44 protein-coding genes, 2 pseudogenes and 1 other annotated feature (1 of these 47 cut by a window edge) are annotated in these 48,505 nt (G+C 56.2%); of the genes and pseudogenes, 35 read left to right on the top strand and 11 right to left on the bottom strand.

The features are described from left to right. A pseudogene (locus tag ACMWL8_RS10670) lies at positions 1-130 on the bottom strand (IS481 family transposase); the annotation flags it as partial. Positions 131-226: 96 nt separating this feature from the next. Continuing rightward, a complete protein-coding gene (locus tag ACMWL8_RS10665; RefSeq protein ID WP_045259418.1) occupies positions 227-1,228 on the bottom strand; it encodes a zinc-binding alcohol dehydrogenase family protein in 1,002 nt (333 codons plus the stop codon). Positions 1,229-1,336: 108 nt separating this feature from the next. Here ACMWL8_RS10665 and ACMWL8_RS10660 point away from each other — a divergent pair, with 108 nt between their 5' ends. Continuing rightward, entirely contained in the window at positions 1,337-2,236 is a 900-nt protein-coding gene (locus tag ACMWL8_RS10660) for a LysR family transcriptional regulator (RefSeq protein ID WP_028015447.1), read from the top strand. 63 nt (positions 2,237-2,299) lie between these two features. Here ACMWL8_RS10660 and ettA read toward each other — a convergent pair whose 3' ends face one another. Next, positions 2,300-3,967, bottom strand: a complete 1,668-nt coding sequence (ettA, locus tag ACMWL8_RS10655; RefSeq protein WP_003856515.1) for an energy-dependent translational throttle protein EttA — start codon at positions 3,965-3,967, stop codon at positions 2,300-2,302. A 227-nt stretch (positions 3,968-4,194) separates the two neighbouring features. On the opposite strand from ettA, the gene sltY reads away from it, so the two are divergent. After that, the gene (gene sltY / locus ACMWL8_RS10650) at positions 4,195-6,132 is read left to right on the top strand and encodes a murein transglycosylase (RefSeq protein ID WP_028015448.1); all 1,938 of its coding nucleotides are present in this window, start codon (positions 4,195-4,197) and stop codon (positions 6,130-6,132) included. Between the two features lie 55 nt (positions 6,133-6,187). After that, positions 6,188-6,517, top strand: coding sequence for a trp operon repressor (gene trpR, locus ACMWL8_RS10645; protein ID WP_024907404.1), 330 nt, complete (start codon positions 6,188-6,190; stop codon positions 6,515-6,517). On the opposite strand, the gene yjjX is transcribed toward trpR, so the two are convergent. Beyond that, positions 6,508-7,023 carry an inosine/xanthosine triphosphatase gene (yjjX, locus tag ACMWL8_RS10640; protein ID WP_045259419.1) on the bottom strand — a complete coding sequence of 172 codons (516 nt, stop codon included), beginning with the start codon at positions 7,021-7,023 and terminating at the stop codon, positions 6,508-6,510. The genes trpR and yjjX overlap by 10 nt on opposite strands. 50 nt (positions 7,024-7,073) lie before the next feature. Here yjjX and gpmB point away from each other — a divergent pair, with 50 nt between their 5' ends. Beyond that, positions 7,074-7,721 (top strand): 2,3-diphosphoglycerate-dependent phosphoglycerate mutase GpmB, encoded by a 648-nt coding sequence (gpmB, locus tag ACMWL8_RS10635; protein WP_008502057.1) that lies wholly within the window; start codon positions 7,074-7,076, stop codon positions 7,719-7,721. On the opposite strand, the gene robA is transcribed toward gpmB, so the two are convergent. Beyond that, positions 7,718-8,587 carry an MDR efflux pump AcrAB transcriptional activator RobA gene (gene robA / locus ACMWL8_RS10630; RefSeq protein WP_028015450.1) on the bottom strand — a complete coding sequence of 290 codons (870 nt, stop codon included), beginning with the start codon at positions 8,585-8,587 and terminating at the stop codon, positions 7,718-7,720. The genes gpmB and robA overlap by 4 nt on opposite strands. Positions 8,588-8,798: 211 nt before the next feature. On the opposite strand from robA, the gene creA reads away from it, so the two are divergent. From creA to creD, 4 genes are read left to right on the top strand one after another with little or no spacing between them, the layout of a single operon-like run. Continuing rightward, a complete protein-coding gene (creA, locus tag ACMWL8_RS10625) occupies positions 8,799-9,269 on the top strand; it encodes a protein CreA (RefSeq protein ID WP_014882476.1) in 471 nt (156 codons plus the stop codon). A gap of 14 nt (positions 9,270-9,283) precedes the next feature. Beyond that, on the top strand, positions 9,284-9,973 hold the full coding sequence (gene creB, locus ACMWL8_RS10620) for a two-component system response regulator CreB (protein ID WP_045259420.1): 690 nt from the start codon (positions 9,284-9,286) through the stop codon (positions 9,971-9,973). After that, entirely contained in the window at positions 9,973-11,397 is a 1,425-nt protein-coding gene (gene creC, locus ACMWL8_RS10615; protein ID WP_028015452.1) for a two-component system sensor histidine kinase CreC, read from the top strand. The genes creB and creC overlap by 1 nt, the downstream gene beginning before the upstream one ends. A gap of 56 nt (positions 11,398-11,453) precedes the next feature. Further along, the gene (gene creD, locus ACMWL8_RS10610) at positions 11,454-12,806 is read left to right on the top strand and encodes a cell envelope integrity protein CreD (protein WP_041911278.1); all 1,353 of its coding nucleotides are present in this window, start codon (positions 11,454-11,456) and stop codon (positions 12,804-12,806) included. 46 nt (positions 12,807-12,852) lie between these two features. Here creD and arcA read toward each other — a convergent pair whose 3' ends face one another. Beyond that, on the bottom strand, positions 12,853-13,569 hold the full coding sequence (gene arcA, locus ACMWL8_RS10605) for a two-component system response regulator ArcA (RefSeq protein ID WP_003856501.1): 717 nt from the start codon (positions 13,567-13,569) through the stop codon (positions 12,853-12,855). A gap of 95 nt (positions 13,570-13,664) precedes the next feature. On the opposite strand from arcA, the gene yjjY reads away from it, so the two are divergent. The 7 genes from yjjY to ACMWL8_RS10570 all read left to right on the top strand — a co-directional run bounded on the left by yjjY (position 13,665) and on the right by ACMWL8_RS10570 (position 20,476). Continuing rightward, positions 13,665-13,805, top strand: coding sequence for a protein YjjY (gene yjjY, locus ACMWL8_RS10600; RefSeq protein WP_085928893.1), 141 nt, complete (start codon positions 13,665-13,667; stop codon positions 13,803-13,805). Between the two features lie 399 nt (positions 13,806-14,204). Continuing rightward, positions 14,205-14,891, top strand: coding sequence for a tRNA/rRNA methyltransferase (locus tag ACMWL8_RS10595; RefSeq protein ID WP_045259421.1), 687 nt, complete (start codon positions 14,205-14,207; stop codon positions 14,889-14,891). Between the two features lie 211 nt (positions 14,892-15,102). Then, on the top strand, positions 15,103-15,171 hold the full coding sequence (gene thrL, locus ACMWL8_RS10590; RefSeq protein WP_015572623.1) for a thr operon leader peptide: 69 nt from the start codon (positions 15,103-15,105) through the stop codon (positions 15,169-15,171). Further along, positions 15,110-15,227: a sequence feature (Thr leader region), on the top strand. It overlaps the preceding gene by 62 nt. A gap of 24 nt (positions 15,228-15,251) precedes the next feature. Next, complete coding sequence (thrA, locus tag ACMWL8_RS10585) at positions 15,252-17,714, top strand: bifunctional aspartate kinase/homoserine dehydrogenase I (RefSeq protein WP_045259422.1); 2,463 nt, start codon at positions 15,252-15,254, stop codon at positions 17,712-17,714. A 1-nt stretch (position 17,715) separates the two neighbouring features. Beyond that, positions 17,716-18,645: a homoserine kinase gene (gene thrB / locus ACMWL8_RS10580; RefSeq protein ID WP_045259423.1), complete on the top strand. Its 930-nt coding sequence runs from the start codon at positions 17,716-17,718 to the stop codon at positions 18,643-18,645. A 3-nt stretch (positions 18,646-18,648) separates the two neighbouring features. Beyond that, positions 18,649-19,935 (top strand): threonine synthase, encoded by a 1,287-nt coding sequence (gene thrC, locus ACMWL8_RS10575; RefSeq protein WP_045259424.1) that lies wholly within the window; start codon positions 18,649-18,651, stop codon positions 19,933-19,935. Positions 19,936-20,182: 247 nt separating this feature from the next. Next, positions 20,183-20,476 carry a DUF2502 domain-containing protein gene (locus ACMWL8_RS10570; RefSeq protein ID WP_045259425.1) on the top strand — a complete coding sequence of 98 codons (294 nt, stop codon included), beginning with the start codon at positions 20,183-20,185 and terminating at the stop codon, positions 20,474-20,476. 32 nt (positions 20,477-20,508) lie between these two features. Here ACMWL8_RS10570 and yaaA read toward each other — a convergent pair whose 3' ends face one another. Further along, positions 20,509-21,282: a peroxide stress protein YaaA gene (yaaA, locus tag ACMWL8_RS10565; RefSeq protein ID WP_045259426.1), complete on the bottom strand. Its 774-nt coding sequence runs from the start codon at positions 21,280-21,282 to the stop codon at positions 20,509-20,511. Positions 21,283-21,348: 66 nt separating this feature from the next. After that, a complete protein-coding gene (locus ACMWL8_RS10560) occupies positions 21,349-22,779 on the bottom strand; it encodes an alanine/glycine:cation symporter family protein (protein WP_045259427.1) in 1,431 nt (476 codons plus the stop codon). Positions 22,780-23,041: 262 nt separating this feature from the next. Between ACMWL8_RS10560 and tal the strand changes: the two genes are divergently transcribed. The 3 genes from tal (at position 23,042) to ACMWL8_RS10545 (ending at position 26,138) form a co-directional block, all read left to right on the top strand. After that, positions 23,042-23,995: a transaldolase gene (gene tal, locus ACMWL8_RS10555; RefSeq protein WP_003856481.1), complete on the top strand. Its 954-nt coding sequence runs from the start codon at positions 23,042-23,044 to the stop codon at positions 23,993-23,995. A gap of 110 nt (positions 23,996-24,105) precedes the next feature. Further along, the gene (gene mog / locus ACMWL8_RS10550) at positions 24,106-24,693 is read left to right on the top strand and encodes a molybdopterin adenylyltransferase (protein ID WP_045259428.1); all 588 of its coding nucleotides are present in this window, start codon (positions 24,106-24,108) and stop codon (positions 24,691-24,693) included. 122 nt (positions 24,694-24,815) lie between these two features. Next, positions 24,816-26,138, top strand: coding sequence for an MFS transporter (locus ACMWL8_RS10545; RefSeq protein ID WP_414751583.1), 1,323 nt, complete (start codon positions 24,816-24,818; stop codon positions 26,136-26,138). On the opposite strand, the gene satP is transcribed toward ACMWL8_RS10545, so the two are convergent. Beyond that, complete coding sequence (satP, locus tag ACMWL8_RS10540; RefSeq protein WP_041911269.1) at positions 26,115-26,681, bottom strand: acetate uptake transporter; 567 nt, start codon at positions 26,679-26,681, stop codon at positions 26,115-26,117. The two genes, ACMWL8_RS10545 and satP, sit on opposite strands and share 24 nt — an antisense overlap. A gap of 296 nt (positions 26,682-26,977) precedes the next feature. Between satP and dnaK the strand changes: the two genes are divergently transcribed. From dnaK to nhaR, 4 genes are all read left to right on the top strand, one after another. Further along, positions 26,978-28,891 (top strand): molecular chaperone DnaK, encoded by a 1,914-nt coding sequence (gene dnaK / locus ACMWL8_RS10535; RefSeq protein WP_028015465.1) that lies wholly within the window; start codon positions 26,978-26,980, stop codon positions 28,889-28,891. 87 nt (positions 28,892-28,978) lie between these two features. Then, positions 28,979-30,124, top strand: coding sequence for a molecular chaperone DnaJ (gene dnaJ, locus ACMWL8_RS10530; RefSeq protein ID WP_008502040.1), 1,146 nt, complete (start codon positions 28,979-28,981; stop codon positions 30,122-30,124). Positions 30,125-30,293: 169 nt separating this feature from the next. Continuing rightward, positions 30,294-31,469 carry a Na+/H+ antiporter NhaA gene (gene nhaA / locus ACMWL8_RS10525; protein ID WP_045259430.1) on the top strand — a complete coding sequence of 392 codons (1,176 nt, stop codon included), beginning with the start codon at positions 30,294-30,296 and terminating at the stop codon, positions 31,467-31,469. Between the two features lie 58 nt (positions 31,470-31,527). Next, the gene (gene nhaR, locus ACMWL8_RS10520; protein ID WP_028015467.1) at positions 31,528-32,427 is read left to right on the top strand and encodes a transcriptional activator NhaR; all 900 of its coding nucleotides are present in this window, start codon (positions 31,528-31,530) and stop codon (positions 32,425-32,427) included. Positions 32,428-32,484: 57 nt separating this feature from the next. On the opposite strand, the gene rpsT is transcribed toward nhaR, so the two are convergent. Further along, positions 32,485-32,748 carry a 30S ribosomal protein S20 gene (gene rpsT, locus ACMWL8_RS10515; RefSeq protein WP_003856458.1) on the bottom strand — a complete coding sequence of 88 codons (264 nt, stop codon included), beginning with the start codon at positions 32,746-32,748 and terminating at the stop codon, positions 32,485-32,487. A gap of 101 nt (positions 32,749-32,849) precedes the next feature. Here rpsT and ACMWL8_RS10510 point away from each other — a divergent pair. The 13 genes and pseudogenes from ACMWL8_RS10510 (at position 32,850) to folA (ending at position 48,157) form a co-directional block, all read left to right on the top strand. Then, positions 32,850-33,068 (top strand): annotated as a pseudogene (locus ACMWL8_RS10510) (DUF2575 domain-containing protein). 7 nt (positions 33,069-33,075) lie between these two features. After that, on the top strand, positions 33,076-34,002 hold the full coding sequence (gene ribF, locus ACMWL8_RS10505; RefSeq protein ID WP_045259431.1) for a bifunctional riboflavin kinase/FAD synthetase: 927 nt from the start codon (positions 33,076-33,078) through the stop codon (positions 34,000-34,002). Positions 34,003-34,047: 45 nt separating this feature from the next. Continuing rightward, entirely contained in the window at positions 34,048-36,864 is a 2,817-nt protein-coding gene (ileS, locus tag ACMWL8_RS10500) for an isoleucine--tRNA ligase (RefSeq protein WP_045259432.1), read from the top strand. Beyond that, the gene (gene lspA, locus ACMWL8_RS10495) at positions 36,864-37,364 is read left to right on the top strand and encodes a signal peptidase II (RefSeq protein WP_028015470.1); all 501 of its coding nucleotides are present in this window, start codon (positions 36,864-36,866) and stop codon (positions 37,362-37,364) included. Before ileS ends, lspA begins: the two co-directional genes overlap by 1 nt. Before the next feature lie 57 nt (positions 37,365-37,421). Next, positions 37,422-37,871, top strand: coding sequence for an FKBP-type peptidyl-prolyl cis-trans isomerase (gene fkpB, locus ACMWL8_RS10490; protein ID WP_003856450.1), 450 nt, complete (start codon positions 37,422-37,424; stop codon positions 37,869-37,871). A 1-nt stretch (position 37,872) separates the two neighbouring features. Further along, the gene (gene ispH, locus ACMWL8_RS10485) at positions 37,873-38,823 is read left to right on the top strand and encodes a 4-hydroxy-3-methylbut-2-enyl diphosphate reductase (protein WP_028015471.1); all 951 of its coding nucleotides are present in this window, start codon (positions 37,873-37,875) and stop codon (positions 38,821-38,823) included. Positions 38,824-39,028: 205 nt separating this feature from the next. Then, positions 39,029-39,850, top strand: a complete 822-nt coding sequence (gene dapB, locus ACMWL8_RS10480) for a 4-hydroxy-tetrahydrodipicolinate reductase (protein ID WP_045259433.1) — start codon at positions 39,029-39,031, stop codon at positions 39,848-39,850. Between the two features lie 454 nt (positions 39,851-40,304). Beyond that, positions 40,305-41,453 carry a glutamine-hydrolyzing carbamoyl-phosphate synthase small subunit gene (gene carA, locus ACMWL8_RS10475; protein WP_041911264.1) on the top strand — a complete coding sequence of 383 codons (1,149 nt, stop codon included), beginning with the start codon at positions 40,305-40,307 and terminating at the stop codon, positions 41,451-41,453. 18 nt (positions 41,454-41,471) lie between these two features. Next, entirely contained in the window at positions 41,472-44,696 is a 3,225-nt protein-coding gene (gene carB, locus ACMWL8_RS10470; protein WP_008502028.1) for a carbamoyl-phosphate synthase large subunit, read from the top strand. Between the two features lie 140 nt (positions 44,697-44,836). Continuing rightward, the gene (locus ACMWL8_RS10465) at positions 44,837-45,070 is read left to right on the top strand and encodes a YgdI/YgdR family lipoprotein (RefSeq protein ID WP_003856439.1); all 234 of its coding nucleotides are present in this window, start codon (positions 44,837-44,839) and stop codon (positions 45,068-45,070) included. A gap of 104 nt (positions 45,071-45,174) precedes the next feature. Continuing rightward, positions 45,175-45,705 (top strand): glutathione-regulated potassium-efflux system oxidoreductase KefF, encoded by a 531-nt coding sequence (gene kefF / locus ACMWL8_RS10460; protein WP_045259434.1) that lies wholly within the window; start codon positions 45,175-45,177, stop codon positions 45,703-45,705. Beyond that, positions 45,698-47,563: a glutathione-regulated potassium-efflux system protein KefC gene (gene kefC, locus ACMWL8_RS10455; protein WP_045259435.1), complete on the top strand. Its 1,866-nt coding sequence runs from the start codon at positions 45,698-45,700 to the stop codon at positions 47,561-47,563. The genes kefF and kefC overlap by 8 nt, the downstream gene beginning before the upstream one ends. 114 nt (positions 47,564-47,677) lie before the next feature. After that, positions 47,678-48,157 carry a type 3 dihydrofolate reductase gene (gene folA, locus ACMWL8_RS10450; protein WP_006173915.1) on the top strand — a complete coding sequence of 160 codons (480 nt, stop codon included), beginning with the start codon at positions 47,678-47,680 and terminating at the stop codon, positions 48,155-48,157. A 35-nt stretch (positions 48,158-48,192) separates the two neighbouring features. On the opposite strand, the gene apaH is transcribed toward folA, so the two are convergent. Next, positions 48,193-48,505, bottom strand: partial view of a bis(5'-nucleosyl)-tetraphosphatase (symmetrical) ApaH gene (apaH, locus tag ACMWL8_RS10445; RefSeq protein WP_028015478.1) — the 3' portion only. 536 nt of this gene lie beyond the right edge of the window; 313 of the gene's 849 nt are visible here — the last part of the coding sequence; the start codon falls outside the window, past its right edge; its stop codon occupies positions 48,193-48,195.

Below are 48,505 nucleotides of genomic sequence, written 5' to 3'. Positions count from 1 at the left end.
CGGTGGCAGGAGAAATGCCGAACTGACGGCAGAGGAAACGGATGTTCGCCCCGTCCTGCGAGGCGAACAGCACAAACTCGGTACGTAATGACATGGTATCTCTCGCATCCCAGGGCATAAGCGACTCCATAAACGGGTTCTTATGCCTCAGTTGTAAGTGTCTACCATGTCCCCGAACAAGTGTTCACTATGTCTCCGGACCGTACAGGGGTGAGGGGGGAATACCTCAGAACTCAACCACCACCTTCCCGCGCATATGCCCCTCCAGCACCTTACGGTGCGCTTCGGTAATGCTTTCCACGCTCAGCCCGTGCAGCGTTTCGCTGAGCGAGCTTTCCACCACGCCGTTATCCACCAGCTTCGCCACCTCATTTAAGATCTCACCCTGACGCGCCATATCAGCGGTCTGGTACATGCTGCGGGTGTACATAAACTCCCAGTGCAGGGCGGCGGATTTGGACTTCAGCTTGTCCTGGTTCAGCGGATGTTCATTCTCAACGATGGAACAAATATGCCCCTGCGGCGCAATCAGTTCACTGACCGCATCCCAATGCCCGTCGGTGTCGTTGAGGATGAAAATATAATCCACGAAGGTAAGTCCCTGCTTCGCCAGCTCGCCTTTTAGATCGCGGTAGTTGACCACTACGTCAGCACCGCGATCGCGGCACCACCGGGCGGAATCTTCTCGTGAAGCGGTTGCGATAATCTTCACCTTGCTGTTGTGCTTCGCAAACGGGATCGCCAGCGATCCCACGCCGCCCGCGCCGCCGATGATCAGCAGGGTTTTGTCCGCTTCGGCGTCCTGAATATTCAGCCGTTCAAACAGACCTTCCCACGCTGTGAGCGCAGTTAAGGGTAGCGCAGCGGCTGCCGCCCAGCCGAGGCTGGCAGGCTTGTGGCCGACAATGCGCGCATCTATCAGCTGATGAGTGGTATTGCTGCCCGGTCGGGTGATGTCGCCCGCGTACCACACCTCATCACCTGGTTTGAAGTCGGTGACGCCAGCTCCAGCGGCTTTGACGACCCCGCTGGCATCCCACCCCAGAATTCGCGGCTCGTTCAGCCCATTTTTGGCGATGCCTGCATGCACTTTGGTATCAACCGGGTTAATAGATACGGCTTTCACCTCTACCAGCAGATCGTGTTCGCCAGGCGTCGGCATTGGCGGGGTGATTTCAATGAAGGTGGACGGATTTTCTGGGTTAACGGCAATGGCTTTCACTGACATGGTGTGCTCCTCAATGGAATGCGTTTTGTTGAGGCTAGTCTATTAAGTGGCCAGCCGCATGATAAGATGGACAATCATGAACTCAGCGTTCGTACAGGGTGAACAATCATGTTTAAACAGCTGCAGGATATGGCGCTGTTTGCGCTGGTGGCGGAGATGGGCAGTTTCACCGCGGCGGCGCTGAAAGCCGAACTGCCGAAATCCAGCGTCAGCCAGCGCATCAGCCAGCTTGAACAGCAGGTGGGGATCCGTCTGCTGAATCGCACCACGCGCAGGATCAGCCTGACGTTCGCGGGCGAGCACTATCTGGTGCACTGTCGCGAGATGCTGGCGGCCAGCGAGCGGGCGGAGTACGCCATTCAGCGCCTGCGTGAAAACCCCAGCGGCAGGCTGCGTATTACCTGCCCGGCGGGGATTGGCGCGACCCTGCTGGCGCATATGAATGCCGAGTTTCAGCTTCGCTATCCTGACGTGTCGCTCGATGTATCGATCTCTGACGACGTGGTGGACCTGGTCGAGTCCGGTTTTGACGTGGCGCTGCGCACCGGCAAGCCGCAGGACTCCTCTCTGATAGGCAGAATGATCGGGCACTGCCCGCGCTACATGCTGGCCTCGCCGGACTACCTGGCACGCCGGGAGCCGTTAATCCATCCCCGACAGCTGGTGGAGCACCGCTGTATTACGCACCGGGCGTGGTCGGAGTGGCTGCTGCGAAGCGAGGGTGAGGATTACCGCTACCTGCCGGACAACGGCCACATGACCGATAATCTGGTGTACGCCCGCGAATGCGCGATTGCCGGGGCGGGGATCACGCTGTTGCCCGCATTTCTGCTGGAAGATAAGATCGAAAAGGGGGCGTTGGTTCAGGTGCTGCCGGAATGGCGCGTTGAAGGTAACGATCTCTGGCTGGCCTATCCGAGCCGGAAGCTGAATTCGCCCGCGCTGATGAGCTATATCGAGTTTGCGATGCAGTTTGATGAGGTGAAGCGGTATTACGTGGGTGGGTGATGTTGTGCGGCCTGATGCCCTCACCCTGAATAAAAAACGGCAACCGAGGTTGCCGTTTTGCTTTTATTTCGCAATACGCTTGTACTTAATACGCTTCGGCTCCAGCGCGTCTGCGCCCAGCGTGCGTTTTTTGTACTCTTCGTATTCGGTGAAGTTACCTTCGAAGAACTCCACTTTACCTTCGTCCTGGTAGTCCAGGATGTGGGTCGCGATACGGTCCAGGAACCAGCGGTCGTGCGAGATAACCATGGCGCAGCCCGGGAATTCCAGCAGGGCGTTTTCCAGTGCGCGCAGGGTTTCGATATCCAGGTCGTTGGTCGGTTCATCGAGCAACAGAACGTTACCGCCCACCTGCAGCAGCTTCGCCAGGTGCAGACGACCACGCTCGCCGCCGGACAGCTCGCCCACGCGTTTGCCCTGGTCGGTGCCCTTGAAGTTAAAGCGGCCAACGTAGGCGCGGCTTGGCATCTCGGTGTTGCCGATACGCATGATATCCAGACCGCCGGAGACTTCCTCCCACACGGTTTTGCTGTTATCCATCGCGTCACGGAACTGGTCTACGGAGGCCAGCTTCACGGTTTCACCCAGGGTGATTGAGCCGCTGTCTGGCTGTTCCTGACCGGACATCATGCGGAACAGGGTCGATTTACCCGCGCCGTTCGGACCGATGATGCCAACGATAGCGCCTTTCGGTACGGAGAAGGTCAGATCGTCGATCAGCACGCGGTCACCGTAGGACTTACGCAGGTTGGTCACTTCAACCACTTTATCCCCCAGACGTGCTCCAGGTGGAATAAACAGTTCGTTGGTTTCGTTACGTTTCTGGTATTCGGTGTTGTTCAGCTCTTCAAAGCGTGCCAGACGGGCTTTGCCCTTAGACTGACGGCCTTTCGCGCCCTGACGCACCCACTCCAGCTCTTTCTCGATAGACTTGCGACGGGCCGCTTCCTGAGACGCTTCCTGCGCCAGACGCTGATCTTTCTGCTCCAGCCAGGAAGAGTAGTTGCCTTCCCACGGAATACCTTCACCGCGGTCCAGCTCCAGGATCCAGCCGGCGACGTTGTCGAGGAAGTAACGGTCGTGGGTAATTGCTACAACGGTGCCTTCGAAGTCGTGCAGGAAGCGCTCCAGCCACGCCACGGATTCCGCATCCAGGTGGTTAGTTGGTTCGTCGAGCAGCAGCATGTCTGGTTTTTCCAGCAGCAGGCGGCACAGCGCCACGCGGCGGCGTTCACCACCGGAGAGATTCGCGATTTTCGCATCCCAGTCCGGCAGACGCAGGGCATCGGCCGCGCGCTCCAGCTGCACGTTCAGGTTGTGACCGTCGTGCGCCTGGATGATCTCTTCATATTTGCCCTGCTGAGCGGCCAGTTTGTCGAAGTCCGCATCCGGCTCGGCGTATTTGGCATACACTTCATCCAGACCTTTCAGCGCGTTAACCACTTCGGATACCGCTTCTTCAACGGATTCACGTACGGTGTGTTCCGGGTTCAGCTGAGGTTCCTGCGGCAGGTAGCCGATCTTGATGCCTGGCTGCGGACGGGCTTCACCTTCGATGTCTGTATCGATGCCGGCCATGATGCGCAGCAGGGTGGACTTACCGGCACCGTTGAGACCCAGCACACCAATTTTTGCGCCCGGGAAGAAGCTCAGCGAGATATTTTTAAGAATATGACGTTTCGGCGGGACAACTTTGCCGACACGATGCATGGTATAAACGAATTGAGCCACGTGGACTTCGCCTCTTTTATCGTAAATGAGAAGGAATTTCAGCCTCGAAGTGTAGCCTTTTTCACGCCCTAATCCCAGCCAGGAACGTCGGGAGTGTTAAAACGCGCAAGAAAGGTAAAAAAGTGTCCATGACGTGGCGCGTTGCTGGATGCCTGGTTAGCATAAGTTGTTGTGACTTTGACGTGGCAAGACGCTGCAATTGACGAAAAAACAATGAGGAAGAGCTTGTGGAAAAAGCCAAACGGGTGGTCTGGCGTCTGCTGGCTGCCAGCGTATGCGTAATGGCGGTAAGCCAGGCGGTGCATGCCGATTCACTGGATGAACAACGTAACCGCTACGCCCAGATTAAACAGGCGTGGGACAACAAGCAGATGGATACCGTGCAGGCGCTGATGCCGACGCTGAAGGATTATCCGCTGTATCCGTACCTTGAGTATCGCCAGATCACGGACGATCTCATGAATCAACCGACCGTCACCGTGAATAATTTCATTCAGGCGAACCCGACCCTGCCGCCTGCCCGAAATCTTCAGTCTCGTTTTGTGAATGAGCTGGCGCGGCGTGAAGACTGGCGCGGCCTGCTGGCGTTTAGCCCTGACAAGCCGAATACCACCGAAGCGCAGTGTAATTACTACTATGCGAAATGGGCGACCGGGCAGCAGGAAGAGGCCTGGGCCGGGGCGAAAGATCTGTGGCTGACCGGCAAAAGCCAGCCGAACGCCTGTGATTCCCTGTTCGGCGCATGGCGCGCTTCCGGCAAGCAGGATCCGCTGGCCTACCTTGAGCGCATCCGCCTGGCGATGAAAGCCGGCAACACGCGTCTGGTAACCGCGCTGGCAGGGCAGATGCCGTCCGATTACCAGACGATCTCCTCGGCGGTTATCGCGCTGGCAAACGATCCGAACAGCGTCCTGACCTTTGCCCGCAGCACGGGCTCGACCGATTTTACCCGCCAGATGGCGGCGGTAGCTTTTGCCAGCGTGGCGCGTGACGATGTCGAAAACGCGCGGCTGATGATCCCGCAGCTGGTGCAGGCGCAGCAGCTGAATGAAGATCAAACCCAGGAGCTGCGCGACATCGTGGCCTGGCGACTGATGGGCACGGACGTGACCGACGAACAGGCGCGCTGGCGTGACGATGCGATCATGCGCTCAAACTCGACCTCGCTTGTCGAGCGCCGCGTGCGCATGGCGCTGGGCACCGGCGACCGCCGTGGCCTCAACACCTGGCTCGCGCGTTTGCCGATGGAAGCCAAAGAGAAGGACGAATGGCGCTACTGGCAGGCCGATCTGCTGCTGGAGCGTGGCCGTGAAGACGAAGCCAAAGAGATTCTTCACTCGCTGATGCAGCAGCGCGGGTTCTACCCGATGGCGGCGGCGCAACGGCTGGGCGAGGAGTACACGCTTAAGATCGACAAAGCGCCCGCTAACGCGAACCCCGCTCTGACGCAGGGGCCAGAGATGGCGCGCGTGCGCGAGCTGATGTACTGGAACATGGATAACACCGCGCGCAGCGAGTGGGCCAACCTGGTGACCAGCCGCACCACGGATGAAAAAGCGCAGCTTGCCCGCTATGCGTTTGATAATCGCTGGTGGGATCTGAGCGTGCAGGCGACGATTTCAGGCAAGCTGTGGGACCATCTCGAAGAGCGTTTCCCGCTGGCGTATAAGGATCTGTTTGACCGCTACACCAGCGGCAAAGATATCCCGCAAAGCTACGCCATGGCGATTGCCCGTCAGGAGAGCGCATGGAACCCGAAAGTTCGTTCACCGGTGGGTGCCAGCGGGCTGATGCAAATTATGCCGGGGACGGCGACGCATACGGTGAAGATGTTCAACATTCCAGGTTACAGCAGCCCGTCACAGCTTCTTGATCCGGATACCAACATCAACATCGGCACCAGCTATTTGCAGTATGTCTATCAGCAGTTTGGCAATAACCGCATCTTCGCGTCGGCGGCGTATAACGCCGGTCCGGGCCGCGTGCGCACCTGGCTTGGCAACAGTGCAGGACGCATTGACGCAGTGGCGTTCGTGGAGAGCATTCCGTTCTCGGAAACGCGCGGCTACGTGAAGAACGTGCTGGCCTATGACGCCTACTATCGCTACTTCATGGGGCAGAAAGATACCCTGATGAGCGATGCCGAGTGGCAGAGACGTTACTGATCGGCATGGGTTGTGTTATGCTGTACTCGCTAAAGAGTACAAGAGGCAGCATAACATGACCCAGCATTCCCCGTATTCCTCGGCAATGGCCGAACAGCGTCACCAGGAGTGGCTTCGTTTTGTGGAGCTGCTTCGCCAGTCTTACGAGCAGGATTTGCACCTACCCCTCATGCAGCTGATGCTTACGCCGGACGAGCGTGAGGCGCTGGGCACGCGCGTGCGGATTATTGAAGAGCTATTGCGCGGTGAGATGAGCCAGCGCGAGCTGAAAAACGAGCTGGGCGCGGGCATCGCGACGATCACCCGTGGATCGAACAGCCTGAAGTCCGCGCCGGTTGAGCTGCGCCAGTGGCTCGAGTCGGTCTTATTGAGCGATCAACGATAAATGGCGTTATGAAACGGGCTCAGCGCCAGGATCACCGCCTGATGGTAAACCCCTGAACGCGTGAGCTTACCCGCCGTAAAGACGCCAATCGCCCCTTCTTTACGCCCAATCTCATCAATGCCGGTGTACTGTGACATCACCGGCCCGAGCGCTTCACCTGCACGCACTTTTTCCAGAATGATCTCCGGCAGCGGCAGGGTGGCTGAGCGCGCTTCGCCGCGCTGCTCACGGCTTTCAATCACCACCCAGCTAAAGGTTGCGCCCTCGTCGATGCCTGCTTCAATGGCGACCCAGTAGTCAGCCTTCGGGGCCGCGGCTTTTGCATTTGCCACGCGATTTCGTGCGCCAGCGCGCGTTTCCTCGCTGCCAAACGGCTGTTCAGGTACGCCACTCTCGACGCCGATGGCCTCAATATGGCAGGATCCTTCGCCGAAAATCTCTTCAAAAGCCTTTAGAATTGCCTGAATTTTGGCAGGATTGGTGGTAGCAGAGACAACATGGTGCATAATTAAGCTCGATTCAAAAAAAACTCATCGCAGTATAACGGAAAAAAAGCATGTTACAGGTATACCTTGTTCGCCACGGTGAAACGCAGTGGAACGCCGAGCGACGTATTCAAGGCCAGTCAGACAGTCCTCTCACCGAGAAGGGTGTGCAGCAAGCGTGGCAGGTGGCGGAACGCGCCAGAACGCTGGGCATTACCCACGTTATTACCAGCGATTTAGGTCGCACACAGCAGACGGCGCGCATCATTGCCGACGCCTGCGGCTGCGATGTGATGCTTGAGCCGCGCCTGCGCGAGCTGGATATGGGCGTGCTTGAAAAGCGCCATATTGATACGCTGACGGAAACGGAGGAAGGCTGGCGCCGCACGCTGGTGAACGGTACCGAAGATGGTCGTATTCCTGAAGGGGAATCCATGCAGGAGCTGAGCGTGCGTATGCATGCCGCGCTGGCGGAATGCCTCAAGCTTCCGGCAGGCAGCCGTCCGCTGCTGGTGAGTCACGGTATCGCGCTCGGCTGCCTGGTGAGCACCATTCTGGGGTTACCGGCTTACGCTGAGCGTCGGTTACGCCTGCGTAACTGCTCCATTTCCCGGATTGATTATCAGGAAAGCGCGTGGCTGGCGTCGGGCTGGGTCGTGGAGATGGCAGGGGACATTTCGCATCTCGATGCCCCTGCGCTTGATGAACTGCAGCGTTAACGACGGACAGGAATCAAGAATTCCATACGCAGATTGATTGGGCCTTCTTCCGGTTTGGCATCCTGCGCCGGGTAGTAGCGCTCGATATCCTGACCTTTACGGCGATTCAGATTCAGCATTGGCATGCAGGTCCCGTAAACGGTCAGGATAAACTCCTGGACGCCCGTACCCAGTCCTTCATACGAGAACATCACGTACTCGCCGCCTTCCAGCACGACCGGCTTCGAACCCTGAATGTAGCCATTCGCCAGCTCCGGCGTCAGCGCGGTGGTGTAAAACACCTCCTGCTCGTCGTCTTTTTCCTGGCTTGGGTGCGTTTCGTTGAGGCCATACAGGATCGGCGGAATGGCCGGCGCATGGCTCAGGAAATCGCGCCAGAACTGGACGCGCATCTGATGGCGGAACTCAGAAATCTGCTCCAGAGAGCACGAGTAGCTCTGGGTTGTACCGATCAGATGGGTTTCCGGCAGAGTGACCATTTCGTATTTCGGCATCGCGAACTCGCCCAGACGCAGCGGCGGACGCATGCCAAACGAGCTCCAGTCAGGCGAGCGGCGATAGAGCGCTGGCGTCAACGAGAACTGTTTTTTAAAGGCACGGGTGAAGGTCTGCTGCGAATCAAAACGGTACTGCAGGGCAATATCCAGAATTGGCCGCGCGGTCAGGCGCAAAGCCACCGCAGATTTCGATAAACGACGTGCGCGAATATAGGCACCGATAGCATGACCGGTGACATCCTTGAACATCCTTTGCAGATGCCACTTGGAATAGCCCGCTTTAGCCGCCACATTATCCAGTGACAAAGGCTGGTCGAGATGACCTTCCAGCCAGGTGAGCAGGTCGCGAATAATTCCAGCCTGATCCATATACTATCCTCATCCTTAAAACAGCAGGTGCCTGATAACAGGTTAGCGGATAATAGCATTTTTTGATGTTTTAGCATTCAGTGTTTTTTTTGCGCATTAATGCCTTTTCTCTCTCATTTTGGGTGAATATATTCTAATCCTGTGATCTTGCTACATTTTTGACTAACGTGTTGAATAATCGCTCAATGCAATTTTAAAGAATGGTAACAATATGAAATACAAGACTTTGCTTCTTACTGCCCTGTTGCTGGTAGCGGGCCGTGCGGCGCAGGCGGAACAGATTGGTTCTGTCGATACCGTGTTCAAAATGTTCGGTCCGGACCACAAAATTGTGGTGGAGGCGTTTGACGATCCGGACGTGAAAAACGTCACCTGCTACGTCAGCCGCGCGAAGACGGGCGGTATTAAAGGCGGCCTGGGGCTGGCGGAAGACACTTCCGATGCGGCGATCTCCTGTCAGCAGGTGGGACCGGTTGAGCTGAGTGATAAAATCAAAAACGGCAAAGCGCAGGGCGATGTGGTGTTCCAGAAACGGACCTCGCTGGTGTTTAAAAAGCTGCAGGTGGTGCGTTTCTATGATGCAAAACGCAATACCCTGGCCTACCTGGCGTATTCCGATAAAGTGGTGGAAGGGTCCCCGAAAAACGCCATTAGTGCGGTGCCGATTATGCCGTGGCATTAATTCAGGGATGAACCATGCAACAACCTGTAGTCTGGCTGGTTGAAGACGAAACCAGTATCGCCGATACGCTTATCTACATGCTTCAGCAGGAAGGATTTGCAGTAAAAGCGTTTGAGCGCGGTTTACCGGTGCTGGAGGCGGCGCGTCAGCAGGCTCCGGCGCTCGCCATTCTTGACGTCGGGCTGCCGGACATCAGCGGCTTTGAGCTCTGCCGCCAGCTTCTGGCGCAGCATCCGTCACTGCCCGTGCTGTTTCTGACGGCACGCAGTGACGAAGTGGATAAACTCCTCGGCCTGGAAATGGGCGCAGACGACTACGTCGCCAAGCCTTTCTCCCCGCGTGAGGTGTGCGCCCGGGTAAGGACCATTTTACGGCGGATGCAAAAATGCGTCGCGCCAGCGGAGACGGTGCGTATCGGACAGTTTGAGCTGAACGAAGCTGCCGCCCGAATTAGCTGGTGCGGTGAAGCATTACCGCTCACGCGCTATGAGTTTTTGCTGCTTAAAACGTTACTACAGGCTCCGGGACGGGTTTTCTCTCGGCAACAGTTAATGGACAAGGTGTGGGGTGAAGACGGCGACAGTTACGATCGTACCGTGGACACTCACATCAAGACCCTGCGCGCCAAGCTGCGGGCAGTGAATGAGGAACTGTCACCCATCAGCACCCATCGCGGTATGGGCTATAGCCTGGGGCTTTATTAATGCGCATCGGAATGCGTTTGCTGCTGGGGTACTTCCTGATCGTCGCCATCGCCGCATGGTTTGTGCTGTCGATCTTTGTTCAGGAAGTGAAGCCCGGCGTGCGCAGGGCAACCGAGGGCACGTTGATCGATACCGCGACCTTGCTCGCCGAAGTTGGGCGTGAGGATCTTCTTTCGGGCAATGCGCAGCAGGGCAGACTGGCGCAGGCCTTTTTACAGCTCCATCAGCGGCCTTTCCGCGCCAATATCGGCGGCATTCATAAGGTGCGCAACGAGTATCACGTCTACATGACCGATGCGCAGGGCCGCGTCGTGTTTGATTCTGCCGGCCTGGCCGTGGGGCAAGATTACTCTCGCTGGAACGATGTCTGGCTGACGCTTCGCGGCCAATACGGCGCGCGCAGTACCCAGAGCCATCCCGACGATCCGGAGAGCACGGTGATGTATGTTGCCGCACCGGTTGTGGAGCAGGGCAAGATAATCGGCGTGCTGTCGGTGGGGAAACCGAACAGCGCGATGGCACCGGTGATTCACCGCAGCGAGCGACGGATATTGTGGGCTGGCGGGGCACTGCTTGGCATTGCTTTACTGATCGGTTTTCTCGTCGCCTGGTGGATCAATCGTTCCATCAGTACGTTATCGCGCTATGCCGACTCGGTGACCACTGATACGCCTCTCCCGCTGCCTAATCCAGGCAGTAGCGAACTGCACAAGCTGGCTCAGGCGCTGGAAAATATGCGTATTCGCCTTGAGGGGAAAAACTACATTGAACATTATGTCCATGCGCTGACCCACGAGCTGAAAAGCCCAATAGCCGCCATACGCGGCGCGGCAGAAATTCTCACCGAGCAGCCGCCGCCGCAGGTGGCCGCGCGGTTTATCGATAATATTCTGGTGCAAAACGCGCGTATGCAGTCGCTGGTTGAAAAACTGCTGACTCAGGCGCGGCTTGAAAATCGGGTCGAGATTACGCCCCAGGCCGTCCGCGTCGACCTGCTGTTTACACGGCTTGCCGACGCGCGTTCGGCGCTATTGGCGGCAAAAAAGATTGCGCTGACCCTCCAGCCCGCTTCGCTTCTTGTTGAAGGCGATCCCGACCTGCTCGAACAGGCGCTCGGTAATTTACTGGATAATGCTATCGATTTTACCCCACAGGGCGGTGCCATTGAACTGGCGGCCCAGGAAGAGCAGGGGCAGATACGGCTGATCGTCACCGACAGCGGAAGCGGGATCCCGGATTATGCGCTGGAGCGTATTTTTGAGCGCTTTTATTCCCTGCCGCGCGAGAACGGGTTGAAAAGTAGCGGACTCGGGCTGGCGTTTGTTCAGGAGGTGGCGCGTCTGCACCACGGAGAGATTACATTGCGTAATCGTGATGAAGGTGGCGTGATAGCCACGCTGACACTTCACCGTCCCTTCACATAACTTCAAACTGGCCCCACACAGCCTGGTTACGCTCTCCACATCACAAAGGAGACGTAATGATGAAATCCCCCCTGTTCTGGAAAGTAAGCACCCTGCTGGGGTGCATCCTGCTGTTGTTAGTCCCACTGTTTATGGTGAGTAACCTCATTTCAGAGCGTGAAAGCTACCGCAACGATGTCGAAAATACGCTTCGCCAGAGCACCAGCGGGCCGCAAAAATTGGTCGGCCCGCTGATTGCGATCCCGGTAACCGAGGTTTTTTACAAGTTAGAGGATGAGAAAAAAGTCGAGTACAAGAAAAGCTATATGCATTTTATCCTGCCGGAGTCTCTGCGCGTTGAGGGTAACCAGCGCGTTGAGTCGCGAAATATCGGCATCTATGACGGACAGATCTGGAATACCGACCTCAACATAAAAGCCCGATTCAACACGGAAAAAATGACGCAGCTGAAAGGGGAGTCGATGACCCTGGGGCAGCCGTTTATCGTTGTTGGCGTGGGCGATGCTCGAGGCATTGGCACGGTGAAAGTCTCCAGTATCAACGGCGAGACGCTAAGTGTGGAGCCGGGTACAGGCGTGTATGGCGCGCTTTCCGGTATCCATATCCCGCTGACTGACAAAGCGCTGGAATTAAAAACGTTTGCTATGGATATTTCGCTGAATCTGACGGGGACAGGAAGTTTTGCCGTGGTACCTGTAGGACGTAGCAGTGAAATGGCGCTGAACAGCAACTGGCCGCATCCTGGCTTTATGGGTAATTATCTGCCGGTGAAGCATAAAATTGGTGACGCCGGTTTTCAGGCGAACTGGCAGAGCAGCTGGTTTGCGAACAATCTTGAGAGCTGGTTCAACGGAAGCGAGTCGCCGTCATGGGAGTCGATCCCCGCCTTCAGCGTTACGGTAGCCACGCCCGCCGATCAGTATCAGCTGACTGACCGGGCGATCAAGTACGCCATTTTGCTGATTGCGCTGACGTTTATGGCCTTCTTTGTTTTCGAGACCTTAACCGGGCTGCGCCTGCACCCGATGCAATATCTGTTGGTGGGGCTGTCGCTGGTGCTGTTCTATCTGGTGCTGTTGGCGCTATCAGAACATGTCGGGTTTACGCCAGCCTGGGTAGTTGCAAGTTTGGTTGGTGCGGCGATGAACGGAATGTACCTGCAGGCCGTGCTGAAAAGCTGGAAGCGCAGCGGGTTGTTTGTGCTGGCTTTGCTGGGGCTGGACGTGGTGATGTGGTTCCTGCTGCGCTCGGAGGATAGCGCACTGCTGTTGGGGTCTGCGGTTCTCGCGCTGGCGTTGTTCGCCGTCATGTACCTGACTCGTCATTTCGACTGGTATTCGCTTTCACAGCCGAAGCGACCTGCGCCGCCCGCAGAACCTGATAACGACACAATGCGGATCTGGAAATAAAAAAAACGGCGCAAATGCGCCGTTTTTTCATGCGTTAACTGCGGGATTACTCCTGCAGATCACCGCAGAAACGGTACCCTTCGCCGTGGATGGTGGCGATGATTTCCGGCGTATCAGGCGTCGATTCGAAATGCTTACGAATACGACGGATGGTCACGTCTACGGTACGGTCATGAGGCTTCAGCTCACGACCGGTCATTTTCTTCAGCAGTTCTGCACGGGACTGAATTTTTCCCGGATTTTCGCAGAAGTGCAGCATCGCGCGGAATTCGCTGCGCGGCAGCTTATACTGCTCACCGTTCGGGCTAATCAGTGAACGGCTATTGATATCAAGTTCCCAGCCGTTGAATTTGTAGCTGTCGACGCTACGACGCTCTTCGCTGACCGTGCCCAGATTCATGGTGCGGGACAGCAGGTTGCGTGCACGAATGGTTAACTCGCGAGGGTTGAACGGTTTGGTGATGTAGTCATCCGCACCGATCTCCAGGCCAAGAATTTTATCAACTTCGTTATCACGGCCCGTCAGGAACATTAACGCGACGTTCGCCTGTTCACGCAGTTCGCGCGCCAGCAGAAGACCGTTTTTGCCCGGCAGGTTGATATCCATGATCACCAGGTTGATATCATTTTCAGAAAGGATCTGATGCATCTCTGCGCCATCGGTCGCTTCAAAGACATCGTAGCCTTCTGCTTCGAAAATGCTCTTTAACGTGTTGCGTGTTACCAACTCGTCTTCAACGATAAGAATGTGCGGGGTCTGCATGTTTGCTACCTAAATTGCCAACTAAATCGAAACAGGAAGTACAAAAGTCCCTGACCTGCCTGATACATGTCGCAAATTAACATGATCGGCTTAACGTGACTAAAGTACGTAATTGCGTTCTTGATGCACTTTCCATCAACGTCAACAACATCATTAGCTTGGTCTTGGGTACTTTCCCTTTGGACCCGACAGTGTCAAAAACGGCTGTCATCCTAACCATTTTAACAGCAACATAACAGGCTAAGTGACACCAGACACCCAATAAAACTACGCTTCGTTGACATATATCAAGTTCAATTGTAGCACGTTAACAGTTTGATGAAATCATCGTAGCCGAATGCTAGCCTTTGTCACAATTTTTCAATAAACCAACTAGTTGCGGAGATTGATTTATAAACAAAGCGAATCCAATCAGAACAGGGTATTCACGTTGCCATTATCATTATAAAACATAGGGATAATAGGCTTCTGTTAACATTCTAACTGATTGTTCAGACACAAAATAGTTTAGCGTCTTTAATTTGTTATGAAACGCTATTTCGGTGATTTGTGTTGCAAATTTGTAAATTCGTGCTGCGTAATATGTTGAAGTGCATCACACTTTTCTCCGCTAACTGATTAAAAAGAGAGCATAAATGCATCTGTCGATTGTACTGGTCGCTCCAGCCAGAGCCGAAAATATAGGCGCTGCGGCGCGTGCCATGAAGACCATGGGTTTTACCGATTTACGTATTGTGGACAGCACTGCGCACCTGGAGCCTGCCGCCCGCTGGGTGGCGCACGGTTCGGGGGATATTCTCGATAATATAACGACTTACGCTACGCTTGCCGACGCGCTGCATGACATTTCATTTACCGTTGCCACCACAGCACGCAGCCGGGCGAAGTTCCACTACTACGCCACGCCTGCTGAACTGGTGCCCATGCTGGAAGAGAAAAGCCAGTGGCTTGAGAAAGCCGCGCTGGTATTTGGTCGTGAAGATTCCGGGCTCACCAACGAAGAGCTTGAGCTGGCGGACGTTCTCACCGGTGCGCCGATGGTAGCCGATTATCCTTCCCTGAATTTAGGCCAGGCGGTAATGGTCTATTGCTATCAATTAGCTTCCCTAATGCAAATCCCTCAACCCCAGACAGAAGCCGCCAATGAAAATCAGCTGGCCGCGCTTCGTGCTCGCGTAGAGCGTCTTTTATCGAGCCTTGGCGTTGCGGACGATCAAAAAATGGCCGACTGGCTACAGCAGCGCCTTGGACGTCTTGAGCAGCGGGACACCGCCATGTTGCACCGTTTGCTGCACGATATTGAAAAAAAATTGGCCGAGTAAAATGCTGTCATAAGTTTTTACTATGGCGAAATGGTCTGTCGTGGAGGGTTGCGGCTGGGGGATTCGGATGAAAATAAAACGTCACGCAGCGTGACGTGAACGTCCGCGGAATTGTGATCAAATTAAAAATTCATTGACTTAAGGTGCCCGATCCTTTAACCCTAAAAGAATACAGCACAGACAGATAATAATGACAGAGTACACAACATCCATGAAACGCATCAGCATCACCACCATTACCACAACCATCATCATTACCACAGGTAACGATGCGGGCTGACGCGTACAGGAAAAACAGAAAAAAGCCCGCACCTGAACAGTGCGGGCTTTTTTTTCGGCTAAAGGAAACGAGGTAGAACCATGCGAGTGTTGAAGTTCGGCGGTACATCAGTGGCAAATGCAGAACGTTTTCTGCGTGTTGCCGATATCCTGGAGAGCAACGCCAGGCAGGGGCAGGTTGCGACCGTGCTCTCTGCCCCGGCAAAAATCACAAACCATCTGGTGGCGATGATTGAAAAGACCATCGGTGGCCAGGATGCACTCCCGAACATCAGCGATGCCGAGCGTATCTTCGCCGAGCTGTTGCAGGGGCTGGCAGAGGCGCAGCCTGGTTTCCCGCTCGCGCAGCTGAAGTCTTTCGTTGAGCAGGAGTTTGCTCAGATCAAGCATGTGCTGCACGGCATCAGCCTGCTGGGCCAGTGCCCGGACAGCGTCAACGCGGCGCTGATCTGCCGGGGCGAAAAACTCTCCATCGCCATCATGGCGGGCGTGCTGGAAGCGCGCGGCCACAACGTTACCGTGATCAATCCGGTTGAGAAATTGCTGGCAGCGGGCCACTACCTCGAATCTACCGTTGATATTGCCGAATCAACCCGCCGTATTGCCGCGAGCAAAATCCCCTCTGACCACATGATCCTGATGGCGGGCTTTACCGCCGGGAACGAGAAGGGCGAGCTGGTAGTGCTGGGCCGTAACGGCTCCGACTACTCTGCCGCCGTGCTGGCCGCCTGTTTACGCGTAGACTGCTGTGAGATCTGGACTGACGTCGACGGCGTCTATACCTGCGATCCGCGCCAGGTGCCGGACGCCAGGCTGCTGAAGTCGATGTCGTACCAGGAAGCGATGGAGCTTTCCTACTTCGGCGCCAAAGTGCTTCACCCGCGTACCATCTCCCCCATTGCCCAGTTCCAGATCCCATGCCTGATTAAAAACACCGGTAACCCGCAGGCGCCAGGCACGTTGATTGGTGCCAGCAGCGATGAAGATGGTCTGCCGGTGAAAGGCATTTCCAACCTGAATAATATGGCAATGTTCAGCGTCTCCGGTCCGGGGATGAAGGGGATGGTCGGCATGGCGGCGCGCGTTTTTGCGGCCATGTCACGCAACGGTATCTCGGTGGTGCTGATCACCCAGTCCTCTTCCGAATACAGCATCAGCTTCTGCGTGCCTCAGGTCGACTGTCTGCGCGCCCGCCGCGCGCTGGAAGAAGAGTTCTATCTGGAGTTGAAAGAGGAACTGCTGGAGCCGCTCTCCATTCAGGAACGCCTGGCGGTGATTTCCGTGGTTGGCGACGGTATGCGCACGCTGCGCGGTATCTCCGCCAAATTCTTTGCCGCGCTGGCGCGGGCCAATATCAACATCGTGGCGATTGCCCAGGGCTCGTCCGAGCGTTCAATCTCCGTGGTGGTGGATAACGATGACGCCACCACCGGCGTGCGCGTGGTTCACCAGATGCTGTTCAACACCGATCAGGTCATTGAGCTATTCCTGATTGGCGTGGGCGGCGTCGGCGGTGCGCTGCTGGAGCAGGTGAAGCGCCAGCAGGAGTGGCTTAAGAAAAAGCACATCGATCTGCGCGTCTGCGGAATTGCGAACTCGAAAGCGCTGCTTACTAACGTTCACGGGCTGAACCTGGAGAACTGGCAGGCGGAGCTGGAAGAGGCGAAAGAGCCGTTCAACCTGGGGCGCCTGATCCGTCTGGTGAAAGAGTATCACCTGCTTAACCCGGTTATCGTTGACTGTACCTCGAATCAGGCGGTGGCCGACCAGTACGCCGACTTCCTGCGCGAAGGCTTCCACGTGGTGACGCCGAACAAAAAGGCCAACACCTCGTCGATGGATTACTATCACCAGCTGCGCCTGGCGGCGAGCAAGTCGCGCCGCAAGTTCCTGTACGACACCAATGTCGGTGCCGGCCTGCCGGTCATCGAGAACCTGCAAAACCTGCTGAACGCGGGCGACGAACTGCAGCGTTTCTCCGGCATCCTCTCCGGCTCCCTGTCGTTTATCTTCGGCAAGCTGGATGAAGGGATGAGGCTGTCGGAAGCCACCCGTGCCGCGCGCGAGCTGGGCTACACCGAGCCAGATCCGCGCGACGATCTCTCCGGGATGGACGTGGCGCGCAAGCTGCTGATCCTGGTGCGCGAAACGGGCCGCGAGCTGGAGCTTTCGGATATCGTGATTGAACCGGTGCTGCCAGCTGAGTTTGACACCAGCGGCGATGTCAGCACCTTTATGGCGAATTTACCTCAGCTTGACGATGCCTTTGCCGCACGCGTTGCGAAAGCCCGTGATGAAGGTAAGGTATTGCGCTATGTTGGCAACATTGAAGAGGACGGCGTATGCCGGGTGAAGATTGCCGAAGTGGATGGTAACGACCCGCTGTACAAAGTCAAAAACGGCGAAAACGCCCTCGCGTTTTACAGCCATTATTATCAGCCATTGCCGCTGGTGCTTCGCGGCTATGGCGCAGGGAATGATGTGACGGCGGCGGGCGTTTTTGCCGACCTGCTGCGTACCCTGTCATGGAAGTTAGGAGTTTAAGATGGTTAAAGTATATGCCCCGGCTTCCAGCGCCAATATGAGCGTCGGATTTGACGTGCTGGGTGCGGCGGTGACGCCGGTGGATGGTTCGCTGCTGGGCGATACGGTAACGGTTGAGGCGGCAGAAAGCTTCAGCCTGAATAACGTCGGCCGTTTCGCCAGCAAGCTGCCGCATGAACCGCGCGAGAATATCGTTTATCAGTGCTGGGAGCGCTTCTGTCAGGAGATCGGCAAAAACGTGCCGGTCGCCATGACGCTGGAAAAAAGCATGCCGATTGGTTCGGGCCTGGGCTCCAGCGCCTGCTCGGTTGTCGCCGCGCTGGTGGCGATGAACGAGCACTGCGGCAAGCCGCTGAACAATAGCCGTCTGCTGGCGCTGATGGGCGAGCTGGAAGGGCGCATCTCCGGCAGTATTCATTACGATAACGTGGCGCCATGCTTCCTCGGCGGCATGCAGCTGATGATTGAAGAAAATGGCATCATCAGCCAGCAGGTGCCAGGGTTTGATGAGTGGCTGTGGGTGCTGGCCTATCCGGGCATCAAGGTCTCTACCGCGGAAGCACGTGCGATCCTGCCTGCGCAGTATCGTCGCCAGGACTGTATCGCCCACGGGCGTCACCTGGCGGGCTTTATTCACGCCTGCTACACCCGCCAGCCGCAGCTGGCGGCGAAACTGATGAAAGACGTCATTGCCGAGCCGTACCGTACGAAGCTGCTACCCGGCTTTAACGAGGCGCGACAGGCTTCAATGGATATCGGCGCGCAGGCGTGCGGCATCTCCGGCTCCGGCCCGACGCTGTTCGCCCTGTGCGATAAGCCAGACACCGCGCAGCGCGTGGCGGACTGGCTCTCTAAACACTACCTGCAAAATCAGGAAGGCTTTGTTCATATTTGCCGTCTGGACACGGCTGGCGCACGAGTACTGGGATAACGAATGAAACTCTACAACCTTAAAGATCATAACGAGCAGGTCAGCTTCGCGCAGGCGGTGACTCAGGGGCTGGGCAAAAATCAGGGGCTGTTTTTCCCGCACGACCTGCCGGAATTTCAGCTGACCGAAATCGATGAGCTGCTGAAGCTGGACTTTGTCACCCGCAGCACCAAAATTCTGTCTGCGTTTATTGGCGATGAAATCCCGCAGGAGCTGCTGGAAGAGCGCGTGCGTGCGGCGTTTGCTTTCCCGGCTCCGGTTAAGCAGGTGGAGCCTGACGTCGGTTGTCTGGAGCTGTTCCACGGTCCGACCCTGGCGTTTAAAGACTTCGGCGGCCGCTTTATGGCGCAGATGCTGACCCACATCAGCGGCGACAAGCCGGTGACCATCCTGACCGCGACCTCCGGTGATACCGGTGCGGCGGTGGCACACGCGTTCTACGGCCTGAAAAACGTCCGCGTGGTGATCCTCTATCCGAAAGGCAAGATCAGCCCGTTGCAGGAAAAACTGTTCTGCACCCTCGGCGGCAACATTGAAACCGTGGCGATCGACGGCGATTTCGATGCCTGCCAGGCGCTGGTCAAGCAAGCGTTCGATGATGAAGAGCTGAAGGCCGCGCTGGGGCTGAACTCGGCGAACTCCATCAACATCAGCCGCCTGCTGGCGCAGATCTGCTACTACTTCGAAGCGGTGGCTCAGCTGCCGCAGGAAGCGCGCAATCAGCTGGTAGTTTCCGTACCAAGCGGCAACTTCGGCGACCTGACGGCGGGGCTGCTGGCGAAATCTCTCGGTCTGCCGGTGAAACGCTTTATCGCTGCCACCAACGCCAACGATACCGTGCCACGCTTCCTGAAAGACGGCAAATGGGCGCCTAACGCTACGCAGGCGACGCTCTCCAATGCCATGGACGTGTCGCAGCCGAACAACTGGCCGCGCGTGGAAGAGCTGTTCCGCCGCAAGGTGTGGCGTCTGGGTGACCTGGGCTACGCTGCGGTGACGGACGAAACCACCAAAGCCACCATGCGCGAGCTGAAAGCGGTGGGCTACACCTCTGAGCCGCACGCGGCAATTGCTTACCGCGCGCTGCGCGACCAGCTTAACCCGGGTGAATATGGCCTGTTCCTGGGCACCGCGCATCCGGCGAAGTTCAAAGAGAGCGTGGAAGATATTCTGGGCGAAACGCTGCCGCTGCCAAAAGAGCTGGCCGAGCGCGCCGACCTGCCGCTGCTGTCTCATGAGCTGCCGGCGGATTTTGCGGCACTGCGGAATCTGATGATGACGCGCGCGTGATTTTGTTGCCCGGTGGCGCTACGCCTTACCGGGCCTACAACGACGAGATGACCGTAGGCCGGGTAAGCGCAGCGCCACCCGGCTTTTTTATGAAGAAATTAAGGAGAAAAATTGCAGGAAAAAAGCAGAAATTCCCAATAAATGCGGTCACTTAGCGTTTAGGATTGCAGAGAATAACATCCACCGTTCCCCTCGCGTACTCTCCTTACATCGGCCCACGTTGGGCAAGAAGAATAAGGAGTCACCTGTGTCTACACTAAAACCTGCACTCATTGCGCTTTCTCTGGTGCTGGTCGCCCCCATGGCGGTACAGGCATCTGAAATTACTCTCGTACCTGCGGTAAAACTGCAGATTGGCGATCGGGACAATAGCGGGCATTACTGGGATGGCGGCCGCTGGCGCGACCACGACTGGTGGAAGGCGCATTATGACTGGCGCGATAACCATTGGCGTCCGCATGACGAGCATCGCGATCGTGATGACCGACACGACCATCATCACGACGAGCACCGTCCGGGCCCGGACTGGAAGCACCATTAACGCAAAACCCCGCCAGATGGCGGGGTTTAGTTTTACTGCTCGTGGCGCTTAAATACCAGCTCACCTTTCCCTGACGACGCCTCGTCAAAGAAATAGCCGTCGGTGTTGAATCCCATTAACTGCTCCGGCTTCGTCAGGCGGTTCTGAATGATGTAGCGGCTCATCAGGCCACGCGCTTTTTTCGCATAGAAGCTGATGACCTTGAACTTGCCGTTCTTCTCATCAAGGAAGACCGGCTTAACGATCTCCGCGTTCAGCTTTTTCGGCTTCACCGACTTGTAGTACTCATCAGATGCCAGGTTAACCACCACGTTATCACCCTGAGCATGCAGCGCCGCGTTCAGCTTGTCGGTGATGATGTCGCCCCAGAAATGGTAAAGGTCTTTGCCTTTGGCGTTTTCCAGGCGAATCCCCATCTCCAGACGATATGGCTGCATCAGATCCAGCGGGCGCAGTACGCCATACAGGCCCGACAGCATGCGCAGATGCTGCTGGGCAAAATCAAAGTCGGCTTCGCTAAAATCTTCCGCCTGCAGGCCGGTGTAAACATCGCCCTTAAACGCCAGGATCGCCTGGCGCGCGTTGGCGGGGGTGAAATCTGGGTGCCACTCGTGGAACCGGGTCGCGTTCAGGTCTGCCAGCTTGTCGCTGATGCTCATCAGCGAGGCGATTTGCGGCGCAGAGAGCTTGCGCGCTTCGCGGATCAGCTGTTGCGAATAGTCCAGCAGTTCTGGCTGGGTATAACGCTCGGTGGCGAGCGGGCTCTGGTAGTCGAGCGTTTTTGCAGGTGAAATCAGAATCAGCATATCCAGTCCTTGCAGGAAATTTAGAGCGACTTTAACAAAAAATCGCCCTGAATTGATCGATAGCTGTTATCGCCGGGGCAAATCATCCCAGGTGCCGGGGGCAAGCTGTGACTGAATTTCGGGATAGCGTGCGGCATCAAATACCGGGGGAACACCCAGCTTGCGCTGGCGAAGATAATCCCTGGCAATAAGGTTCACAACGGGCGAGAGCAGCAGGATCGCCGTCAGGTTAGTGATTGCCATTAGCGCCATAATGACATCCGCCAGCTGCCAGACCAGCGGCATATTCAGAAGGGAGCCCGCGATCACCATCAGTACTACGCCCAGGCGAAGCAGGAGAATGGCCGGACGAGAGTCGTATTTCAGGAAGATAAGGTTATTTTCGGCGTACAGGTAATTCACCACAATCGAACTGAAGGCGAACAGCATCAAAATGAGCGAGACAAATCCCGAACCCCAGCCGCCGGTCAGGTTCACCAGCGCCTGCTGAAGAAGCTGTATTCCGTCGATATCCGAGTCATGCGCCACAGGACCGGCCAGCAGGAGGATCATGGCGCTGGCGGAACAGATAATAACGGTATCCATAAACACGCCTATCATCTGCACGATACCCTGCGCTGCCGGGTGCGGCGGCCAGGAAGAGGCGGCCGCGGCGGCGTTGGGAGTAGAGCCCATCCCGGCTTCATTGGAGAACATGCCTCGCTGAAAACCTGCCATCAGCGCCTGGCTCAGGGTGTAGCCCAGCGCGCCTGACGCCACCTCACGCCAGCCAAAGGCGCTTTTAAAGATGGTCGCAATCACGTCCGGAACCTGGTCGGCATGTAGCGCAGCGACGACCAGGCTCGCGGCAACCCAGAGCAGCGCCATGATGGGAACCAGCCACTGCATCATGCGGGCAACGCCTTTCAGGCCGGCAGAAATGGTGAGCAAAACAAAGAGGGCTAAACCGATGCCGGTGATCCACTCCGGGCAGGAGAAGGTGTAGCGCAGGGCATGGGCGACGGAGTTTGACTGCACGGTATTAAAAATAAGACCGTACGCGAGCAGTAAAAAAAGCGAGAACAGAACGCCCATCCAGCGCATTCCTAAGCCACGCGCCATATACCAGGCCGGACCGCCGCGAAACTGCCCGTTTCTGTCTTTCTCTTTGTAGAGTTGCGCCAGCGAACTTTCGGCAAAAGAGGTAGCCATTCCGAGAAGCGCCGTGACCCACATCCAGAACACCGCGCCTGGCCCACCGGCGCTGATGGCCAGCGCAACGCCCGCCAGGTTTCCGCTACCGAGGCGGGCAGCCAGGCTGGTACACAGCGCCTGAAACGATGTTAATCCGCCCGGCTGGGGCGTGACGCTGTTTTTCAGACTTCTGCCAAACTTGCGAATATAGCGAAACTGGATAAACCCACTGCGTAGCGTAAACCAGATACCTGCTCCCAGAAGCAGGTAGATCATTATCGAACCCCAGAGGACTTCGTTAATAAAGAAAAGGAAATCAGGCATTAACGTCCCTCTTGTTGATGCCAACGTGAATATGTAAGCGCTACCACTGATTGGGCATGCTGTTGCTTAGCAGCCTGTTAATATTTTGAGTTTATCATACTCTGCCTAAGCGCACTGTCTGCGGTTGCGCTACCCCTCCGTCGTGTTATCATCAGGGCAGACCGGTTACATCCCCCTAACAAGTAAACCTGTCATTTTTCCGCTGCAGGCATGCTGTCGGTAGCGTGAATTATCCAGGGCACGTTAAAAGAGAAACACTATCATGACGGATAAATTGACCTCCCTTCGTCAGTTCACCACTGTCGTAGCTGACACCGGAGATATCGCGGCAATGAAGCTGTACCAGCCGCAGGATGCCACAACTAACCCTTCTCTGATCCTTAACGCCGCACAGATCCCTGAGTATCGCAAACTGATTGACGAGGCTGTGACCTGGGCGAAAGCACAGAGCAATGACCGTGCGCAGCAGGTTGTGGATGCTACCGATAAACTGGCAGTGAACATCGGTCTGGAAATCCTGAAGCTGGTTCCGGGCCGTATCTCTACCGAAGTGGATGCACGTCTCTCCTACGACACCGAAGCGTCAATCGCGAAAGCAAAACGCCTGATCAAACTGTACAACGACGCGGGCATCAGCAACGACCGTATCCTGATCAAACTGGCGTCGACCTGGCAGGGCATTCGCGCTGCCGAGCAGCTGGAAAAAGAAGGCATCAACTGTAACCTGACCCTGTTGTTCTCCTTCGCGCAGGCGCGTGCATGTGCGGAAGCAGGCGTGTACCTGATTTCTCCGTTCGTGGGCCGTATTCTGGACTGGTACAAAGCCAACACCGACAAGAAAGAGTACGCAGCGTCTGAAGATCCAGGCGTGATTTCCGTGACTGAAATCTACGAATACTACAAACAGCATGGCTATGAGACCGTGGTTATGGGTGCAAGCTTCCGTAACGTGGGCGAAATCATTGAGCTGGCTGGCTGTGACCGTCTGACCATCGCCCCTGCGCTGCTGAAAGAGCTGGCAGAAAGCGAAGGTGCTATCGAGCGTAAGCTGTCTTATACCGGCGAAGTGAAGGCGCGCCCGGAGCGCATCACCGAATCCGAGTTCCTGTGGCAGCACAACCAGGATCCAATGGCGGTAGACAAACTGGCGGACGGTATCCGCAAGTTTGCTATCGACCAGGAAAAACTGGAAAAAATGATCGGCGACCTGCTGTAATCATTCTGCGTGACCGGGCTCCCGGTCACGCGTCTTCTTCTGTCCTCTGTCTGAATTTTCCCTCTGCGTGTATCATTCCCTTTAATCAGTTCTTTTTGAATGGAATGGATATGAATACCTTACGCATCGGCTTAGTGTCGATTTCTGACCGCGCCTCCAGCGGCGTTTACCAGGATAAAGGCATCCCCGCTCTGGAAGAGTGGCTGGCAAGCGCGCTGACCACCCCGTTTGAGATCCAGACTCGCCTTATCCCCGACGAACAGCCGATCATTGAGCAGACCCTGTGCGAGCTGGTGGATGAGATGAGCTGTCACCTTGTGCTCACCACGGGTGGAACTGGCCCCGCGCGTCGTGATGTGACGCCGGACGCGACGCTGGCTATCGCCGACCGAGAAATGCCGGGCTTCGGCGAACAGATGCGCCAGATCAGTCTACACTTTGTCCCGACGGCAATCCTTTCCCGCCAGGTGGGGGTGATCCGCAAACAGGCGCTGATACTGAACCTGCCGGGGCAGCCAAAGTCGATCAAAGAGACGCTGGAAGGATTAAAAGCCGAGGACGGTAGCGTCATCGTGCACGGCATATTTGCAAGTGTACCGTATTGTATACAGCTTCTTGACGGGCCGTACGTGGAAACTGACGACAAAGTGGTAGCAGCATTTCGTCCTAAAACCGCACGCCGCGAGACAATCTCCTGAAATTTACTAAAATGTGACATTAGCGCCAGCCGCAGTAGCGTGTAAATGGATTTACGATATAGTAATTTTTTCTTTACGGTTGCTGTAAAAAATAATCCACAACACATGCACAATGGTTCGCTATGTCACATAACACCCGACCTCTGAATCGACAGGACTACAAAACGCTTACGCTCGCCGCCTTAGGTGGCGCGCTGGAGTTTTACGACTTCATCATCTTTGTCTTCTTCGCCGCCGTGGTGGGGGCGCTCTTCTTCCCGGCGGATATTCCAGAATGGCTGCGTCAGGTGCAAACCTTCGGCATCTTTGCTGCCGGGTATCTGGCACGTCCGCTGGGCGGCATCGTCATGGCCCACTTTGGCGATCTTGTCGGGCGTAAGAAGATGTTTACCCTGAGCATCCTGCTGATGGCGGTGCCGACGCTGGCCATCGGCCTGCTGCCCACCTATGCCTCCATGGGCATTCTCGCCCCGCTATTGCTGCTGCTGATGCGCATTCTTCAGGGCGCGGCCATCGGCGGGGAAGTGCCGGGGGCCTGGGTGTTTGTGGCGGAGCACGTTCCTGCCCGCCGCATCGGGATTGCCTGCGGAACGTTAACGGCGGGGCTGACAGTAGGGATCCTGTTGGGGTCGGTGGTGGCGACGATAGTCAACACCAGCATGACGCAGCAGGCCGTGCACGACTGGGGCTGGCGTATTCCGTTCCTGCTGGGCGGGGCGTTTGGCCTGGTGGCAATGTACCTGCGCCGCTGGCTGCAGGAGACGCCGATTTTCCTCGAAATGCAGCAGCGTAAAGCGCTGGCGCAGGAGTTGCCAGTCAAAGCCGTTGTGGTGCGTCATAAAAAAGCGGTGGTGGTGTCGATGCTGCTCACCTGGCTGCTGTCGGCGGGCATCGTGGTGGTGATTTTGATGTCGCCGGTGTGGCTGCAGAAACAGTACGGTTTCGCCCCTGCCGTGACCTTACAGGCAAACAGTATTGCGACAATCATGCTCTGCTTTGGCTGTCTGGCCGCCGGGCTGGCGGCGGATCGTTTCGGTGCCAGCCTGACCTTTATTGTCGGCAGCCTACTGCTGGCCGCGTCGAGCTGGGCGTTTTACCATCTTGCGGGCAGTCATCCTGAACAGCTGTTCCTGCTGTACGGCATCGTGGGGCTGTGCGTGGGCGTCGTGGGGGCTGTGCCTTACGTCATGGTACGCGCTTTTCCGCCGGAGGTGCGTTTCACCGGGATATCGTTCTCTTATAACGTCGCGTATGCCATTTTCGGCGGGCTGACGCCGATAGTGGTCACGGTGATGATGGGGGTGTCGCCGATGGCGCCTGCCTGGTATGTACTCGCGCTCTCGCTGATGGGGCTGGGATTAGGCGTTTGGCTTCGTCAGGCGGGGGAATATCGTACCCGCGAGGCGGGCACGACAGAGGGATCAGTGTTTTTCACCAATAGGTAAAATGGTGCGGTCAAACTGTTCGTTCAGCACTTCACCCATTGCCAGGTAGATAGCGCTTGCGCCGCACACCAGGCCAATCCAGCCTGCTACGTGAACGATGCCTTCGTTATCCGCCAGGTGGCCAATCGCCAGCAGGGCGAACAGCACGGTCAGGCTCAGGAAGACGAACTGCAGCGCGCGGTTGCCTTTCAGGGTGCCGAAGAACATGAACAGGGTAAAGACGCCCCACAGGCCCAGATAGACGCCCAGGAAGTGGGCATTTGCCGCGTCTGCCAGGCCCATTTTAGGCATCAGCAGGATGGCGACCAGGGTCAGCCAGAAAGAACCGTAAGAGGTGAAGGCGGTTAAGCCGAAGGTATTGCCTTTCTTATATTCCAGCAGGCCCGCGAAGATTTGCGCGATACCGCCGTAAAAAATGCCCATCGCCAGGATTACGCCGTCCATCGGGAACATCCCGATGTTGTGCAGGTTCAGCAGAATGGTGGTCATGCCAAAACCCATCAGGCCCAGCGGAGCCGGATTAGCCAACTTAGTGTTGCCCATAAGTCCTCAAAAAAATCATCATTAAAATGGTGAAATGGTTAAACCCGCGTCAATACTCCCTGACGGGGCGCGGCATCATAATGGGCGGCATCGACGCCGTCTATGATCTCATCAGGGTGAAATTAAAATTTTTTTTATGCTTGCCCCTTGATGGATGCCGTCGCGACCCCATCTTGTAGTCAACCGCAGTGTGTGGACCTGAAAAAAATCAAATCTGGGCAGTTGAAAAAGCACGTTCTGCCCTTATTACAGGTACACAACCACATGTTGACTGAATTTTTAGTGGAGACGTTTAGATGGGTAAAATTATTGGTATCGACCTGGGTACTACCAACTCTTGTGTAGCGATTATGGACGGCACTACTGCACGCGTGCTGGAGAACGCCGAGGGCGATCGCACCACGCCTTCTATCATTGCTTATACCCAGGATGGTGAAACTCTGGTTGGTCAGCCGGCTAAACGTCAGGCAGTGACAAACCCGCAAAACACCCTGTTTGCGATCAAACGCCTGATTGGCCGCCGCTTCCAGGACGAAGAAGTTCAGCGTGACGTTTCTATCATGCCTTACAAAATCATCGCAGCAGATAACGGCGATGCGTGGCTTGATGTGAAAGGCACCAAAACGGCACCACCGCAGATCTCTGCTGAAGTGCTGAAAAAAATGAAGAAAACCGCTGAAGATTACCTGGGTGAGCCGGTAACTGAAGCTGTTATCACCGTTCCTGCTTACTTCAACGATGCTCAGCGTCAGGCAACCAAAGATGCTGGCCGTATCGCAGGTCTGGAAGTAAAACGTATCATCAACGAACCAACCGCGGCTGCACTGGCTTACGGTCTGGATAAAGAAGTCGGCAACCGTACTATCGCGGTTTACGACCTGGGTGGTGGTACCTTCGATATCTCTATTATCGAAATCGACGAAGTTGACGGCGAAAAAACCTTCGAAGTTCTGGCAACCAACGGTGATACCCACCTGGGTGGTGAAGACTTCGATACCCGTCTGATCAACTACCTTGTTGACGAGTTCAAGAAAGATCAGGGCATTGACCTGCGTAACGACCCGCTGGCGATGCAGCGCCTGAAAGAAGCCGCTGAGAAAGCGAAGATCGAACTGTCTTCTGCTCAGCAGACCGACGTGAACCTGCCGTACATCACCGCAGACGCGACCGGTCCTAAACACATGAACATCAAAGTGACCCGTGCGAAACTGGAAAGCCTGGTAGAAGACCTGGTGAACCGTTCTATCGAGCCGCTGAAAGTTGCACTGCAGGATGCTGGCCTGTCCGTATCTGACATCCAGGACGTTATCCTGGTGGGTGGTCAGACCCGTATGCCAATGGTTCAGAAGAAAGTGGCTGAATTCTTTGGTAAAGAGCCACGTAAAGACGTGAACCCGGACGAAGCGGTAGCTATCGGTGCGGCGGTTCAGGGTGGTGTATTGACCGGTGAAGTGAAAGACGTACTGCTGCTGGACGTTACCCCGCTGTCTCTGGGTATCGAAACCATGGGCGGTGTGATGACTGCGCTCATCAACAAAAACACCACCATCCCAACCAAGCACAGCCAGGTGTTCTCTACCGCTGAAGACAACCAGTCTGCGGTAACCATCCATGTGCTGCAGGGTGAGCGTAAGCGTGCGTCTGATAACAAGTCTCTGGGTCAGTTTAACCTGGACGGCATCAACCCGGCACCGCGCGGCATGCCGCAAATCGAAGTTACCTTCGACATCGATGCTGACGGTATCCTGCACGTGTCTGCGAAAGACAAAAACAGCGGTAAAGAGCAGAAGATCACCATCAAGGCATCTTCTGGCCTGAATGAAGCGGAAATCGAAAAAATGGTTCGCGATGCCGAAGCTAACGCGGAATCCGACCGTAAGTTCGAAGAGCTGGTTCAGACCCGTAACCAGGGTGACCATCTGCTGCACAGCACCCGTAAGCAGGTTGAAGAAGCGGGCGATAAACTGCCAGCGGAAGACAAAACTGCTATCGAAGCTGCACTGACCGCGCTGGAAACGTCTCTGAAAGGCGAAGACAAAGCGGATATCGAAGCTAAGATGCAGGAGCTGGCACAGGCTTCCCAGAAGCTGATGGAAATCGCTCAGCAGCAGCACGCACAGCAGCAGGCAGGCGCTGACGCTTCTGCGAACAACGCGAAAGACGACGACGTTGTCGACGCTGAGTTCGAAGAAGTTAAAGACAAAAAATAATCGCCCTGATGCAGGGTAATTAATCGGCACGGGCGTAGGAGAACTCTCCACGCCCGTGCTCGCATGTTAAGGGGCTTAAAAAAACCAATGGCAAAGCAAGACTATTACGAGATTTTAGGCGTTCCGAAAACTGCGGAAGAGCGTGAAATCAAAAAGGCGTATAAGCGCCTGGCCATGAAATTCCACCCGGACCGTAATCAGGGTGACAAAGAGGCTGAAGCAAAATTTAAAGAGATCAAAGAAGCCTACGAAGTCCTGACCGATGCACAAAAACGTGCGGCCTATGACCAGTACGGCCACGCGGCCTTTGAACAGGGCGGCATGGGCGGCGGTGGATTCGGTGGCGGCGGCTTTGGCGGCGGTGCGGATTTCAGCGACATCTTTGGTGACGTGTTCGGCGATATCTTCGGCGGCGGTCGTGGTCGTCAGCGCGCAGCGCGCGGCGCAGACCTGCGCTACAACATGGATCTCACTCTTGAAGAGGCCGTTCGTGGCGTCACGAAAGAGATCCGTATCCCGACGCTGGAAGAGTGTGACGTTTGCCACGGCAGCGGCGCGAAAGCGGGTACCCAGCCACAGACCTGTCCAACCTGTCATGGCTCCGGCCAGGTACAGATGCGCCAGGGCTTCTTCGCGGTACAGCAGGCCTGTCCGCACTGTCACGGTCGCGGTACGCTGATTAAAGATCCGTGCACCAAGTGTCATGGCCACGGTCGCGTTGAGAAAACCAAAACCCTGTCCGTTAAGATCCCGGCTGGCGTTGATACGGGCGACCGCATCCGTCTGGCGGGTGAGGGCGAAGCAGGCGAGCACGGCGCGCCGGCAGGCGATCTGTACGTTCAGGTTCAGGTGAAGCAGCACGCCATCTTCGAGCGTGAAGGCAATAACCTGTACTGTGAAGTGCCGATCAACTTCGCGATGGCGGCTCTCGGCGGTGAAATCGAAGTGCCGACGCTGGACGGTCGCGTCAATCTGAAAATCCCTGGTGAAACCCAGACCGGCAAGCTGTTCCGCATGCGCGGCAAAGGCGTAAAATCCGTTCGCGGTGGTGCGCAGGGCGACCTGCTGTGCCGCGTCGTCGTGGAAACGCCGGTTGGCCTGAACGACAAGCAGAAACAGCTGTTGAAAGAGCTTCAGGAGAGCTTTGGCGGCCCAACGGGTGAGAAAAACAGCCCGCGCTCCAAAAGCTTCTTTGATGGCGTCAAAAAATTCTTCGATGATTTGACCCGCTAATTCGTTAGCTGTGTCTAACTTCAAAAAGCCCGGAAGCGATTCCGGGCTTTTTTTTACAGTTATAGATCGGTAAAACTGAGTCTATACCCAATATTAATCTGTTTTTGCCGAGGTATTTGGCTTGGTATTATGGTTTTATCGAGGTATCGTTGTAAAAGAGAGAACATAAATGAAATTACTACACCGTTTCTTTAGCAGTGAGGCGTCCGGTGGTGTGATCCTGATTATTGCCGCGGCCGCCGCGATGGTGCTGGCTAACCTGGGCATGACCCGCGATCTCTATCACGCATTTCTGGAAACGCCCGTCGAGCTGAAGGTCGGGGCGCTGGAAATTAACAAGAACATGCTGCTGTGGATCAACGATGCGCTAATGGCGGTGTTCTTCCTGCTCGTTGGTCTTGAGGTTAAGCGCGAGCTGGTGCTAGGTTCGCTAGCCAGCCGCCAGCGTGCGGCGTTCCCGGTTATTGCCGCGCTCGGTGGGATGGTCGTTCCAGCGCTGCTCTTCCTCGCATTTACCTGGCAGGATCCTGTCGCGCGTGACGGCTGGGCTATCCCGGCCGCAACGGATATCGCCTTTGCGCTCGGTGTCTTAGCTCTGCTCGGCAGCCGCGTGCCGGTTGCGCTGAAAATCTTCCTGATGGCGCTGGCGATCATTGATGACCTGGGCGCCATTGTGATTATCGCGCTCTTCTATACCAGCGATCTGTCGATCCTGTCCCTGAGCGTAGCCGCCGGGGCGATTGCGGTGCTGGCGGTGCTGAACATCTTCAACGTTCGCCGCATCGGTATCTATATCCTGGTGGGGATGGTGCTGTGGACGGCGGTGCTGAAATCCGGCGTGCACGCCACGCTGGCCGGCGTGATTGTGGGCTTCTTCGTGCCGCTTAAGGCGCAGGACGGTAAGTCACCCGCTAAACAGCTGGAACACGTGCTGCACCCGTGGGTCGCCTTTATGATCCTGCCGCTGTTTGCGTTTGCCAACGCGGGCGTTTCCCTGCAGGGCGTTACGCTGGACGGGCTGACGTCTGTCCTGCCGCTGGGCATTATTGCCGGGCTGTTTATCGGTAAGCCGCTGGGGATCAGCCTTTTCTGCTGGCTGGCGCTGAAGATGAAGCTGGCATCGTTGCCGAACGGTACAACCTTTAGTCAGATCATGGCCGTCGGCATACTGTGCGGTATTGGATTCACCATGTCGATCTTTATCTCGACGCTGGCGTTTGGTGCAAACGCGCCAGAGCTCATCGTCTGGGCGAAGCTCGGCATTCTCATCGGGTCATTACTGGCGGCAGTGATTGGGTATACCTTGTTGAAGGTGAAGTTGTCCGGACAGGCCGTCCAGGCATAATGGAACACCGGGAGAAGGTCACTCTTCTCCCGATACACACTCAGGGAGCGAAGACGCGATGCCTCATTTGAATTACAACCATCTTTACTACTTCTGGCACGTTTACAAACAGGGCTCGGTCGTGGGGGCTGCAGAGGCGCTTTACCTGACGCCGCAAACCATCACCGGGCAAATCAAAGCCCTTGAAGAACGGCTGCAGGGTAAGCTCTTCAAGCGCAAGGGCCGTGGGATTGAGCCGAGCGAGCTGGGGGAACTGGTTTTCCGCTATGCGGACAAAATGTTCACCCTGAGCCAGGAGATGCTGGATATCGTCAACTACCGCAAAGAGTCGAACCTGCTCTTTGACGTGGGGGTGGCGGATGCACTGTCCAAACGGCTGGTAAGCGGCGTGCTGGATGCCGCCGTGGTAGAGGATGAACAAATCCATCTGCGCTGCTTTGAATCCACACACGAGATGCTGCTGGAGCAGCTGAGCCAGCACAAGCTGGACATGATTATCTCGGATTGCCCCATCGACTCCACGCAGCAGGAGGGGCTGTTCTCGGTGAAAATTGGCGAATGCGGCGTGAGCTTCTGGTGCATCAATCCACCGCCGGAGAAACCTTTCCCGGCCTGTCTGGAAGAGCGTCGCCTGCTGGTGCCGGGAAGGCGTTCCATGCTCGGACGCAAGCTGCTGAACTGGTTTAATTCGCAGGGGCTGAACGTGGAGATCCTCGGTGAGTTCGACGATGCGGCGCTGATGAAAGCCTTTGGCGAAGCGCATAATGCGATCTTCGTGGCGCCAACGCTCTACGCGCACGATCTCTATTCAGACGATAAGATTACGGAGATTGGCAGAGTAGATAACGTGATGGAGGAGTACCACGCCATATTCGCCGAAAGGATGATTCAACACCCGGCGGTGCAGCGAATCTGCAACCGTGACTACTCGGCGCTGTTTACGCCACCGGCATTCTGAAGACATAAAAAAACCCGCGTTAAGCGGGTTCTTTAAACAAGCAACAACAAGTAGCGATTAAGCCAGTTTGTTGATCTGCGCGGTCAGGTTTGCTTTATGACGCGCTGCTTTGTTTTTGTGGATCAGACCTTTAGCAGCCTGACGATCCACGATTGGTTGCATTTCGTTAAATGCGTTCTGCGCTGCAGCTTTGTCGCCAGCTTCGATTGCTGCGTATACTTTCTTGATGAAAGTACGCATCATAGAGCGACGGCTTGCGTTGTGCTTACGAGCCTTTTCAGACTGAACGGCACGTTTCTTAGCTGATTTGATATTAGCCAAGTCCAACTCCCAAATATGTTCTATGTGGACAATTCAAAGGCCGAGGAATATGCCCTCTTTGCCTTCTTTTGTCAATGGATTTGTGCAAATAAGCGCCGTTAATTAGCGACGCTACGTTACGTAGTGATGGCGCAGGATTCTACCAGCTTGTCTTTCGTGAATACAGCCTTTCGGCGTAAAAATCGCAGTTCACGGGCAGATTTTTTCGCTGTGAAAGGTCAGCCTGATGAAATCATTACGGCTTTCTGTTTTGCGCGAACAATCGCCGGTTAACCTTAACCGCTGTACAAGGTATACTTTGGCGATTTTCACTGTTTTGAGCCAGACATGAAGCTGATACGCGGCATACATAATCTCAGCAGAGCGCCACACGGGTGCGTGCTGACCATTGGTAATTTCGACGGCGTGCATCGTGGTCATCAGGCGCTGTTGCAGGGATTGCGTAAAGAAGGGGAGGCCCGTGGCCTGCCCGTTGTGGTGATGATTTTCGAGCCACAGCCGCTGGAGCTGTTCGCGGGCGATAAATCTCCCGCTCGGCTAACTCGCCTGCGCGAAAAGTTGCGCTACCTGGCGGAGTCCGGCGTGGACTACGTATTGTGTGTGCGTTTCGATCGCCGCTTTGCCGCACTGACAGCACAAAATTTTGTCAGCGACCTGCTGGTTAAGCGTCTTGGCGTTCAGTTTCTCGCCGTGGGGGATGATTTCCGCTTTGGCGCTGGTCGTCAGGGCGATTTCTTGCTATTACAGAAGGCTGGTCTGGAGTACGGTTTTGACGTCACCAGCGCGATGACCTTCTGTGAAGGCGGCGTGCGCGTCAGCAGCACGGCGGTGCGGCAGGCGCTGGCTAATGATGAACTGGAGACGGCAGAAACTTTGCTGGGCCATCCGTTCACCATTTCTGGCCGCGTGGTTCATGGCGATGCGCTGGGCCGCACGATTGGTTTCCCGACGGCGAATATACCGCTGCGTCGTCAGGTTTCCCCGGTTAAAGGGGTCTATGCGGTGGAAGTGGCAGGGCTGGGCGATAAGTCGTTTTACGGCGTTGCCAACATTGGCACGCGTCCTACCGTTGCCGGTGTGCGTCAACAGCTTGAAGTGCACCTGCTGGACGTTGTAATGGACCTTTATGGTCGCCATATAGATGTAATACTGCGTAAAAAAATACGCAACGAGCAGCGATTTGCTTCGCTGGATGAACTTAAGGCGCAAATCGCGCGAGATGAATTAACGGCCCGCGAGTTTTTTGGGCTTTAGAACCGGCTTAACTGCCTACGTGATAAATACGGAACCGAGAATCTGATGAGTGACTATAAATCAACCCTGAATTTGCCGGAAACAGGGTTCCCGATGCGCGGCGATCTCGCCAAGCGTGAACCGGGAATGCTGGCGCGTTGGACCGATGATGACCTGTACGGCATCATTCGTGCAGCCAAAAAAGGCAAAAAAACCTTCATTCTGCATGATGGCCCTCCATATGCGAATGGCAGCATTCATATTGGTCACTCAGTAAACAAGATTCTGAAAGATATTATCGTGAAGTCCAAAGGACTCGCGGGATTTGACTCGCCTTACGTGCCGGGCTGGGACTGCCACGGTCTGCCGATCGAGCTGAAAGTGGAGCAAGAGTTTGGCAAGCCAGGTGAGAAGTTCACCGCTGCAGAGTTCCGCGCGAAGTGCCGCGAATACGCGGCCACCCAGGTTGAAGGCCAGCGCGCTGACTTTATCCGTCTGGGCGTGCTGGGCGACTGGTCGCACCCGTACCTGACCATGGACTTCAAAACCGAAGCCAACATCATCCGTGCGCTGGGCAAAATCATCGGTAACGGTCACCTGCATAAAGGCGCCAAGCCTGTGCACTGGTGCGTGGACTGCCGTTCTGCGCTGGCAGAAGCGGAAGTGGAATATTACGACAAAACTTCACCTTCTATCGACGTGGCCTTCGAAGCGGTCGATCAGGATGCCATTAAAGGTAAATTCGGTCTGCCTGGCGTTAGCGGCCCGATCTCTCTGGTGATCTGGACCACTACCCCGTGGACGCTGCCAGCCAACCGTGCAATCTCTCTCTCCGGCGAGTTCGAATATGCGCTGGTGCAGATTGATGGCCGCGCGGTTATCCTGGCGAAAGATCTGGTTGAAAGCGTGCTGAAACGCGCGAATATCACCGACTACACCGTGCTGGGCACCGTAAAAGGCGACGCGCTGGAGCTGATGCGCTTCAAACACCCGTTCCTGGACTTCGACGTTCCGGCGATCCTGGGCGACCACGTCACGCTGGACGCGGGTACCGGAGCGGTACATACCGCCGGTGGCCACGGTCCTGACGACTACAACATCAGCCTGAAATACGGCCTGGAAATTGCCAACCCGGTAGGCCCGGACGGTTCTTACCTGCCTGGCACCTACCCGGCGCTGGATGGTATCAATGTCTTCAAAGCCAACGACATCATCGTTGACATGCTGCGCACCAGCGGCGCGCTGCTGCACGTTGAGAAAATGCAGCACAGCTATCCGTGCTGCTGGCGACACAAGACGCCGATCATCTTCCGTGCGACCCCGCAGTGGTTCGTCAGCATGGATCAAAAAGGCCTGCGCGAGCAGTCTCTGAAAGAGATCAAAGGCGTGCAGTGGATCCCGGACTGGGGCCAGGCGCGTATCGAATCCATGGTGGCTAACCGTCCTGACTGGTGTATCTCCCGTCAGCGTACCTGGGGCGTGCCGATGTCGCTGTTCGTGCATAAAGAGACGCATGAGCTGCACCCGAACACCCTGGAACTGATGGAAGAAGTGGCGAAGCGCGTCGAAGTTGACGGCATTCAGGCGTGGTGGGATCTCGACGCCCGCGACATCCTGGGCGCGGACGCGGACAACTATGAGAAAGTGCCAGACACCCTGGACGTGTGGTTCGACTCCGGGTCGACTCACGCCTCCGTAGTTGACGTGCGTCCGGAGTTTGCCGGTCACGCTGCCGACATGTATCTGGAAGGTTCCGACCAACACCGCGGCTGGTTCATGTCATCCCTGATGATCTCCACCGCGATGAAAGGTAAAGCGCCTTACCGTCAGGTACTGACCCACGGCTTCACCGTGGATGGTCAGGGCCGTAAGATGTCTAAATCTATCGGCAACACCGTTTCGCCGCAGGACGTGATGAACAAGCTGGGCGCGGACATCCTGCGTCTGTGGGTAGCCTCAACCGACTACACTGGCGAAATGGCGGTGTCTGACGAGATCCTGAAGCGTGCTGCCGACAGCTATCGTCGTATCCGTAACACCGCGCGCTTCCTGCTGGCGAACCTGAACGGGTTCGATCCAGTGAAAGACATGGTGAAACCGGAAGAGATGGTCGTGCTGGACCGCTGGGCGGTAGGCTGCGCGAAAGCGGCGCAGGAAGATATCCTGAAAGCCTATGAGTCTTACGACTTCCACGAAGTGGTGCAGCGCCTGATGCGCTTCTGCTCCATCGAGATGGGCTCGTTCTACCTCGACATCATCAAAGATCGCCAGTACACCGCGAAAGCGGACAGCGTGGCGCGCCGTAGCTGCCAGTCCGCGCTGTTCCACATCGCAGAAGCGCTGGTGCGCTGGATGGCGCCGATCATGTCCTTCACCGCGGATGAAATCTGGGGCTATCTGCCGGGCGACCGTGAGAAGTATGTCTTCACCGGCGAGTGGTATGAAGGTCTGTTCGATCTCTCCAGCTCCGAAGCAATGAACGATGCCTTCTGGGACGAGCTGCTGAAAGTGCGTGGCGAAGTGAACAAGGTTATCGAGCAGGCGCGTGCGGATAAGAAAGTCGGTGGCTCTCTGGAAGCGGCAGTGACCCTGTACGCCGAACCGGAGCTGGCGGCGAAGCTGACCGCGCTGGGCGATGAATTACGATTTGTCCTGTTGACCTCCGGTGCAAAAGTTGCGGATTATGCCGAGGCTTCTGCTGATGCTCAGCAGAGCGAGTTGCTCAAAGGCCTGAAAGTCGCACTGAGCAAAGCCGAAGGAGAGAAGTGCCCGCGCTGCTGGCATTACACTACCGATATCGGCCAGGTGGCGGAACACGCAGACATCTGCGGACGCTGTGTAAGCAACGTCGCCGGTGACGGCGAAAAACGTAAGTTTGCCTGATGAGTAAAACTCTCTGTTCAACAGGACTGCGCTGGCTGTGGCTGGTTGTGGTAGTGCTGATTATCGATCTGGGCAGCAAGTTCCTGATCCTCCAGAATTTCGCTCTGGGGGAGACGGTTTCGCTGTTCCCGTCGCTTAACCTGCACTATGCGCGCAACTACGGCGCGGCGTTTAGCTTCCTTGCCGACAGCGGTGGCTGGCAGCGCTGGTTCTTCGCGGGTATCGCTCTCGGTATCTGCGTGGTGCTGGCTGTGCTGATGTACCGCTCGAAGGCCACGCAAAAGCTGAATAACATCGCCTACGCGCTGATCATTGGCGGCGCGCTGGGCAACCTGTTTGACCGCCTGTGGCACGGCTTTGTGGTCGATATGATCGACTTCTACGTCGGCGACTGGCACTTCGCGACCTTTAATCTGGCCGACACCGCCATTTGCATCGGTGCGGCGTTAATCGTGCTGGAAGGCTTCTTGCCTAAACCCGCAGCGAAAGAGCAGGCGTAATTGTCAATGCCGGGTGATGCGCTGCGCCACCCGGCACAACATTAAAGAGCAATGTGTATGTCTAAATCCGTACAGAGCAACAGCGCGGTTCTGGTTCACTTCACGCTGAAGCTGGATGACGGCTCCACGGCTGAATCCACCCGCAATAACGGCAAACCTGCCCTGTTTCGTCTCGGCGATACCTCCCTGTCTGAAGGTCTTGAGCAGCAGCTCCTGGGCCTGAAAGAGGGTGAGAAAAAAGCGTTCTCGCTGGAGCCGGATGCCGCGTTTGGCGTGCCAAGCCCGGACCTGATTCAGTATTTCTCGCGCCGCGAGTTTATGGACGCGGGCGAACCGGAAATCGGGGCGATTATGCTCTTTACCGCTATGGACGGCAGCGAAATGCCTGGCGTGATCCGCGAGATTAACGGCGACTCTATCACCGTTGACTTCAACCATCCGCTTGCCGGGCGTACCGTTCATTTTGATGTTGAAGTGCTGGAGATCGATCCGGCACTGGAGGCCTGAAATGCAGATCCTGTTGGCTAACCCGCGCGGCTTCTGCGCCGGTGTAGACCGCGCTATCAGCATTGTTGAAAACGCGCTGGAGATTTACGGCGCGCCGATTTACGTGCGTCACGAAGTGGTGCATAACCGCTACGTGGTCGACAGCCTGCGCGAGCGCGGTGCTATTTTCATCGAGCAGATCAGCGAAGTGCCGGACGGTGCGATCCTGATCTTCTCTGCGCACGGCGTCTCTCAGGCGGTCCGTAACGAAGCGAAAAGCCGCGATCTGACCGTATTCGATGCCACCTGTCCATTAGTGACAAAAGTGCATATGGAAGTGGCGCGCGCCAGCCGTCGCGGTGAAGAGTCGATTCTGATTGGCCACGCCGGTCACCCGGAAGTTGAAGGCACCATGGGCCAGTACAGCAACCCGGAAGGGGGAATGTACCTGGTGGAGTCGCCGGAAGATGTCCTGACGCTGAACGTGAAAAACGAAGCGCGTCTGTCGTTTATGACCCAGACCACGCTCTCCGTAGACGACACCTCAGACGTGATTGACGCCCTGCGCCAGCGCTTCCCGAAAATCGTCGGGCCGCGTAAGGATGATATCTGCTACGCCACCACTAACCGTCAGGAAGCGGTGCGCGCGCTGGCTGAACAGGCGGACGTGGTGCTGGTTGTCGGCTCTAAAAACTCCTCTAACTCCAACCGTCTGGCCGAACTGGCGCAGCGTATGGGGAAAGCGGCGTTTTTAATCGACGACGCGACGGACATCCAGGAAGCGTGGGTGAAAAATGCGGCCTGCGTTGGCGTTACCGCAGGCGCTTCCGCGCCGGATATCCTGGTGCAGAACGTGATTGCTCGTCTGCAGGAGCTGGGCGGGGGCGAAGCGGTTCCGCTGGAAGGACGCGAAGAGAATATCGTCTTCGAAGTGCCGAAAGAGCTGCGTATCGACGCCCGCGAAGTGGAATAATTTCTTTTCTGATGAAAGGCCAGCACCTCCTGTGCTGGCCTTTTTTTTGCCCCGGACTTTATCGTGACGACAAAATCATGTCTTTTACTGATATCTGAGTCGGTTTCACGTTAAATTCTAATTATTGGTGTTTTCAGTTGGCAGCCTTTACGAAGGCTGGTTAATCTGAAAACGGTTTACATCATTTTAACGTAAGAGAATAACTATGCATGATGCACAGATCCGTGTCGCCATTGCGGGCGCGGGTGGACGTATGGGTCGCCAGCTGATTCAGGCGGCAATACAAATGGAAGGCGTGGCACTCGGCGCGGCGCTGGAGCGTGAAGGTTCATCCCTGCTGGGATCCGATGCGGGTGAACTGGCCGGCGCGGGCAAGACAGGCGTTACCGTTCAGAGCAGCCTTGATGCGGTGAAAGATGACTTTGACGTGTTCATCGACTTTACCCGTCCCGAAGGCACCCTGTCTCACCTGGCGTTTTGCCGCCAGCACGGTAAAGGGATGGTGATTGGCACTACCGGCTTCGATGATGCGGGTAAACAGGCCATTCAGGATGCAGCCACCGACATTGCGATTGTCTTTGCCGCGAACTTTAGCGTAGGCGTTAACGTCATGCTGAAGCTGCTGGAAAAAGCGGCGAAGGTGATGGGCGACTACACCGACATTGAGATTATTGAAGCGCACCACCGCCATAAAGTTGATGCTCCATCAGGCACGGCGCTGGCGATGGGCGAAGCGATTGCTTATGCAATGGATAAAGATTTAAAAGACATCGCGGTCTATTCCCGTGAAGGGCATACCGGAGAACGCGTGCCGGGCACCATTGGTTTCGCAACCGTCCGGGCGGGCGATATCGTCGGCGAACACACGGCGATGTTCGCCGATATTGGCGAACGTGTTGAGATTACGCACAAAGCGTCAAGCCGCATGACGTTCGCCAATGGCGCAGTACGCTCCGCGTTGTGGCTGAAATCGAAAGAAAAGGGTCTTTTTGATATGCGAGATGTGCTGGATCTCAACAATTTGTAAGCTTTATTACCCATCGTGATGTGGTTATTGCAGTTGTAATATATTGATTGCATAGGGCAATAATTTATTGCCCTCTTATTTTATTTGTTTTAGATGGATTTTGGTTATTAATGGCCATAAATCTGACTTTTATGCCATTATTATGTGAAGTGAATGTAAATTTTGACCATTTGGTCCACTTTTTGTCGCTCTCGTCTCTTAATTTCCATAAAACCTACCGCGCAAGCGTTTTCCAGGATGATTTAGCTGATCTTTTTGCCCGTTAAATCCTATTCAAGCTGCCAGTCCTGCAAAAGAATAAACAAAATATCCGTTTTAAGTTGACTTTTACCCACCAAATCTCCAGAATGCCGCCGTTTGCCAAAAATCCGCTGGCAACACATTTGCATTGATCTATGACATAGTCATGAATTAATATGCAAATAAAGTGAGTGAATATTCTCTGGAGGGTGTTTTGATTAAGTCAGCGCTATTGGTTCTGGAAGACGGAACCCAGTTTATCGGTCGGGCCATAGGGGCAACGGGTTCGGCGGTTGGGGAAGTCGTTTTCAATACTTCAATGACCGGTTATCAAGAAATCCTCACTGATCCTTCCTATTCTCGCCAAATCGTTACTCTTACTTATCCTCATATCGGCAATGTCGGCACCAATGCGGCTGACGAAGAATCCTCTCAGGTACATGCGCAAGGCCTGGTCATTCGCGACCTGCCGCTGATTGCCAGCAACTTCCGCAACACTGAAGACCTCTCTTCTTACCTGAAGCGCCATAACATCGTGGCGATTGCCGATATCGATACCCGTAAGCTGACGCGTCTGCTGCGCGAGAAGGGGGCACAGAACGGCTGCATCATCGCAGGGGATAACCTCGATGCGACGCTGGCGCTGGAAAAAGCGAAAGCCTTCCCGGGCCTGAACGGTATGGACCTGGCGAAAGAAGTGACTACCGCCGAAGCCTACAGCTGGACGCAGGGGAGCTGGACGCTGGAAGGCGACCTGCCGGAAGCGAAAAAAGAGAACGAACTGCCGTTCCACGTGGTGGCCTATGATTTTGGTGCCAAGCGCAACATCCTGCGCATGCTGGTTGACCGCGGCTGCCGCCTGACGGTGGTTCCGGCGAAAACATCCGCTGAAGAGGTGCTTAAGATGAACCCGGACGGCATCTTCCTCTCTAACGGCCCAGGCGACCCGGCACCGTGCGATTACGCTATCGACGCCATCAAGTCCTTCCTGGAAACCGACATCCCGGTATTCGGCATCTGCCTCGGCCATCAGCTGCTGGCGCTGGCGAGCGGTGCGAACACCGTCAAGATGAAGTTCGGCCACCACGGTGGTAACCACCCGGTGAAAGACATTGATAACAATACGGTGATGATTACCGCGCAGAACCACGGTTTCGCCGTCGATGAAGCCTCTATGCCAGCTAACCTGCGCGTGACGCACAAATCACTGTTCGATGGCACCCTGCAGGGTATCCACCGTACCGATAAGCCAGCGTTCAGCTTCCAGGGCCACCCGGAAGCCAGCCCGGGCCCGCACGACGCCGCGCCGCTGTTCGATCACTTCATCGAACTTATCGAGCAATACCGTAAGACCGCTAAATAATCAGGAGCCGAGAAGACCATGCCAAAACGTACAGACATAAAAAGCATCCTGATCCTTGGCGCTGGCCCGATCGTCATCGGCCAGGCCTGCGAATTCGACTACTCCGGCGCGCAGGCGTGTAAAGCGCTGCGCGAAGAGGGTTACCGCGTTATCCTGGTGAACTCTAACCCGGCGACCATCATGACCGACCCGGAAATGGCGGATGCCACCTACATCGAGCCGATTCACTGGGAAGTGGTACGTAAAATCATCGAAAAAGAGCGCCCGGACGCGGTGCTGCCAACCATGGGCGGCCAGACGGCGCTGAACTGTGCGCTGGAGCTGGAGCGTCAGGGCGTGCTGGCTGAATTTGGCGTCACCATGATTGGTGCGACCGCCGACGCGATTGATAAAGCCGAAGACCGTCGCCGCTTTGACGTGGCGATGAAGAAAATCGGCCTCGACACCGCGCGTTCCGGTATTGCGCATAACATGGAAGAGGCGCTGGCCGTTGCGGCTGAAGTGGGCTATCCGTGCATCATCCGTCCATCGTTCACCATGGGCGGCACCGGTGGCGGTATCGCCTACAACCGCGAAGAGTTCGAAGAGATTTGCGAGCGCGGTCTGGATCTCTCCCCAACCAAAGAGCTGCTGATTGATGAATCGCTGATTGGCTGGAAAGAGTACGAGATGGAAGTGGTGCGTGATAAAAACGACAACTGCATCATCGTCTGCTCCATCGAAAACTTCGATGCGATGGGTATCCACACCGGCGACTCCATCACCGTTGCGCCAGCCCAGACGCTGACCGACAAAGAGTATCAAATCATGCGTAACGCCTCGATGGCGGTACTGCGTGAAATCGGCGTGGAAACCGGCGGCTCTAACGTGCAGTTCTCCGTTAACCCGAAAACCGGCCGCCTGATTGTTATCGAAATGAACCCGCGCGTCTCCCGTTCCTCCGCGCTGGCCTCCAAAGCCACCGGCTTCCCGATTGCGAAAGTGGCGGCGAAGCTGGCGGTGGGTTACACCCTCGACGAGCTGATGAACGACATCACCGGTGGCCGCACGCCTGCGTCCTTCGAGCCGTCCATCGACTACGTTGTGACTAAAATTCCTCGCTTTAACTTCGAGAAATTTGCGGGCGCGAACGACCGTCTGACGACCCAGATGAAATCTGTGGGTGAAGTGATGGCGATTGGCCGCACGCAGCAGGAATCCCTGCAGAAAGCGCTGCGCGGTCTGGAAGTGGGCGCCACCGGTTTTGACCCGAAAGTGAGCCTGGACGACCCGGAAGCGCTGACCAAAATCCGCCGCGAGCTGAAAGACGCGGGCGCAGAGCGCATCTGGTACATCGCCGATGCCTTCCGCGCGGGCCTGTCCGTCGACGGCGTATTTAACCTGACCAACATCGACCGCTGGTTCCTGGTGCAGATTGAAGAGCTGGTGCGTCTGGAAGAGAAGGTGGCCGAGCTGGGCATCAACGGCCTGGACGCAGACTTCCTGCGCATGCTGAAGCGTAAAGGCTTCGCCGATGCGCGTCTGGCTAAGCTGGCGGGCGTGCGCGAAGCGGAAATCCGCAAGCTGCGCGACCAGTATGACCTGCACCCGGTTTACAAGCGCGTGGATACCTGTGCGGCAGAGTTCTCGACCGATACCGCGTACATGTACTCCACCTATGAAGACGAGTGCGAAGCGAATCCGTCCGTCGACCGCGACAAGATTATGGTGCTGGGCGGCGGTCCAAACCGTATCGGCCAGGGCATTGAGTTCGACTACTGCTGCGTACACGCCTCGCTGGCGCTGCGCGAAGACGGTTACGAGACCATCATGGTCAACTGTAACCCGGAAACTGTTTCTACCGACTACGACACCTCCGATCGCCTCTACTTCGAGCCGGTTACCCTGGAAGACGTGCTGGAAATCGTGCGCATCGAGAAGCCAAAAGGCGTTATCGTGCAGTACGGCGGTCAGACCCCGCTGAAGCTGGCGCGCGCGCTGGAAGCGGCGGGCGTGCCGGTTATCGGTACCAGCCCGGACGCGATTGACCGTGCCGAAGACCGCGAGCGTTTCCAGCAGGCGGTTGACCGTCTGAAGCTGAAGCAGCCGGCGAACGCCACGGTGACGGCCATCGAACAGGCCGTTGAGAAGGCGAAAGAGATTGGCTACCCGCTGGTGGTGCGTCCGTCCTACGTGCTGGGCGGCCGCGCGATGGAAATCGTCTACGACGAAGCCGACCTGCGCCGCTACTTCCAGACGGCGGTGAGCGTTTCCAACGATGCGCCAGTGCTGCTTGACCGCTTCCTCGACGACGCGGTTGAGGTGGACGTGGATGCCATCTGCGACGGCGAAATGGTGCTGATTGGCGGCATCATGGAGCACATCGAGCAGGCGGGCGTGCACTCCGGCGACTCCGCCTGTTCTCTGCCAGCGTACACCCTGAGCCAGGAAATTCAGGACGTGATGCGCCAGCAGGTGCAGAAGCTGGCCTTCGAACTGCAGGTTCGCGGCCTGATGAACGTCCAGTTTGCGGTGAAAGACAACGAAGTTTATCTGATTGAAGTCAACCCGCGTGCGGCGCGTACCGTACCGTTCGTCTCTAAAGCCACCGGTATTCCGCTGGCGAAAGTGGCGGCGCGCGTGATGGCCGGCCAGACGCTGGCGCAGCAGGGCGTGACAAAAGAGATCATCCCGCCGTATTACTCGGTGAAAGAAGTGGTGCTGCCATTCAACAAATTCCCGGGCGTTGACCCGCTGTTAGGGCCTGAAATGCGCTCAACCGGGGAAGTGATGGGCGTGGGCCGCACCTTCGCAGAAGCGTTTGCCAAGGCGCAGCTGGGCAGTAGCTCCACCATGAGAAAATCGGGCCGTGCGCTGCTCTCCGTTCGCGAAGGCGATAAAGAGCGCGTGGTTGACCTGGCCGCCAAGCTGCTGAAACAGGGCTTCGAGCTGGACGCAACCCACGGTACGGCGATTGTGCTGGGTGAAGCCGGTATTAACCCGCGTCTGGTGAACAAAGTGCATGAAGGTCGTCCGCACATTCAGGATCGTATCAAGAATGGCGAATATACCTACATCATCAACACCACCGCAGGACGCCAGGCGATTGAAGACTCCAAGCTGATTCGCCGCAGCGCGCTGCAATACAAAGTGCACTACGACACCACCCTGAACGGCGGTTTCGCAACAGCGATGGCGCTGAATGCGGATGCCACCGAAAAGGTGATTTCGGTGCAGGAAATGCACGCGCAGATTAGCAAGTAACCCCCATTGCCCGGTACCGTTCGGTTACCGGGCAATTTTCCCATCTTAAGAACCTTCTGGTTTTTCATCCGCTTTCAGTCAGTTAGCCTAAAATAGTTAGGTCGATAACGAAAATTCAACTGAGAGCAGGGGAAAACACCATGCAAAATAAATTACTGATCGCTTCCGTTCTGGCTGCCACCGCAATGTTTACCGTCGCGGGCTGTTCGTCCAATCAGGCCGTAAAAACCACAGATGGTAAAACCATCGTGACTGACGGGAAACCGCAGGTGGATGACGATACCGGCCTGGTGTCGTACAAAAACGCCGAAACCGGTCAAACTGAACAGATTAATCGCGACCAGGTGAAATCCATGGGCGAGCTGGATAACTAATTCAGTTTTCTGACGTAGCCCGTCAATAATATTCACTATTAGCCTGTTGAATTACTGTCTACACTCTTCTGGTAAAAGAAGGCAGTAAAACAACAGGCTATTCAATGATTCTGATAATTTATGCGCACCCTTATCCGCAGCACTCGCATGCGAATAAGCGGATGCTTGAGCAGGCAAGGACGCTCGAAAACGTAGAGATACGTTCCCTCTATCAACTCTATCCCGATTTTAATATCGATATCGCCGCCGAACAGGAGGCGCTCACCCGTGCCGATCTGATTATCTGGCAACATCCTATGCAGTGGTACAGTACGCCGCCGCTCCTGAAGCTGTGGATCGATAAAGTCTTCTCCCACGGCTGGGCTTACGGCCACAACGGCCATGCGCTAAAAGGCAAAAGCTTGATGTGGGCGGTTACCACCGGCGGTGGGGAAAGCCACTTTGATATTGGTGCCTTCCCGGGGTTTGACGTCCTGGCGCAGCCGCTGCAGGCTACGGCGCTTTACTGCGGGCTGAACTGGCTCCCGCCTTTTGCGATGCATTGCACCTTTGTTTGCGACGATGAAACGCTGCAGGCGCAGGCTCGCCATTATAAACAACGCTTGCTTGAGTGGCAGGAGACGCATCATGGATAGCCATACGCTGATACAGGCGCTGATTTATCTCGGCGCGGCGGCGCTGATTGTGCCGGTGGCGGTACGTCTGGGGCTGGGGTCGGTTCTCGGCTACCTGATTGCGGGCTGCGTCATTGGGCCCTGGGGCTTTCGACTGGTAACGGATGCGGAGGCGATCCTCCATTTCGCTGAAATTGGCGTCGTGCTGATGCTGTTTGTGATTGGTCTGGAGCTGGATCCGCAGAGGTTATGGAAACTTCGCGCCTCGGTATTTGGCGGAGGCGCGCTGCAGATGGTGGCCTGCGGCCTGCTGCTCGGTGGGTTCTGCATCCTGTTGGGCATGGACTGGAAAGTGGCGGAGCTTATCGGCATGACGCTGGCGCTCTCCTCGACGGCCATCGCCATGCAGGCGATGAACGAGCGAAATCTGACGGTCTCGCAGATGGGACGCAGCGCGTTCTCGGTGCTGCTGTTCCAGGATATCGCCGCTATTCCGCTGGTGGCGATGATCCCGCTGCTGGCGGCAAGCGGCTCGTCCACGACGCTGGGGGCGTTTGCGCTGTCGGCATTAAAAGTCGTGGGGGCGCTGGCGCTGGTGGTCCTGCTTGGCCGCTACGTGACCCGCCCGTTACTGCGGTTTGTTGCCCGTTCAGGCCTGCGCGAAGTGTTCAGCGCCGTGGCGCTGTTCCTGGTGTTTGGCTTTGGTTTGCTGCTGGAGGAAGCCGGGCTGTCGATGGCGATGGGGGCGTTCCTCGCAGGCGTTCTGCTGGCGAGCTCTGAATATCGTCACGCGCTGGAAAGCGATATTGAGCCGTTCAAAGGGCTGCTGCTGGGGCTGTTTTTCATCGGCGTGGGGATGTCCGTAGACTTCGGCACGCTGGTCACGCACCCGCTGCGGATCGTCATCCTGCTCGTCGGTTTCCTGATCATTAAAATGGCGATGCTGTGGCTGATTGCGCGTCCATTGAAGGTGCCGAACAAGCAGCGCCGCTGGTTTGCCGTACTGCTGGGTCAGGGGAGCGAATTTGCATTCGTGGTCTTTGGTGCCGCGCAGATGGCAAACGTGCTCGATCCCGAGTGGGCGAAAGCGCTGACGCTGGCAGTCGCGCTGTCGATGGCGGCAACGCCTGTTCTACTGGTGGTGCTGACGCGTCTGGAAAAATCAGGCAGCGAGCAGGAGCGCGAAGCCGACGAGATCGATGAGGAGCAGCCGCGCGTCATCATCGCCGGATTTGGTCGCTACGGGCAGATCGTCGGGCGTTTACTGCTGTCAAGCGGGGTGAAAATGGTGATTCTCGATCACGATCCTGACCATGTCGATACCCTGCGTAAATTTGATATGAAGGTGTTTTACGGCGATGCGACTCGCGTCGATCTGCTGGAATCCGCCGGGGCGGCAAAAGCCGAGGTATTGATTAACGCCATTGACGATCCTGAGACCAGCATGCAGATGGTGGAGCTGGTAAAAGAGCATTTTCCGGGGCTGACCATTATCTCCCGCGCGCGCGATGTGGATCATTACATCCGGCTGCGTCAGGCGGGCGTAGAGGCGCCGGAGCGTGAAACGTTCGAAGGCGCGCTGAAGTCTGGCCGCCTGGCGCTGGAGAATCTGGGGCTCGGCGCGTATGAAGCGCGCGAACGTGCGGACCTGTTCCGCCGCTTTAACACCGGGATGGTGGAAGAGATGGCGGCGATGGCCGGCAGTACGGCCACGGAGCGTGCGGCGGTGTTTAAACGCACCAGCGCCATGCTGACAGAAATCATTAACGAGGATCGCAATCACCTGTCGCTGATCCAACGTCATGGCTGGCAGGGCACGGAAGAGGGCAAGCATACCGGCGATCCGGCTGACGAGCCCGAGAGTAAACCTTCCGCGTGAAGTGGAGTTGCCAGCAATAATAAAAAATTTCTGTATCTTTACTCTGCCGCCAGTCGACGAAAGATTAAGCTTTCCGTATAGTGGCGGCAATTTTTTGCATCCGGGAAATTTTCAATGATCAGTCTGATTGCAGCGCTGGCAGTGGACCGCGTTATCGGTATGGAAAATGCCATGCCGTGGAACCTGCCTGCCGATCTCGCATGGTTTAAACGTACTACGTTAAACAAGCCGGTAGTGATGGGCCGCCTGACCTGGGAGTCGATTGGTCGTCCATTGCCGGGCCGTAAGAATATCGTTATTAGTAGCCAGCCGGGCACTGACGATCGCGTCGAATGGGTTAAGTCCGTTGATGAAGCGATTGCCGCCTGCGGTGACGCCGAAGAGATCATGGTGATCGGCGGCGGCCGTGTGTATGAGCAGTTCCTGCCAAAAGCGCAGAAGCTGTATCTGACCCACATTGATGCGGAAGTGGAAGGGGACACCCATTTCCCGGATTACGATCCGGACGAGTGGGAATCGGTATTCAGCGAGTTCCACGACGCGGATGCACAGAACTCCCACAGCTACTGCTTCGAGATTCTGGAACGTCGTTAAGTGATGTCCCTCTCCCGCCCGGGAGAGGGAATGATTCAGGAGGCAACGGCCTCACTTTCCCCTAAGTCCAGCTGTCGGTTGGACGGCTGAACAAAGTAAGTTTTATCTTCCCAGCGTAAGCAGGTCAACTCTCCGCCCCAGCAGCATCCGGTATCCAGACCGTAGATCCCGTCCGGCGTGCCTTTTCCTTCCAGCGCAGCCCAGTGGCCAAAGACGACGTTGTACTCGCTTGTCACGGGTCCAGGAATGGCAAACCACGGTTTGAGCGGGGCAGGCGCGCTTTCCGGCGTCTCTTTGGAATACATGTCCAGCTGCCCGTTCGGGAAGCAGAAACGCATGCGCGTAAAA

Origin of the sequence: Enterobacter sp. 04-C-12-SI-ECC, from assembly GCF_047530715.1 — a bacterium.
Lineage (GTDB): Bacteria > Pseudomonadota > Gammaproteobacteria > Enterobacterales > Enterobacteriaceae > Enterobacter > Enterobacter bugandensis.
Note: the sequence above shows the minus strand (reverse complement) of the source record. Positions and strands in the feature narration are given on the sequence as shown.

What these genes read in the sequence shown, in the direction of transcription:
- tal (WP_003856481.1), top strand. Translation starts at nt 23,042, where the DNA reads ATGACGGATAAATTGACCTCCCTTCGTCAGTTCACCACTGTCGTAGCT.
- kefC (WP_045259435.1), top strand. Translation starts at nt 45,698, where the DNA reads ATGGATAGCCATACGCTGATACAGGCGCTGATTTATCTCGGCGCGGCG.
- dnaJ (WP_008502040.1), top strand. Translation starts at nt 28,979, where the DNA reads ATGGCAAAGCAAGACTATTACGAGATTTTAGGCGTTCCGAAAACTGCG.
- ileS (WP_045259432.1), top strand. Translation starts at nt 34,048, where the DNA reads ATGAGTGACTATAAATCAACCCTGAATTTGCCGGAAACAGGGTTCCCG.
- folA (WP_006173915.1), top strand. Translation starts at nt 47,678, where the DNA reads ATGATCAGTCTGATTGCAGCGCTGGCAGTGGACCGCGTTATCGGTATG.
- lspA (WP_028015470.1), top strand. Translation starts at nt 36,864, where the DNA reads ATGAGTAAAACTCTCTGTTCAACAGGACTGCGCTGGCTGTGGCTGGTT.
- thrA (WP_045259422.1), top strand. Translation starts at nt 15,252, where the DNA reads ATGCGAGTGTTGAAGTTCGGCGGTACATCAGTGGCAAATGCAGAACGT.
- dnaK (WP_028015465.1), top strand. Translation starts at nt 26,978, where the DNA reads ATGGGTAAAATTATTGGTATCGACCTGGGTACTACCAACTCTTGTGTA.
- ACMWL8_RS10665 (WP_045259418.1), bottom strand. Translation starts at nt 1,228, where the DNA reads ATGTCAGTGAAAGCCATTGCCGTTAACCCAGAAAATCCGTCCACCTTC.
- carB (WP_008502028.1), top strand. Translation starts at nt 41,472, where the DNA reads ATGCCAAAACGTACAGACATAAAAAGCATCCTGATCCTTGGCGCTGGC.
- creB (WP_045259420.1), top strand. Translation starts at nt 9,284, where the DNA reads ATGCAACAACCTGTAGTCTGGCTGGTTGAAGACGAAACCAGTATCGCC.
- arcA (WP_003856501.1), bottom strand. Translation starts at nt 13,569, where the DNA reads ATGCAGACCCCGCACATTCTTATCGTTGAAGACGAGTTGGTAACACGC.
- ACMWL8_RS10595 (WP_045259421.1), top strand. Translation starts at nt 14,205, where the DNA reads ATGCATCTGTCGATTGTACTGGTCGCTCCAGCCAGAGCCGAAAATATA.
- ACMWL8_RS10660 (WP_028015447.1), top strand. Translation starts at nt 1,337, where the DNA reads ATGTTTAAACAGCTGCAGGATATGGCGCTGTTTGCGCTGGTGGCGGAG.
- ACMWL8_RS10465 (WP_003856439.1), top strand. Translation starts at nt 44,837, where the DNA reads ATGCAAAATAAATTACTGATCGCTTCCGTTCTGGCTGCCACCGCAATG.
- creC (WP_028015452.1), top strand. Translation starts at nt 9,973, where the DNA reads ATGCGCATCGGAATGCGTTTGCTGCTGGGGTACTTCCTGATCGTCGCC.
- fkpB (WP_003856450.1), top strand. Translation starts at nt 37,422, where the DNA reads ATGTCTAAATCCGTACAGAGCAACAGCGCGGTTCTGGTTCACTTCACG.
- gpmB (WP_008502057.1), top strand. Translation starts at nt 7,074, where the DNA reads ATGTTACAGGTATACCTTGTTCGCCACGGTGAAACGCAGTGGAACGCC.
- ispH (WP_028015471.1), top strand. Translation starts at nt 37,873, where the DNA reads ATGCAGATCCTGTTGGCTAACCCGCGCGGCTTCTGCGCCGGTGTAGAC.
- yjjX (WP_045259419.1), bottom strand. Translation starts at nt 7,023, where the DNA reads ATGCACCATGTTGTCTCTGCTACCACCAATCCTGCCAAAATTCAGGCA.
- ribF (WP_045259431.1), top strand. Translation starts at nt 33,076, where the DNA reads ATGAAGCTGATACGCGGCATACATAATCTCAGCAGAGCGCCACACGGG.
- satP (WP_041911269.1), bottom strand. Translation starts at nt 26,681, where the DNA reads ATGGGCAACACTAAGTTGGCTAATCCGGCTCCGCTGGGCCTGATGGGT.
- mog (WP_045259428.1), top strand. Translation starts at nt 24,106, where the DNA reads ATGAATACCTTACGCATCGGCTTAGTGTCGATTTCTGACCGCGCCTCC.
- creD (WP_041911278.1), top strand. Translation starts at nt 11,454, where the DNA reads ATGATGAAATCCCCCCTGTTCTGGAAAGTAAGCACCCTGCTGGGGTGC.
- dapB (WP_045259433.1), top strand. Translation starts at nt 39,029, where the DNA reads ATGCATGATGCACAGATCCGTGTCGCCATTGCGGGCGCGGGTGGACGT.
- kefF (WP_045259434.1), top strand. Translation starts at nt 45,175, where the DNA reads ATGATTCTGATAATTTATGCGCACCCTTATCCGCAGCACTCGCATGCG.
- nhaR (WP_028015467.1), top strand. Translation starts at nt 31,528, where the DNA reads ATGCCTCATTTGAATTACAACCATCTTTACTACTTCTGGCACGTTTAC.
- ACMWL8_RS10560 (WP_045259427.1), bottom strand. Translation starts at nt 22,779, where the DNA reads ATGCCTGATTTCCTTTTCTTTATTAACGAAGTCCTCTGGGGTTCGATA.
- robA (WP_028015450.1), bottom strand. Translation starts at nt 8,587, where the DNA reads ATGGATCAGGCTGGAATTATTCGCGACCTGCTCACCTGGCTGGAAGGT.
- thrB (WP_045259423.1), top strand. Translation starts at nt 17,716, where the DNA reads ATGGTTAAAGTATATGCCCCGGCTTCCAGCGCCAATATGAGCGTCGGA.
- ACMWL8_RS10545 (WP_414751583.1), top strand. Translation starts at nt 24,816, where the DNA reads ATGTCACATAACACCCGACCTCTGAATCGACAGGACTACAAAACGCTT.
- trpR (WP_024907404.1), top strand. Translation starts at nt 6,188, where the DNA reads ATGACCCAGCATTCCCCGTATTCCTCGGCAATGGCCGAACAGCGTCAC.
- creA (WP_014882476.1), top strand. Translation starts at nt 8,799, where the DNA reads ATGAAATACAAGACTTTGCTTCTTACTGCCCTGTTGCTGGTAGCGGGC.
- nhaA (WP_045259430.1), top strand. Translation starts at nt 30,294, where the DNA reads ATGAAATTACTACACCGTTTCTTTAGCAGTGAGGCGTCCGGTGGTGTG.
- thrC (WP_045259424.1), top strand. Translation starts at nt 18,649, where the DNA reads ATGAAACTCTACAACCTTAAAGATCATAACGAGCAGGTCAGCTTCGCG.
- yaaA (WP_045259426.1), bottom strand. Translation starts at nt 21,282, where the DNA reads ATGCTGATTCTGATTTCACCTGCAAAAACGCTCGACTACCAGAGCCCG.